General features: G+C 69.9%; 45 protein-coding genes and 1 pseudogene. 30 read left to right on the forward strand and 16 right to left on the reverse strand.

All coding sequences use genetic code 11. From position 1 onward, the window contains the following. Positions 1-100: 100 nt before the first annotated feature. Positions 101-1,579 carry an aldehyde dehydrogenase family protein gene (locus ABT009_RS42850; protein WP_351307303.1) on the reverse strand — a complete coding sequence of 493 codons (1,479 nt, stop codon included), beginning with the start codon at positions 1,577-1,579 and terminating at the stop codon, positions 101-103. Between the two features lie 248 nt (positions 1,580-1,827). Here ABT009_RS42850 and ABT009_RS42855 point away from each other — a divergent pair, with 248 nt between their 5' ends. Beyond that, complete coding sequence (locus ABT009_RS42855; protein ID WP_351307306.1) at positions 1,828-3,087, forward strand: amidohydrolase family protein; 1,260 nt, start codon at positions 1,828-1,830, stop codon at positions 3,085-3,087. Positions 3,088-3,155: 68 nt separating this feature from the next. Here the strand turns inward: ABT009_RS42855 and ABT009_RS42860 are convergent, their stop codons facing one another. Further along, on the reverse strand, positions 3,156-4,166 hold the full coding sequence (locus ABT009_RS42860; RefSeq protein WP_351307309.1) for an LLM class flavin-dependent oxidoreductase: 1,011 nt from the start codon (positions 4,164-4,166) through the stop codon (positions 3,156-3,158). 76 nt (positions 4,167-4,242) lie between these two features. Continuing rightward, entirely contained in the window at positions 4,243-5,016 is a 774-nt protein-coding gene (locus ABT009_RS42865; RefSeq protein WP_351307312.1) for an enoyl-CoA hydratase/isomerase family protein, read from the reverse strand. A 101-nt stretch (positions 5,017-5,117) separates the two neighbouring features. Between ABT009_RS42865 and ABT009_RS42870 the strand changes: the two genes are divergently transcribed. From ABT009_RS42870 to ABT009_RS42880, 3 genes are read left to right on the forward strand one after another with little or no spacing between them, the layout of a single operon-like run. Next, positions 5,118-5,426, forward strand: coding sequence for a hypothetical protein (locus ABT009_RS42870; protein WP_351307315.1), 309 nt, complete (start codon positions 5,118-5,120; stop codon positions 5,424-5,426). Between the two features lie 15 nt (positions 5,427-5,441). After that, on the forward strand, positions 5,442-6,977 hold the full coding sequence (locus ABT009_RS42875; RefSeq protein ID WP_351307318.1) for a class I adenylate-forming enzyme family protein: 1,536 nt from the start codon (positions 5,442-5,444) through the stop codon (positions 6,975-6,977). Further along, positions 6,974-8,008 carry a phosphotransferase family protein gene (locus ABT009_RS42880; protein WP_351307321.1) on the forward strand — a complete coding sequence of 345 codons (1,035 nt, stop codon included), beginning with the start codon at positions 6,974-6,976 and terminating at the stop codon, positions 8,006-8,008. The genes ABT009_RS42875 and ABT009_RS42880 overlap by 4 nt, the downstream gene beginning before the upstream one ends. 28 nt (positions 8,009-8,036) lie before the next feature. On the opposite strand, the gene ABT009_RS42885 is transcribed toward ABT009_RS42880, so the two are convergent. Next, positions 8,037-8,813, reverse strand: coding sequence for an SDR family NAD(P)-dependent oxidoreductase (locus tag ABT009_RS42885; protein ID WP_351307324.1), 777 nt, complete (start codon positions 8,811-8,813; stop codon positions 8,037-8,039). Further along, positions 8,810-10,129: an acyl-CoA dehydrogenase family protein gene (locus ABT009_RS42890; RefSeq protein WP_351307327.1), complete on the reverse strand. Its 1,320-nt coding sequence runs from the start codon at positions 10,127-10,129 to the stop codon at positions 8,810-8,812. The genes ABT009_RS42885 and ABT009_RS42890 overlap by 4 nt, the downstream gene beginning before the upstream one ends. Positions 10,130-10,231: 102 nt before the next feature. Between ABT009_RS42890 and ABT009_RS42895 the strand changes: the two genes are divergently transcribed. From ABT009_RS42895 to ABT009_RS42940, 10 genes are read left to right on the forward strand one after another with little or no spacing between them, the layout of a single operon-like run. Next, positions 10,232-11,464 carry a CaiB/BaiF CoA transferase family protein gene (locus ABT009_RS42895; RefSeq protein WP_351307330.1) on the forward strand — a complete coding sequence of 411 codons (1,233 nt, stop codon included), beginning with the start codon at positions 10,232-10,234 and terminating at the stop codon, positions 11,462-11,464. A 25-nt stretch (positions 11,465-11,489) separates the two neighbouring features. After that, positions 11,490-12,689 (forward strand): cytochrome P450, encoded by a 1,200-nt coding sequence (locus ABT009_RS42900; RefSeq protein ID WP_351307333.1) that lies wholly within the window; start codon positions 11,490-11,492, stop codon positions 12,687-12,689. Positions 12,690-12,695: 6 nt separating this feature from the next. Further along, entirely contained in the window at positions 12,696-13,169 is a 474-nt protein-coding gene (locus tag ABT009_RS42905; RefSeq protein WP_351307336.1) for a VOC family protein, read from the forward strand. Beyond that, entirely contained in the window at positions 13,160-14,308 is a 1,149-nt protein-coding gene (locus ABT009_RS42910; protein ID WP_351307339.1) for an acyl-CoA dehydrogenase family protein, read from the forward strand. Before ABT009_RS42905 ends, ABT009_RS42910 begins: the two co-directional genes overlap by 10 nt. A 4-nt stretch (positions 14,309-14,312) precedes the next feature. Beyond that, positions 14,313-15,824: a class I adenylate-forming enzyme family protein gene (locus ABT009_RS42915; protein WP_351307342.1), complete on the forward strand. Its 1,512-nt coding sequence runs from the start codon at positions 14,313-14,315 to the stop codon at positions 15,822-15,824. Then, entirely contained in the window at positions 15,821-17,122 is a 1,302-nt protein-coding gene (locus ABT009_RS42920) for an FAS1-like dehydratase domain-containing protein (protein ID WP_351307345.1), read from the forward strand. The genes ABT009_RS42915 and ABT009_RS42920 overlap by 4 nt, the downstream gene beginning before the upstream one ends. Positions 17,123-17,124: 2 nt before the next feature. Beyond that, positions 17,125-17,889, forward strand: coding sequence for a crotonase/enoyl-CoA hydratase family protein (locus ABT009_RS42925; protein ID WP_351307348.1), 765 nt, complete (start codon positions 17,125-17,127; stop codon positions 17,887-17,889). 2 nt (positions 17,890-17,891) lie between these two features. Next, on the forward strand, positions 17,892-19,013 hold the full coding sequence (locus ABT009_RS42930) for a CaiB/BaiF CoA transferase family protein (protein ID WP_351307351.1): 1,122 nt from the start codon (positions 17,892-17,894) through the stop codon (positions 19,011-19,013). Positions 19,014-19,028: 15 nt separating this feature from the next. After that, positions 19,029-20,174, forward strand: coding sequence for a thiolase family protein (locus ABT009_RS42935; protein ID WP_351307354.1), 1,146 nt, complete (start codon positions 19,029-19,031; stop codon positions 20,172-20,174). Beyond that, a complete protein-coding gene (locus tag ABT009_RS42940; protein WP_351307357.1) occupies positions 20,171-21,835 on the forward strand; it encodes a thiolase C-terminal domain-containing protein in 1,665 nt (554 codons plus the stop codon). Before ABT009_RS42935 ends, ABT009_RS42940 begins: the two co-directional genes overlap by 4 nt. A gap of 11 nt (positions 21,836-21,846) precedes the next feature. Here ABT009_RS42940 and ABT009_RS42945 read toward each other — a convergent pair whose 3' ends face one another. The 3 genes from ABT009_RS42945 to ABT009_RS42955 form a co-directional block, all read right to left on the reverse strand. Next, entirely contained in the window at positions 21,847-22,296 is a 450-nt protein-coding gene (locus ABT009_RS42945; protein WP_351307360.1) for a hypothetical protein, read from the reverse strand. After that, a complete protein-coding gene (locus tag ABT009_RS42950) occupies positions 22,191-22,595 on the reverse strand; it encodes a cytochrome P450 (RefSeq protein ID WP_351307363.1) in 405 nt (134 codons plus the stop codon). Before ABT009_RS42950 ends, ABT009_RS42945 begins: the two co-directional genes overlap by 106 nt. Positions 22,596-22,968: 373 nt before the next feature. Then, positions 22,969-24,168: an acyl-CoA dehydrogenase family protein gene (locus ABT009_RS42955; protein ID WP_351307366.1), complete on the reverse strand. Its 1,200-nt coding sequence runs from the start codon at positions 24,166-24,168 to the stop codon at positions 22,969-22,971. Between the two features lie 153 nt (positions 24,169-24,321). Here ABT009_RS42955 and ABT009_RS42960 point away from each other — a divergent pair, with 153 nt between their 5' ends. Continuing rightward, the gene (locus tag ABT009_RS42960) at positions 24,322-25,794 is read left to right on the forward strand and encodes a FadR/GntR family transcriptional regulator (RefSeq protein ID WP_351307369.1); all 1,473 of its coding nucleotides are present in this window, start codon (positions 24,322-24,324) and stop codon (positions 25,792-25,794) included. A 135-nt stretch (positions 25,795-25,929) separates the two neighbouring features. Here ABT009_RS42960 and ABT009_RS42965 read toward each other — a convergent pair whose 3' ends face one another. Further along, positions 25,930-27,177, reverse strand: coding sequence for an amidohydrolase family protein (locus ABT009_RS42965; RefSeq protein ID WP_351307372.1), 1,248 nt, complete (start codon positions 27,175-27,177; stop codon positions 25,930-25,932). A gap of 773 nt (positions 27,178-27,950) precedes the next feature. On the opposite strand from ABT009_RS42965, the gene ABT009_RS42970 reads away from it, so the two are divergent. The 4 genes from ABT009_RS42970 to ABT009_RS42985 are packed head-to-tail and all read left to right on the forward strand — an operon-like array spanning position 27,951 to position 32,089. Next, positions 27,951-29,099, forward strand: a complete 1,149-nt coding sequence (locus ABT009_RS42970) for an acyl-CoA dehydrogenase family protein (RefSeq protein WP_351307375.1) — start codon at positions 27,951-27,953, stop codon at positions 29,097-29,099. A gap of 10 nt (positions 29,100-29,109) precedes the next feature. Next, positions 29,110-29,877, forward strand: coding sequence for an SDR family NAD(P)-dependent oxidoreductase (locus tag ABT009_RS42975; protein ID WP_351307378.1), 768 nt, complete (start codon positions 29,110-29,112; stop codon positions 29,875-29,877). Between the two features lie 11 nt (positions 29,878-29,888). Beyond that, positions 29,889-31,109 carry an acyl-CoA dehydrogenase family protein gene (locus ABT009_RS42980; RefSeq protein ID WP_351307381.1) on the forward strand — a complete coding sequence of 407 codons (1,221 nt, stop codon included), beginning with the start codon at positions 29,889-29,891 and terminating at the stop codon, positions 31,107-31,109. Continuing rightward, complete coding sequence (locus ABT009_RS42985; RefSeq protein WP_351307384.1) at positions 31,106-32,089, forward strand: NADPH:quinone oxidoreductase family protein; 984 nt, start codon at positions 31,106-31,108, stop codon at positions 32,087-32,089. The genes ABT009_RS42980 and ABT009_RS42985 overlap by 4 nt, the downstream gene beginning before the upstream one ends. 7 nt (positions 32,090-32,096) lie before the next feature. Here ABT009_RS42985 and ABT009_RS42990 read toward each other — a convergent pair whose 3' ends face one another. After that, positions 32,097-32,960 (reverse strand): mycofactocin-coupled SDR family oxidoreductase, encoded by an 864-nt coding sequence (locus ABT009_RS42990; protein ID WP_351307387.1) that lies wholly within the window; start codon positions 32,958-32,960, stop codon positions 32,097-32,099. Between the two features lie 178 nt (positions 32,961-33,138). Between ABT009_RS42990 and ABT009_RS42995 the strand changes: the two genes are divergently transcribed. From ABT009_RS42995 to ABT009_RS43015, 5 genes are read left to right on the forward strand one after another with little or no spacing between them, the layout of a single operon-like run. Beyond that, positions 33,139-34,284, forward strand: a complete 1,146-nt coding sequence (locus ABT009_RS42995) for an amidohydrolase family protein (RefSeq protein WP_351307390.1) — start codon at positions 33,139-33,141, stop codon at positions 34,282-34,284. Continuing rightward, complete coding sequence (locus ABT009_RS43000; RefSeq protein WP_351307393.1) at positions 34,281-34,502, forward strand: hypothetical protein; 222 nt, start codon at positions 34,281-34,283, stop codon at positions 34,500-34,502. Before ABT009_RS42995 ends, ABT009_RS43000 begins: the two co-directional genes overlap by 4 nt. Positions 34,503-34,509: 7 nt before the next feature. Then, positions 34,510-35,322, forward strand: coding sequence for a mycofactocin-coupled SDR family oxidoreductase (locus ABT009_RS43005; protein WP_351307396.1), 813 nt, complete (start codon positions 34,510-34,512; stop codon positions 35,320-35,322). An 8-nt stretch (positions 35,323-35,330) separates the two neighbouring features. Continuing rightward, a complete protein-coding gene (locus tag ABT009_RS43010; protein WP_351307399.1) occupies positions 35,331-36,164 on the forward strand; it encodes an NAD(P)-dependent oxidoreductase in 834 nt (277 codons plus the stop codon). Further along, entirely contained in the window at positions 36,161-36,349 is a 189-nt protein-coding gene (locus tag ABT009_RS43015; protein WP_351307402.1) for a ferredoxin, read from the forward strand. Before ABT009_RS43010 ends, ABT009_RS43015 begins: the two co-directional genes overlap by 4 nt. Positions 36,350-36,402: 53 nt before the next feature. Here ABT009_RS43015 and ABT009_RS43020 read toward each other — a convergent pair whose 3' ends face one another. Further along, a complete protein-coding gene (locus ABT009_RS43020; protein ID WP_351307405.1) occupies positions 36,403-37,275 on the reverse strand; it encodes a VOC family protein in 873 nt (290 codons plus the stop codon). Between the two features lie 163 nt (positions 37,276-37,438). Here ABT009_RS43020 and ABT009_RS43025 point away from each other — a divergent pair, with 163 nt between their 5' ends. Continuing rightward, positions 37,439-38,299, forward strand: coding sequence for an alpha/beta fold hydrolase (locus tag ABT009_RS43025; protein WP_351307408.1), 861 nt, complete (start codon positions 37,439-37,441; stop codon positions 38,297-38,299). An 82-nt stretch (positions 38,300-38,381) separates the two neighbouring features. Then, positions 38,382-38,951 carry a TetR/AcrR family transcriptional regulator gene (locus ABT009_RS43030; RefSeq protein ID WP_351307411.1) on the forward strand — a complete coding sequence of 190 codons (570 nt, stop codon included), beginning with the start codon at positions 38,382-38,384 and terminating at the stop codon, positions 38,949-38,951. 51 nt (positions 38,952-39,002) lie between these two features. On the opposite strand, the gene ABT009_RS43035 is transcribed toward ABT009_RS43030, so the two are convergent. Then, positions 39,003-40,601 (reverse strand): FAD-binding protein, encoded by a 1,599-nt coding sequence (locus ABT009_RS43035; protein WP_351307414.1) that lies wholly within the window; start codon positions 40,599-40,601, stop codon positions 39,003-39,005. Positions 40,602-41,038: 437 nt separating this feature from the next. On the opposite strand from ABT009_RS43035, the gene ABT009_RS43040 reads away from it, so the two are divergent. From ABT009_RS43040 to ABT009_RS43055, 4 genes are all read left to right on the forward strand, one after another. Further along, positions 41,039-41,887, forward strand: coding sequence for a 2-keto-4-pentenoate hydratase (locus ABT009_RS43040; RefSeq protein WP_351307417.1), 849 nt, complete (start codon positions 41,039-41,041; stop codon positions 41,885-41,887). Next, complete coding sequence (locus ABT009_RS43045; RefSeq protein ID WP_351307420.1) at positions 41,884-42,846, forward strand: acetaldehyde dehydrogenase (acetylating); 963 nt, start codon at positions 41,884-41,886, stop codon at positions 42,844-42,846. Before ABT009_RS43040 ends, ABT009_RS43045 begins: the two co-directional genes overlap by 4 nt. Then, a complete protein-coding gene (gene dmpG, locus ABT009_RS43050) occupies positions 42,843-43,856 on the forward strand; it encodes a 4-hydroxy-2-oxovalerate aldolase (protein ID WP_351307423.1) in 1,014 nt (337 codons plus the stop codon). Before ABT009_RS43045 ends, dmpG begins: the two co-directional genes overlap by 4 nt. A 250-nt stretch (positions 43,857-44,106) precedes the next feature. Beyond that, positions 44,107-44,865, forward strand: coding sequence for an IclR family transcriptional regulator (locus ABT009_RS43055; protein ID WP_351307432.1), 759 nt, complete (start codon positions 44,107-44,109; stop codon positions 44,863-44,865). A 55-nt stretch (positions 44,866-44,920) separates the two neighbouring features. Here the strand turns inward: ABT009_RS43055 and ABT009_RS43060 are convergent. The 4 genes and pseudogenes from ABT009_RS43060 to ABT009_RS43075 form a co-directional block, all read right to left on the reverse strand. Continuing rightward, positions 44,921-45,706: pseudogene (locus ABT009_RS43060) on the reverse strand (SDR family NAD(P)-dependent oxidoreductase). Then, a complete protein-coding gene (locus ABT009_RS43065) occupies positions 45,703-46,014 on the reverse strand; it encodes an AMP-binding enzyme (RefSeq protein ID WP_351307426.1) in 312 nt (103 codons plus the stop codon). Before ABT009_RS43065 ends, ABT009_RS43060 begins: the two are co-directional and overlap by 4 nt. A gap of 129 nt (positions 46,015-46,143) precedes the next feature. Next, positions 46,144-46,392, reverse strand: coding sequence for an AMP-binding protein (locus ABT009_RS43070; protein ID WP_351307436.1), 249 nt, complete (start codon positions 46,390-46,392; stop codon positions 46,144-46,146). Continuing rightward, positions 46,389-46,859 carry a MarR family winged helix-turn-helix transcriptional regulator gene (locus tag ABT009_RS43075; protein ID WP_351307429.1) on the reverse strand — a complete coding sequence of 157 codons (471 nt, stop codon included), beginning with the start codon at positions 46,857-46,859 and terminating at the stop codon, positions 46,389-46,391. The genes ABT009_RS43070 and ABT009_RS43075 overlap by 4 nt, the downstream gene beginning before the upstream one ends. Between the last annotated feature and the right edge of the window lie 678 nt (positions 46,860-47,537).

A 47,537-nucleotide genomic window follows, 5' to 3' on the forward strand; every position in this document is an offset into this window, starting at 1 on the left:
TGTGGGTGTGCCGGCCGGGTCGGCTCGGGGGGGGGGGTGTTGGTGGTGGCGGGGGGGGTCGTGGCCGCTCTCGGCTCGGGCCCCCCCCCCACCCGACCGCTCAGCGCGCGGCCCAGCTGACCGTCTTCGTCTGCAGGTACTCGTCCAGCCCGAACTCGCCCCACTCCCGGCCCAGTCCGCTCTGCTTGTACCCGCCGAACGCGGCCCGCGGGTTCACTCCGGCGCTGCCACCGTTGATCGTGACACCGCCGGCCCGGATGCGGGACGCCATCTCGTACGCGGCCACGGTGTCGGCGCTCCAGACGGCGCCGGCGAGGCCGTAGGGGCTGTCGTTCGCGATCCGTACCGCCTCCTCGTCCGTGCTGAAGGGGATGACGACCCCGACCGGACCGAAGAACTCCGTGCGTGCGATGGTCATCTCGTTGCCGACGTCGGCGAAGAGCGTGGGTTCTACGAAGTAGCCCCGGTCGAGGCCGGCGGGGCGTTTGCCGCCGCAGACGAGACGCGCACCCTCCTCCTCGCCGACCCGGATCAGCTTCTCGACCTTGTCCCGCTGCGCCTCGCTGATCAGCGGACCCATGGTGGTGGACGAGTCGGCCGGATCGCCGACCCTGACCGCGGCGAGGGCCGTGCTCAGCCGGTCGACCAGTTCGTCGTGGACGGACTCGTGCACGAGCGTGCGGGTGAGTAGGGAGCAGCCCTGGCCGGCGTGGGTGGTGATGCCGGCGAGCGCCGACCGGACGGCGCCGTCGAGGTCGCCGTCGGCGCGGACGATGTTGGCCGACTTGCCGCCGAGTTCGAGGACGACCTTCTTCAGGGAGGCCGCGGCCTGGGCGTAGACCATGCGCCCGACCGTGTCCGACCCGGTGAAGCTGACCAGGTCCACCATGGGGTGGGTGGTGAGCTCACGGCCGGCCTCGACGTCACCGGTCACGATGTTGAGCACGCCCGGCGGCAGTCCCGCGGCGTCGGCGAAGTCGCCGATCAGCAGGGACTCCAGAGGAGTGGCGGGCGCCGGTTTGAGTACGGCGGTGCAACCCGCCGCGAGGGCCGGGATCACCTTCATCATGCTCAGGAAGAACGGGAAGTTGTAGGCGGCGATCAGCGCGCACACGCCGAACGCCTCGCGGCGCAGCACCCCTTGCGAGATCCCGATGCCCGGCGCGATCGTCGGATCCATCGGGCGCTCCCAGGCGAAGGCCGGCATCACCCGCTCGGCCATGTCGCGCAGGTGCGTCACCGGGAGCCGGGTCTGCAGGGTCTCGGCCAGGGCGCGAACCGAGCCCGCCTCGGCCATGTTGACGGCGACGAGTTCGGGCAGTCTGCGCTCCATCTCCTCTGCCATGCGCAGCAGTACGGCGGCCCGTTCCGCGGGCCTCATCCGCGGCCACGGGCCCTCGTCGAAGGCGCGCCGGGCCGCTTCGACAGCTTGGCGTACGTCCGCCGGCGACGAGCCCGGGGCCTCCGCGACCGTCTCCTCGGTCGCCGGGTTGCGGACGGGGATCGGGGTGTCAGACCGGCCGTCGGTCCGGCGCCCGTCGATGTAGAGCTGCGAAGAGAACGAGAACGCCGTCGCCATGTGCCGTCTCCTGATCGCCTGCAGACGTGGACAAGTTAAGTGTACTTAATTGCTGGTCCCTGTGGCGCATAGTCAGCGCCATAGTCGGCGATCTGTCAGCTTCCGAGGTGCAATTGATCCATTAATCCGTATGCTGAATGATTGACTAGACCGATCGGTACAGCTAACTTCGGCCTCATCCGCGGGTTCGGTTCTGCCACGAACGACGAGGTTCGAAAGAGGTACCGCCTGTGTTCAAGGAATTTGTCGTGTCCGGCGATTCGCACATCATCGAGCCGGTCGATCTCTTCAATACGCGGCTGCCCAAGCACCTTCGCGAGCGGGCCCTGTGGGAAGAGGAGTTCACGCTCGAGGAGCCGATCGTGCCGGGCGGGCACACGGAGTTCAAGAAGCTGCACACCATCGGGTTCGACGGCTGGACCATCTCCAAGTACCGTCAGATCGGTGGCGAGACCCCGGACGGCGATCCGGACCACATCATCCGGGACATGAACCTCGACGGCGTCGACGCCTCGGTCATGTTCCCGAACCTCTCGCTGTTCGTCCTGTTCACCGACGACCACGAGTTGTCCATGGCGCACGCGCGCGTGTGGAACGACTACCTCGTCGAGCGCTACCTGTCGTACAAGGACCGGCTCCGCCCGACAGCGGCGATCCCGCTCACCAACGTCCCCGAGGCCGTGGCAGAGATCGAGCGGTGCGCGCGGCTGGGGCTCGGGGCGATCCTCCTCCCGGAGATCCCGCCCCTGCCGTACTACTCGAAGGAGTACGACCCGGTCTGGGCGGCGGCCCAGGCACACGGGATGCCAGTGTTCATCCACGTGGCCACCGGCGGCGTGAAGGTCAAGGAGGAGGTGTCCGGGACGGCGCTGACCGTCCGGGGCCTGATGACGGCCATGAACATGGGCAAGGGCAACCTGACCGACGACATGGTGGCTGGCCGGACCATGGGCGCCGCGGTCGGGTCGGCCGTGGCCGGTCCGCAGGGCATCATCGCCAGCCTCGTCGGCGGCGGCGTGTGCGAGCGCTTCCCGGACCTGCACTTCAACCTGATCGAGTACACGGCCGGCTGGCTGGTCTCCTTCATGGGCTACATGGACAAGGCCTGGAAGACCGGCACCGGCCAGGACCCCGACTGGTGGCTCGGCTTCTGGGACGACAGCCGTTCCCCGAAGGAGCAGCCCGCCATGGGACGGCTGTTCGCGATCAACGACAAATGGCCCTACCCGCTCAAGCCCACCGAGTACGTCCAGCGGCAGATCCACGTGCAGTTCGCGGACGACCCGACGGCCGTAAAGGCCCGCCACATCACCGGTCTGTCGACGGTCATGTGGGGCAACGACTACCCGCACGCGGAGGGCACCTTCCGCGGCAGCGCCGAGTGCATCGCCGAGAACTTCGAGGGAGTTCCTGACGATGACCGCGCGGCCATCCTGGGCGGCACCCTCGCCGACATCGTGCACTTCGACAAGAGCAAGAAGCTCGCGCCTGTTCCCCAGGGTGCCTGAGCCACCACCGAGCAGCGCACCGGCCCCGGAGCGGGAGCGCTCCGGGGCCGGTGTCGTCCGCGTGTCGGTCAGGCCCCTTCCGGTACGGCGCCGATGAGCGCGAGCGACGCCTGAGCGTAGGCGGCGCGGCGCCTACGGCTCACCATGAAGCTCGGGGGTGCGAAGTAGCCGACGTCGCGGGGGAGCGAGCCGACGCGGCGCGCAAGGGTGTCCTTCGCCTCGGCGGTCGTTCCGCAGACGGCGATCTCGGTGAGCATCTCGTCGGTGACCGCCCGCTCCATGCCGTCCGTGTCGCCGGCCCGGAACGCCGCACGGAGCCGTGCGACGGGCTCTTCCCAGCCGTGATGGGCGACGAACGGGTCGTACGTCTTCACGGTGAGGTAGAAGGCGATCATGCGCCGGGCGTCGGCGATGGCGCGTTCGGGCGCGGCGTCGTCGATCGCCGTGATGATCCAGCCGTGTTCGAGGGAGTGCGCGTCGATGTGATCGCGGCCGGTGGCGCCGCGTTCGACGGAGGGCCGTACGACGTCGTTCCACCAGGAGCCGGTGAACAGCCCGTGCCCGATGACACCGTCGGCGGTCCGGCCCGCGGTGGTGGCCATGCGGGTGTTGAACGCGGCGAGCAGGACGGGGATGTCCAACCGGCCGAGCACCGGAGCGCGTACGTCGGCGTCGAGCGCGTAGAACTCGCCGGAGTACTGGACCTTCTCGCCGTTCTCCGCGTGCAGCCAGGCCCGCACGGCACCGACGGTCTCGGCGATCCGGTTCACGGGGCGTTCGGGAGGTACGCCCAGCCAGTCCCGGTTGATCCGGAACGCCGCACTGCCCAGGCCGAGGAACAGCCGGCCCGGTGCCTGGGCGTGCAGGTGGCGCAGTGCGGTGGCGTGCGCATAGGGGGTGCGGGCGAACGCGTAGGCGATGGCGGGGCCCGCCAGGGCGTGTTCGGTGTTCGCCACGATGTCGGCCACGGTGAGGTAGGCGTCGTGGTCGGCGAACTCCCCGGCGCAGAAGGCGCCGACACCGGCCTGCTCGGCCTCCCTTCCGACGTCCCGGCCGGGCCAGGGCATGCCGAACCGCATGAGAGCCTCCCGATGATCAGCATGAAGCTGAAATCCCGTAAAAAAGTACACTTATTTAGGGGAGGGTAGAGGAGGGTCAGCGCAGTGTCCACTGTCCCCGGGGCACCGAGGAGCGGTCGACCTCGGCCTTCCCGATCGGGTTGCCGATCTGGGTGTACGACAACCCGGTGCGCAGTGCCTGGGTGCGTGTCGAGTCGAGCGACTCCCAGATCGCGCGGACGGTGCCCTGGATCGCGGCGGGCGGTTTGGCGGCGATGACGCGCGCGATCTCGTCGGCCCGGTCCCACAGTCGCTCGCGCGGGAGCACCTCGCTGACCAGGCCGATCTGCAGGGCGCGCGCGGCGGACACGCGCTCGTCGAGGCCGAGCAGGGCGATGCGCAGCGCCTCGCCGAGCGGGATGCGCCGGGCGAGGCCGATCGGCTCAAGAGCCGCGGTGAGTCCGTAGCTGACGTGCGGATCGAAGAACGTGGCATCCTCCGAACAGATCACGATATCGGCCTCGTTGAGCCAGTAGAAGGCGCCGCCGGCGGCCATGCCGTGCACCGCGCACACCAGGGGTTTCCATACCTGGTTGAGCTTTGGTGAGAGGTACTCCCCGGGATCGGTCTGCGACCAGACGTTGGGGTGGCGGTCGATGCCCTCCTTCACGTCCATGCCCGTGCAGAACGCCCGGTCACCCGCGCCACGCAGCACGACGACACGCACGTCGTCATCGGCCTTGACGGTGTGCCAGAGGGTGGCGAACTCCTCCAGCATCTCCTGGTTGAAGCCGTTCATGACCTCGGGTCGGTTGAGAGTGATCGTGGCGACGTGATCGGTCACCTCGAACAGGACGGTCTTGAGTTCCATCTGGCAGCTCCGTTCTCGACGTGATCGAGGTAAGTAGTATACTTTTCTCTGGTTACTCGGTGCCACAACTCGGTACCACGAGAGCCGCGGAGGACACTGCGATGAGGCCACGCGTGGGGCAGATGCTCGCCAGTACGGTCGACACGACGGCGGTGATCGTCGTGCGGTGCCCGGACGAAGAGCTGGAGATCATGTGCGGCGGGGCCGCCATGGTCGAGGGGAACGGGCCGGGGTCCGCTGCCGGTACGGCCGACCCCGACCTGATGGGCGGTGCGCTGCTCGGCAAGCGGTACACCGACGAGGAGCTCGGTCTCGAGCTCCTGTGCACGAAGTCAGGGCCGGGCACGCTGGCCGTGAACGGCGTCCCGCTGCCGATGAAGAGCGCCAAGCCGCTCCCGGCCTCGGACTGAGGGGACGGGCGGCCCGTGAACATAGGGATGCTGTTGGACATGGCCGCCGAGGGATTCGGCGACCGGGTCGTCATCGGGCGCACGGACGACGGCCTGACCGCCGGGCGGCTGCGCGAACTGGCCGTCGGCGGGGCGCACCTGGCGCGCGCGGCCGACGCCGACGCGATCGTGTACCTCGCGGTTAACGGTCCGGCCCTCCCGGTCGCGCTGTTCGCCGCGGCCCGCGCCGGAGTACCGCTGGTACCGGTCAACTACCGCCTGGGCGACGCGCAACTCGACGCCCTGCTGGCGAACCACCCCCGCGCGCTGGGCATCGCCGACCCGGACCACGGCGAGGCGCTGCGGCGTGCCGGACTGCCGGTGCGCAGCCCTGCCGAGTGGCTGGCCCAGGCCGCGGAGAACGCCGGGCTCCCCGCCGGCGACGATCCGGCGCAGTCAGACTCACCCGCCGTCCTCATCTACACGAGCGGGACGACCTCCGCGCCGAAGGGAGTGGTCCTGCGCCACCACAACCTCGTGTCGTACGTGCTCGGCACGGTGGAGTTCGCCGGAGCCGACCCCGACGAGGCGGCCCTGGTGAGCGTTCCGCCGTACCACATCGCCGCCGTCTCCAACGTGCTGACGAACCTGTACGCCGGACGCCGGGCCCTGACCCTGGAGCAGTTCACACCCGGCGGCTGGCTCGGCCTCGTGCGGGAGGAGCGGATCACCAATGCGATGGTGGTGCCGACGATGCTCGCTCGCATCATGGACACGGACGGCCTGGACCGGTCGGTGCCCTCGCTGCGCGCGCTCGCCTACGGCGGAGCCCGGATGCCGGTGCGGGTCATCGAGACCGCGCTGCGCGAGTGGCCGCACGTGGACTTCGTGAACGCCTACGGACTCACGGAGACCTCGTCCACCATCACCGTCCTGGGCCCGCAGGAGCACCGGACGGCCGTGGCGAGCGACGATCCCGTGGTGCGGGCCCGGCTGGGCTCGGCGGGCCTGCCGGTGCCGGGTGTCGAACTGGAGGTCCGCGATCTGTCGGGCGTGGTCGTCGCCCCCGGCGAGAACGGCCAGATCTGGGTGCGCGGCGAGCAGGTGTCGGGGGAGTACGCCGGGCAGGGCTCGGTGGTCGACGAGCGGGGCTTCTTCCACACCCGCGACCAGGGCCATGTCGACGCCGACGGCTACCTCCACATCGAGGGCAGGGCCGACGACACGATCATCCGCGGAGCCGAGAACATCGCGCCCGCCGAGATCGAGGACGTCCTGCTCGGCCACCCGGACGTGCTCGACGCCGTCGTCGTCGGCGTCCCGGACGAGGAGTGGGGCCAGCGGATCGAGGCGGTGGTCGTCCTGCGCGACGGTGTGGCGATCGACGCGGACGCCCTGCGCGCGCAGGTGCGCGGCACGCTGCGCGGCTCGAAGACACCGGACCGCATCACCCGCTGGCGTGAACTGCCCCGCACGCCGACCGGCAAGCTCGTACGCCGCGACATCGTCGAGGCGCTGACCGCTGACCGTCGAACACAGCCAGGCCGTCGGCCGACAGGGATGAGGACATGAGCGTTATCGCCAACAGTGCCGACATGACCGCGGAGTTGACGCAGCGCACGGCCGTCGTGCTCCGCGGCTGGGCTCCCGACGCCACGGTGGAGTCGGTCGAGCCGCTCGCCGGCGGTACGTCGAGCCTCACGTACGTGGCCGAGCTGGCGGGTGTCCCGGCCGCGTACGAGCGGGTCGTCCTCAAGGTGGCCCCGCCCGGCCTGGAACCGGTCCGCAATCGGGACGTGCTGCGCCAGGCGCGGCTCATGCAGCTGCTGGCGGGCGTGCCAGGGGTACGGGTGCCGAAGGTGCTGTTCTGCGACAAGGGTGCGCCGACGGCCCGCCAGCCCTTCGTGGCCATGGAGTTGGTGCCCGGGGACTGCGTGGAGCCGGTGCTCGTGCCCCGGGGGACCGTTCCCGCCGGGCAGGTACGGGCCCGTGCCCTCGACGCGGCCCGGATGCTCGCCCACCTGCACCGCGTGGACCCCAAGAGAACCGCCCTGGCCGTGGAGCCCGTCGTCACGCCCGGCGCCGAGATCGACCGCTGGACCCGGGCGTTCACGACCGTTCCCGAGGACCTGCGCACCGGCTACGAGGCGGTCGAGGCACGGCTGCGCGCCACCATGCCCGCCGCGATGATGCCGGTGTTCACCCACGGCGACTACCGGCTCGGCAACACGCTGTGCGACGGAGACTCGGTCAACGCGGTCATCGACTGGGAGATCTGGTCGCTCGGCGATCCCCGGGTCGACATCACCTGGCTGACCTTCTTCACCGACGAGGCCCGCCACCCGGCGTCCCCGTCGCAGGAGCCGACCGGGATGCCGGGGAAGGCGGAGCTGATCGACGCCTACCAGGAGGCGCGGGGCGCGGCGCTGCCGGACCTGCCCTGGTTCGAGGCGTTGACGAAGTACAAGGAGTCCGCCGCGACCGCACTGCTGATCAAGCGCGGCCGGAAGGCCGGTCAGCTGACCGACATGCACCGGCGCATGCTGCCCGCGCTGCCGGTGCTGCTGGAGGAGGCGATGGAACTGCTCGGGCGACGAGCCTGAGCAGTTCCATCGCCCCCCCCGGGTGCCCTCAGTACAGCCCGCCGTCCACCCGGATCAGCGACCCGGTGGTGTAGCTGGAGGCGTCGCTCGCCAGGTACAGCGCCGTGCTGATGATCTCCTCCGGCCGTCCCGGCCGGCCGACCGCGCTGCGCGTGGTCTGACGTTTCTCCTCCGACCAGGCCTTGGAGATGTCGGTGAGGAACGGGCCGGCCGAGATGGTGTTGACGCGCACCTTCGGGCCGTACTCCAAGGCGAAGACGGTGGTGAGCGTGTTGAGCGCGGCCTTGGCACCGGCGTACGGGCCGAACCGCGGCTGCGGGAACAGCGCTCCCGAGGAAGAGACGTTGATGATCGAGCCGCCGTCGCCCTCGGCCATCCGCTGTCCGATCAGCGAGGCCAGCCGGAACGGGCCCTTGAAGTTGACCCCGATCACCTTGTCGAACAGCTCCTCGCTGGTCTCAGACGACGAGGGCGCCAGCGGCGACATGCCGGCGTTGTTGACGAGGACGTCGACCTTCCCGAACTCCTCGTACGCGGTGTCGGCCAGCCGGCCGAGGTCGTCCCAGTGGCCCACGTGCGCGGCGACCGGCAGGGCGCGCCGGCCCAGGTCGCGGACCTCCGCCGCGACCGTCTCGCAGGCGTCGAGCTTGCGGCTGGCGATCACCACGTCGGCGCCCGCGGTGGCGAAGGCGCGCACCATCTCCAGGCCCAGGCCCCGGCTGCCGCCGGTGACGAGCGCGACCTTGCCGGACAGGTCGAACAGGTCGGCCGGGGCGATGGACTTGTCGTTGCGCCCGTCGGTCATTCGTCCACCCTGCCGCTGAGGCTGTCGTCGTTGATGATGTGCGCGTATCGCTTGCGGGCCGCCTCCAGCTTCGGCGGGATGTGCTCGCTGGGGAAAAGCCCCTCGGCCGGCTGGTAGTTCTTCAGCAGCTGCTTGGCGATCGTGGTGCGGTGCACCTCGGTCGGGCCGTCGGCGAGGGCGAGGTTCGGCGCTGCCATCCACCACTTGGCGAGCGGGAGCTCGTTGGTGGTGCCGAGCGAGCCGTGCAGATGCACTGCCCGCTGGATGATGTCGTGCAGCACCTTGGCCGTCTGGACCTTGCACATGGCGATCTGGGTGCGGGCGGCGCCGTGCGGCTGGGTGTCGATGATCCAGGCGGTGTGCAGGACGAGCAGCCGGAACTGCTGCAGCTCCACCCACGAGTCCGCGATGAACTGCTGCACCGCCTGTTTCTCGGCCAGCAGGGTGCCCTGCGTACGGCGGGACAGCGCCCGCTCGCACATCATGTCGAAGGCCCGCGTGCACTTGCCCACCGTACGCATCGCGTGATGCACCCGGCCGCCGCCGAGGCGGGCCTGGGCGACCTTGAAGCCCTCACCGGGGCCACCGAGCATGGCGTCGAGCGGCACCCGGACCTGGTGGTAGCGGATGTAGGCGTGGATGCCCTCGTCGAGGCCGTCGCGTTCGTCCATCGTGCCGACGTTGCGCTTGATCTCGATTCCGGGTGTCTCGGCCGGGACGATGAACATCGACATGCGCCTGTGCGGCGGTGCGTCCGGATCAGTGACGGCCATGACGATCAGGAAGGCCGCGTACCGGGCGTTGGAGGAGAACCACTTCTCCCCGTCGATCACCCACTCGTCCCCCTCGCGCCAGGCGCGGCAGACGAACTCCTTGGGATCGGCGCCCGCCTGCGGCTCGGTCATCGAGAAGGTGGAGACGATCTCGCCGTCGAGCAGGGGCTGCAGGTAACGGGCCTTCTGCTCCTCGGTGCCGAACATGGCCAGGATCTCGGCGTTCCCGGTGTCGGGGGCGGCGGTGCCGAACACCGTCGGGGCCCAGTAGGAGCGGCCGAGGATCTCGTTGAGGAGGGCGAGCTTCACCTGGCCGTAGCCGGGGCCGTCCAGTTCGGGGCCGAGGTGGCAGGCCCACAGGCCCTGTTCCCGGACCTGGTCCTGGAGGGGACGGAGTATCGCGCGGGCCTTCTCGTTGTGCGTGTCGTACGGGTCACCGCCGTGCGGGAACAGGAGGTCGAGCGGCTCGACCTCTTCGCGTACGAAGGCCGCCGCCCAGTCCAGCTTGGCCTGGAACTCGGGTTCGATCGTGAAATCCAGCATGGCGAAAACAGTATACTTTTTGTTGCCCTCGGTCCATACTCAAGGGCAGACTCGGCGCATTGGGTATGCGCAATAGTGATGAGCCGCGGAGGAGTTGGTCCGATGCAGAGGCCGATGGAGGGCGTGCGGGTGCTCGAAGTCGCCCAGTTCACCTTCGTCCCGGCGGCGGGCGCCGTGCTCGCCGACTGGGGTGCCGACGTGATCAAGATCGAGCACGCCGAACGTGGCGACGCCCAGCGCGGGCTGGTCCGGGTGCTCGGGTACGAGGCCGCCAGCAAGGGGTCGTCGTTCTTCCCGATCGTGGAGGGACCCAACCGCGGGAAACGCAGCGTCGGCCTTGCTCTGGAGAAGCCGTCCGCACGCCCCGTGCTGGAGGAACTGATCCGCAACAGCGACGTGTTCCTCACGAACTTCCTGCCCGAGGCACGGGCGAAGCTCCGGATCGACGTGGAGGACGTCCGGGCGATCAACCCCGACATCATCTACGTCCGAGGCAGCGGCTTCGGCACCCGCGGGGACGAGGCGGGCAAGGGCGGCTACGACAGCACGGCCTTCTGGGCGCGTGGTGGAAGCGCCGCCGGTGTCACCCCGCCCGGTGCGGACCGGATGACCCGGATGCCGGCCGGCGCCTACGGCGACTCGATGGGCGGCATGACGATCGCAGGGGGTATCGCCGCCGCCCTCTACTCCCGTGCCACGACCGGTGAACCATCCGTCGTGGACGTGTCGTTGGTCGGTGTCGGTGCCTGGGCGACCCAGTTCACCGTCAACCTCGCATTGATGACTGGCGGCCCGCTCCCGGTGAACACACCGCCCCGGCACGGTTCGGTCACCAATCCGCTCATCGGCGCCTATCGCACCTCGGACGGCCGGTGGATCGAACTGTCGATGCTGCAACCCGGCCGGTACTGGGTGGAGTTCTGCAAGTTGGCCGGCCGCGAGGAGCTTGGCGCCGACGAACGCTTCGACAGCACCGAGAAGTTGATGGCGAATGCCGCCCAGGCCGCCGACATAGTCGCCGACCTCATCGCGTCCCGCCCCTATGCGGAGTGGGTCGAGATCCTCTCCCGGGGCGAGGGCCAGTGGGCGGCAGTACAGAACGCCTGGGAGGTCGGCCAGGATCCCGCCCTGCGCGCCAACGGTCTCATCGCCCCCGTCGTGGACGCCGACGGTGTCGACCGCGAACTGGTCACCAACCCCGTCCAGTTCGACGAGACCCCGGTCAGCCTCACCCGGGCACCCCAGTTCGCGGAACACACCGACGAGGTCCTGCGCTCCCTCGGCCTGAGCGAGGACGAGCTCATCGCGCTCAAGATCGACGGCGCGGCGACCTGACGGACGTATGACGAAAGGAGCCGTGATGAGTACGACGATTGACCCCGACGGAACCCACGACGGGGTGCCCGCCTACCACTTCGACAACCGGCTCGGCGGCCCGGTCCTCAGCCACCAGGAGCGCTGGGACGAGATGGCCGGCACCCACTCCGGTTTCCGCAGCACCATCGCCCGCGGCTACTGGGTTGTCACGGACGGCCCCGCCGTGCAGAAGGCACTCCAGGACTGGCGAACCTTCTCCAACAAGTCGGTGACCGCGCTCGAACCGGACCCGAAGTTCCTGTGGATCCCCGAGATGCTGGACCCACCTACACACTCCGTATGGCGTCGCCTCCTCGGCCGCTACTTCTCCCCGAGCGCCGTCGCCGCCCGGGAGCCGGAGATCCGTCAGGTCGCGGCGGAGATGATCGACGAGCTGAAAGGCCGCGACGGCGCCGACGTGCTCGACGAGTTCGCGCGCCGCTTCCCGACCCTGATCTTCATGCGCCTGATGGGTCTACCCGAGGAGGACCTGCCCACCTTCCTCGCGTGGACCCACGAGCTGCTGCACCTCTCGCACGGCGAGGACCCGGACGGCGCCCGGCAGATGACCGCCATGCGGGAGGTGTCGGCGTACTTCGAGGAACAGATCGCCCTGCGCCGCAAGACGCCGCGGGACGACCTGCTCTCCCATGCCATGACCTGGACGATCGACGGCGAGCCGATCAATGACCGGGACATGCACGCCTTCTGCATCCTGATGTTCCAGGCCGGCTTCGACACGGTCCCGATCTCCATCGGCTGGGCGCTGTACCACTTCGCCACGCATCCCGAGCAGCGGACGGAGATCCTCGCCGACCCCTCGCTCATCCCCACCGGGGTCGAGGAGATCCTGCGGGTCTACTCGTTCGTCGTCCCGGCGCGCAAAGCGACGAAGGACGTCGAGATCGGCGGCTGCCCGGTCAAGACGGGCGAGATGGTGATGCTCCCGCTCGCGGTCACCAACCGCGACCCCGAGCGGTACGACAATCCGCTGGAGGTGGACCTGCACCGCAAGGCCACCAACCACATCGCGTTCGGCTCCGGCCCGCACCGGTGCCTGGGCTCGCACCTGGCCCGCCTCGAACTCAACGTTGCGGTCGAGGAGTGGCACCGGCGGATCCCCGACTACCGGGTCGCCCCCGGCCAGGAGCTGTGGCAGCACGGGAACATGTACGGCATCAAATCGCTGCGTCTGGAGTGGTGATCGGGAATGACCCATCCCCTCAGCGCGACGGATCTGTACCACACCGGGATCGTGGTCCCGGACATCGAGGCATGGAAGGCCCGGATGAGCGAGGTCGCGGGCTACCGCTGGACCGAGACCATGACCGGCGACGTACAGGTCCGCCTGGCCGACGGTGAACGCCCCCTGCGGCTGCGCTACGCGTACTCGCTCGAGGCGCCGCACATCGAACTTGTGCAGGAGGTCCCTGGAACCCCCTGGACGGCGGCCGAACGCATCGCGACCCACCACCTCGGCTACTTCTGCGACGACATCCCGACGACGTCCAAGCGGCTCGAGGAGGCGGGATTCCCCCTGGAGGCCTGCGCGATCGTCGACGGCACGCCGTCGATCTTCGCCTACCACCTGGATCCCTCCGGCGTACGGATCGAAATCGTGGACCGAGCCCGGATGCCGGACTTCGATGCCTACCTGCGCTCGAAGGCGCCGGCGTGGCACTGACGTTCACCGAGGAGCAGGAGGAGCTCCGTGCGACGCTGCGCCGCTTCGTGGCGGACAAGTCGCCGAACGCGGCGGTGCGCCGCTGGATGGAGTCCGACGAGGGGCACGATCCGCAGTTGTGGCAGCAGATGGCCAGCCAACTCGGCCTGCACGGGCTGGCGTTGCCGCAGGAGTACGGCGGCTTCGGCGGCCCCGTCGAGCTGGGGATCGTTCTGGAGGAACTGGGGCGGGCCCTGCTGCCCTCGCCGTACCTCGCCACTGTGGCCCTCGCCGGACAGGCCCTTGCAGTGTCCGGCGACGGCACGGCGAAGGCCCGCTGGCTGCCCGCGATCGCCGACGGCTCGCTGACCGGCACGCTGGCGCTGGCCGAGGAGAGCGGGTCATGGAACGTCGAGGACGTGGCGGCCGAGGCCGTCCGCGTCGACGCTGGCTGGCGAGTGTCGGGCACGAAGATGTTCGTCATTGACGGTCACAGCGCCGACCTGCTCCTCGTCGTGGCTCGCGCGGACGCCGGCCCCGGACTGTTCGCCATCGACAGCGGGGCGACCGGAGTGAGCCGCACCCGCCTGGAGACGCTCGACCCGACGCGGCGGCTGGCGCGCATCGACCTCGACGACGCCCCGGCGCTGCGGGTCGGCCCGGAGGGGGACGCCACCGCGTATCTGCGCACGGTGCTCGACCTCGCGGTCGTGGCGCTGGCCGCCGAACAGGTCGGCGGGGCGCAGGCGTGTCTGGACACGGCGGTGGAGTACGCGAAGGTGCGGGTGCAGTTCGGCCGTCCCATCGGGTCGTTCCAGGCGGTCAAGCACAAGTGCGCCGACATGCTGCTGAAGGTCGAGGCCGCCCGGTCGGCGGCGTACCACGCGATGTCCGTGGCGGCCGAGGGGGCCGACCAGGGGGCGGGCGGACTACCGGTGTCCGCGGCGCTCGCCGCGGCGTACTGCGCGGACGCTTTCACCCACGCGGCCAAGGAGAACATCCAGATCCACGGCGGCATCGGCTACACGTGGGAGCACGACGCGCACCTCTACCTGAAACGCGCGAAGTCGTCCGAGCAGCTCTTCGGCAGCCCGGCGACGCACCGGGGGCGGCTGGCCGAACTGGTCGGAATCTCTGTAGCCACGGCGACGAAGGGCTGATCACGTGGGAATTCGCGACCGCCTGTCCCGGCTGCTGGCCGAAGCAGCCGCAGACGCCGAGGCGATCGAACACCACGGGGAGTGGTGGACGTGGGGCCAGGTCCAGCAGACCGCCCGGCAGGTCGTCGAGGCGCTGGACGCGGCGGGGCTGGGGGCCGGCGCCCGCGTCGGTGTCGTACTCGAGAACCGGCCCGAGCACGTCGCCGTGGTCGCCGCGGTGATCGCCTCCGGACGCTGCCTGGTGATGCTGAGTCCGTTGCAGCCGGCCGCGCGGCTCGTGGCGGACATCGCCCGCTGTGAGCTGCCCGTGGTCGTCTCCGGCGCCGAACCCCTGGCCCGCGAAGGCGTCCTGGGAGCGGTGACCGCTCACGGAGCGGCCCTGGAACTGGGCACGGACGGCACCCTGCGGCCCGCGGGTGGCACGGCACCCGCCGAGGCCCCGGCGAACCCCGGCGTCGCCGTGGAGATGCTCACTTCCGGCACCACCGGCCCCCCGAAACGCGTCCACCTGCGCATCGGCCAGCTCGACCAGGCGCTCGTCTCCGGCGGCCAGACCCCGAAGCCCGAAAGGCTGCTGTCGCGGTCGGCGGCACTCGTGGCCGCACCGCTCGTGCACATCGGCGGACTGTGGCGGGCGCTCGCATGTCTCGCGACCGGGCGCCGCATGCTCCTGATGCCCAAGTTCGCCGTAGAACCCTGGGTGAGCGCCGTGGAGCGACACCGGCTGCGGGCGGCGAGCCTGGTACCGGCGGCCATCCGCGCCGTACTCGACGCGGGCGTGCCGAAGGAGCGGCTGGCCGGCCTGCAGGTCGTCACCTCCGGTACCGCGCCCTGCCCGGCCGAACTCGCCGACGCGTTCTTCCGTACGTACGGCATCCCCGTCCTGATGACCTACGGGGCCACCGAGTTCGCGGGAGCGGTGGTCGGCTGGACGCTGCCTTTGCACGAGCGGTGGTGGCAGCGGAAGGCGGGCAGCGCCGGGCGCGCCTTCGACGGCGTCGAACTGCGGGTGATTGGTGAGGACGGGGCCGAGCTGCCGGTAGGCAGGACCGGCCGACTGGAGGTCCGTACCGAGCAGAGCACGCGGGGCGGCAGGGCGTGGGTGCGGACCAGCGATCTGGCCCGAATCGACGCTGACCGGTTCGTCTGGATCGAGGGACGCGCGGACGACGCCATCATCCGCGGCGGCTTCAAGGTGCAGCCGGAAACGGTCAAACGCGTCCTGGAGACGCACCCGGCCGTGCGGGAGGCGGCCGTGGCGGGGCTGCCGGACGCGAGGCTGGGCGAGGTGCCGGTCGCGGCGGTCGAGGTCGAGACGCAGCAGCCCGCCCCGGATACCGCCGAACTCGTCGCCCTCTGCCGCGGCCGGCTCACCCCGTACGAGGTGCCGGCGCACATCGTCGTCCTGGACGCACTGCCCCGGACCCCGTCGAGCAAGGTCAGCCGCGTGGAACTCCTCGACCTCGTCCGCGCCCGGATCGCACAGCAGGACCGTGTCAAGGAGGACCAGCGATGACGGACACGCAGGAGCAGACCGCCGAGAAGATGGCGGAGAAGTCCGCCGAGACCTTCGGCGTGCTGACAGACGAGGCGGTCGAGCGCTCCCGTCGCCGCCTCGGCGTGCCCCAGCCCCAGCACAACCCCCCGCACAACTACGAGGTGACCTGGGACGGCGTACGCCACTTCGCGTACGGCTACGGCGACGACAACCCCCTCTACTGCGACCCGGACTACGCGGCCGGCACCCGCTGGGGCTCGCTCGTCGCACCGCCCACCTTCCTCTACTCGATGGGAGAGGACGCCGCCCCGACGCCGGACGCCGAGACCAAGGCGCTGCTCAAGGGCGACCCCTTCGCCGGGCTCGGTTCCTACCAGGCGGTGATGGAGTTCGAGTGGTGGCGCCCCTTGCAACTCGGCGACCGCTGCCGGGTGTTGCAGACCCAGGTGGGCGTACACCTCAAGCCCAGCAGCTTCGGCGGGCGCTCCGCGCACGTAGTCCGCGACTACCTCTACGCCAACGGGCGCGGCGAGATGCACGCCCTCAGGCGCGGCACGTGGATCAACGCCGAGCGGCACACCTCGAAGAAGAGGGGCAGGGAGCAACTCGTCCAAGAGCCCTACAGTCCCGGGCAACTCGCCGAGATCGACGCGGCGTACGCGGCCGAGAGCCGACGCGGCGCCCAGCCGCGGTACTGGGAGGACGTCGAGGTCGGCGAGGAGCTCCAACCCCGGGTGAAGGGGCCGCTGACCACCACCGACGTGGTCGTCTGGCACCTGGGCTGGGGCATGCAGCTCACCCCGCCCGGGGCGTTCGGGATCGCCGCGAGGGTCCGGCGCAAGGCGCCCGGCCTGTACCCGCCGAACCCGCTGAACATCCCCGACACCGTGCAGCGTCTGCACTGGGAGCCGGAACGGGCGCGGGAGTTGGGCCTGCCCAACCCCTACGACTACGGGGGCATGCGTGAGACCTGGCTGTGCCATCTGCTGACCGACTGGATCGGCGACGACGGCTGGCTGTGGAAACTGCGCTGTGAGCACCGCAGGTTCAACTACCTCGGCGACACGACATGGGTACGCGGCACGGTCGTCGACAAACGGCAGGTGGACGGGCGGGCCGAGGTGCACGTCGAGGTGCGGTGCGAGAACCAGCGGGGTGAGGTCACCACCCCCGGCACGGCGGTCGTCCTGCTGCCGACCCGTGACCGCGCTGTCGAACTCCCGGCACCGCCTGCCGAGGACCTGGACGGCATGGTCACGCATGAAGTGGCCCGATTCGCCGTGACCGGCGATCAAGTGCACGATTCGAGGAGGTAGGCGTGTCGGACGAGGTGCTGGTGGAGCGCCGTGGCGCGGTCCAGGTCATCACGATCAACCGTCCCGCGGTGAAGAACGCCCTGGACGCGGGGGTCGCCGCCGGAGTGGCGGCCGCGGTGGACGAGCTCGACGAGTCGGACGACTTGCGGGCGGGCGTGCTCACCGGGGCGGGCGGCACGTTCTCGGCGGGGATGGACCTAAAGGCGTGGCTCCGGGGGGAGACGCCCGCGATCGAGGGCCGTGGACTGTGCGGCATCAGCATGACGCCGCCGCGCAAGCCGCTGATCGCCGCCGTCGAGGGCTGGGCCCTGGCCGGCGGGTTCGAACTGCTGCTGGCCTGCGACCTCGTCGTCGCCGCCCGCACGGCACGGCTCGGCGTGCCCGAGGTGAAACGGTCGCTGGTCGCCCGCGCGGGCGCCGCACTCCATCTGCCGCGCCGGATCCCATACGCGATCGCCCTGGAACTGCTGCTGACCGGCGAACCGATCGACGCCGAACGAGCCGCCGCGTACGGCCTGGTCAACCGGCTCACCGACGAGGGCGGCGCGCTCGACGGCGCACTGCAACTCGCCGCGACTATCGCCGCGAACGGGCCCCTGGCGGTCGCGGCGACCAAGCAGATCGCACGCTCCACTGCCGACTGGACGCTCGAGGAGGCGTGGGGCAAGCAGTTCGACATCGCCGAGCCGGTGTTCCAGTCGCAGGACGCCCGGGAAGGGGCGGCGGCGTTCGCGGAGAAGCGGTCGCCGGTCTGGAAGGGACGGTGACCATGACGGCTGGACCCCTCGCCGGCTGCCGGGTCGTCGAACTCGGCGGCATCGGACCGGGGCCGTTCGCCGGGATGCTCCTGGCCGACCTCGGGGCGGAGGTCGTCCGCGTGGACCGGCCCGGGCGGGCGGGCGAACCGGACGCGGGCGGACCTGCGGACGTGCTCAACCGGGGCAAGCGGTCGGTCGTACTCGACCTGAAGGACCCGGCGGCGACCGTCGCACTTCTCCAACTCATCGAGCGCGCCGACGTGTTGATCGAGGGATTCCGTCCCGGCGTCACCGAACGATTGGGCATCGGACCCCACGACTGCCTGGCCCGCAACCCGCGTCTGGTCTACGGCCGGATGACCGGCTGGGGTCAGGAGGGGCCGCTCGCCGCCGCGGCCGGACACGACATCACCTACATCGCGCTGACGGGCGCGCTCGGCGCCATCGGGGACGCGGACGGCCCGCCGCAGATTCCGTTGAACCTCGTCGGCGACTTCGGGGGCGGCGGCTGCTACCTCGTGATCGGCGTACTGGCTGCCCTGCACGCCGCCGCCCGCACTGGCCGCGGCCAGGTCGTCGACGCGGCCATCGTCGACGGCACCGCCCACCTCCTCGCCAGCACCTTCGCCAAGCTCGCGCGCGACGAGTGGAGCGACGAGCGGGGGACCAACCGCTTCGACGGCGGGTGGCCCTTCTACTCCGTGTACGAGACCAAGGACGGCCGCCATGTGGCCGTCGGCGCGCTGGAGCGCAAGTTCTACCGACGCCTGGTCGAACTGCTCGACCTGGACGTCGACCCGGACCGGCAGCACGACCGGTCGACTTGGCCGCAGCTGCGGCAGCTGCTGGCCAAACGCTTCGCGGAGCGCACCCGGGACGAGTGGGCGCAGCTGTTCGAGGGCACCGACGCCTGTGTGGCGCCCGTCCTGAGTCTCACGGAGGCGGCCGCTCACCCGCATCTGGCCGCGCGCGGAAGCCTCTTCGCCCGCGACGGAGTGGTCCAGCCCGCCGCCGCGCCCCGATTCTCGGCGACCCCGTCGAGCGCGGGCCGCGTGGCACCGACGGTCGGCGCCGACACCCGGGCCGTATTCCGGGACTGGGGAGTCGACGCAGCCGTGCAGTTCTCCGACTGACCTCAAGGAGCTTTCATGCGAGACGCCGTCATCGTCGACGCCGTACGCACCCCGATCGGCAAGCGCAACGGCTCGCTCGCCTCGGTGCACGCGGCCGATCTCTCGGCGAAGGTCCTCAACGCCCTGGTCGAGCGCACCGGCGTGGATCCCGGCACTGTGGACGACGTGGTCTGGGGCTGTGTGACCCAGATCGGCGACCAGTCCAGCAACGTCGGCCGGTTCGCGGTGCTCGCCGCGGGCTGGCCCGAACACGTCCCGGCCGTCACGGTCAACCGGGCCTGCGGCTCCAGCCAGCAGGCGGTCGACCAGGCCGCGCACGCCGTCATGTCGGGCCAGTACGACCTCGTGGTCGCGGGCGGCGTCGAGACCATGAGCCGGGTGCCGCTCGGCTCGCACCGGACCACGGGACAGCCGTACGGACCCGCCGCCCTGGCCCGCTACGACGGTTTCGAGTTCAGCCAGGGCATCGGAGCTGAACTCATCGCCGAGCGCTGGGGTTTCACCCGCACCCGCCTCGACGAATTCGCCTCCGAATCGCACGCGAAGGCCGCCGCGGCGATCGACGCGGGCGTCTTCGACGACCACATCGTGCCGATCGAGGTCGACGGCACCAAGTTCGGCGTGGACGAGGGGCTGCGGCGGGGGACCTCGGTCGAGACCCTGGCCGGCCTCAAACCGTCGTTCAAGGAGGACGGCGTGATCCACGCCGGGAACGCCTCCCAGATCTCCGACGGAGCGGCAGCCCTGCTCATCACCACCCCCGAGCGGGCCCGCGAACTCGGTCTCACCCCGATCGCCCGCTACCACTCCGGAGCGGTCAGCGGCGCGGACCCGATCACCATGCTCCTCGGCCCGATCCCCGCGACCGAGAAGGTGCTGCGCCGCTCCGGGCTGTCCATCGACGACATCGGTGTGTACGAGGTCAACGAGGCTTTCGCCCCCGTGCCATTGGCCTGGCTGGCGGAGACCGGCGCCGACCCCGAGCGGCTCAACCCGCTGGGTGGGGCGATCGGGGTCGGCCACCCGCTCGGCGGCTCCGGCGCCATCCTGATGACGCGACTGCTGGCCCGGATGCGGCATGAAAACCTCCGCTACGGACTCCAGACGATGTGTGAGGGCGGCGGCACCGCGAACGCCACGATCATCGAGCTGACGCGATGACCGGGATCGAACGTCCGCTGCCCCAACCCACCCTCGCCAGCGCCGAGTTCTGGCGCTCCGGAGCGGACAGCGTGCTGCGGGTCACCCACTGCGCGGACTGCGAACGGTACTTCCATCCGCCGCTGCCGGTGTGCCCCACATGTCGCAGCCGCGCTGTGGCACTCACCCCCGTCTCGGGCAAGGCAGTGGTCGTCGGCTTCAGCGTCAACCACCAGACCTGGTTGCCGACGTTCCCGCCGCCGTACGTCGTCGCAGTGGTCGCCCTTGCCGAGGACGACCGGGCGCGGCTGACCACGAACATCGTGGGCTGCGACCCGGACGAGGTGCGCGTCGGCATGCGGGTCCGGGTGCGCTTCGAGCGGACCGAGGACGACGACGTGTACGTCCCCGTGTTCGAGCCGGACCCGGAGACCGAGGCCGCCGAGGGCCCCGGCCCGCTGCCCGAGCCGCGTGAAGTCCGCACCGCGCTGCGGCCCATGGCCTCACCGCGGAAGTATGAGGACAGCGTCGCGCTGACCGGCGTCGGGCAGTCGCACGTGGGCAGACGGCTCATGGTGGACCCACTCTCCCTGACCGTCGACGCCTGCCTGGCCGCGGTCGCGGACGCGGGGCTCGATCTGGACGAGATCGACGGGCTCTCCACGTACCCGGGACCGAGCCCCGACGGCATGAGCGAAGGCGGCATCACAGCCCTGACCGAGGCCCTGCAGCTGCGCCCCACCTGGGTCAACGGCGCCCGCGAAGTGCCGGGCCAGATCGGCTCGATCACCGCCGGCATGCTCGCGGTCGCCTCCGGGCTGTGCCGGCACGTGCTGTGCTTCCGCACGGTGTGGGAGTCCTCCCACAGCGCGCTGCTCCGCTCCGGCCGGTGGCAGTCCGGCGGTGGCCGCGCCACCGGCATGTTCGAGTTCCGGGCGCCTTTCGGAGCCATGTCGGCCGCACAGTGGATCGGCTGCAACGCCTCGCACTACATGCACCGTTACGGCGTCGGTCGCGAGGCTCTCGGCGCCATCGCGGTCACGGCCAGGGCGAACGCGGCCCGCAACCCCGAGGCCCTGCACCGGGATCCGATGACCCTCGACGACTACTTCGACGCCCGTATGATCACCACGCCGTTCGGCCTCTACGACTGCGACGTGCCGTGCGATGGTGCGGTGGCCGTCGTCGTCTCCGCGATCGAGACGGCGTACGACCGCCCGCGCCCGCCCGTCCTGGTCGAGGTCGTCGGCACGGCGGTCCTCGAACGGCTCAGCTGGGACCAGGACACCCTGACCCACCTGCCGCAGTCGCAGGGCCCCTCCGCACACGTATGGACACGCACCGACCTCACCCCCGCTGACGTCGACGTGGCGCTCCTCTACGACGGGTTCACCTTCAACGCCCTCTCCTGGATCGAGGGCCTCGGTTTCTGTGGGCCGGGCGAGGCGACCGACTTCATCGCCGGCGGCAAAACCATCGCCCTGGACGGCGACCTCCCGCTGAACCCGCACGGCGGCCAACTCTCGGCAGGTCGGCTGCACGGCTACGGGTTCGTCCGCGAGGCCATGCTGCAAATGCGCGGCGAGGCGCACGGGCGCCAGGTCGAGGACGCCCGGGTCGCGGTGGTGACGGCGGGCGGGGGAGTGCCGTCCGGGGCGATGCTGCTGAGGAAGGCGGAGTAAGCGAGCTTCGCTCACGCCTCGTCGTCGAAGGTGACGACCACCTTCTCGGCGGCTCCGGGAGTCAGCGCCAGCTCGAAGGTCCGTCCCATGTCGGTGGTGGGCACACGGTGACTGATCAGCTGGGCGAAGCGGTCCCTGTGCTCCGCGAGTTCCGCGGTGACCTCGAAGATCTCGGTGGGGTGGCCCTGCGAGGCGGCGCGGGGCTGGCCCAGGTCGTTGGCGGCCTGGCCGTGCAGCTCGGTCAGGCGGTCGGTGACGTCCTCGGCGGCTGACGACTCCGCGCCGACGGCGAGCGTGGTCTGAAGGCGCTCGGGGATGACGTCGGCGACGACTACGTGCTCCACGCCGCGCAGCTTCAGCCAGATGGAGGCGCCCAGCCCGATGGCCCCGGCGCCGAAGACGACGACCTTGTCGGTCGGCTTCCCCTCGGAGCGGTTGACGCAGTGCCGTGCCACTGCCATGGGCTCATTGAGCGCGACCACGTCGACGCAATGACGCCCTCGCCGGCGCGAATGGTCTCACCGTCGATCTCGATGTCCTCCACCACCGCCCGCCGCGCCAGCAGATGCGGAATGGTGAGGTAACGCAGCAGCTCCTCGACGGCGCTCGTCACGTACTTCGGATCGTCGGCGTGCTCGCGCAGGCCCGGGAGCTGGTCGGGGTTCTGCAGCAGCAGCGCGGCGCCCAGCGCGGTCATGTTGGCGCTGGTGTCGTGGCCCGCGACGAGCAGGATGTGTCCCAACGGGGCGGCCTCCTCCATTCATCAGTGACGGCAGAGGCAGGGACAGGGCCTCGTTCAAGCCGGTCGGTTGGGTCCGGCCAGCATCTTGTCGATGAGGTCGTCGGTGATCTGCTGAATTTCCGGGCGGAGTTTCTCCATCCGGTGGCGGGTGAACGAATTCGTCAGCATCCGGCGCCACCGAGTGTGTTCGGCGCCGTCGGTGTTGTTGATCGACGGCTGGATCTCGGCCGCGTGCGTGCGTTGGGCGGCACGGACGTGACGACCCAGGGGGTGGTGCCGTCCCAGGTCCTGGCCCGTACGACTGCCTTCCCCGTGTCGTGCAGCTCGAGCAGACCAGGCGGCGGTGCGAAGGGGCACTCGCCGTGACAGGGCCGGCGTGGGCCGGTGAAGATCAACGTGGCTCCCGCGGCAACCCCAACCCCCGCTCGGCGACCTGCGTTCGCAGGACCTCGTTCGCTCCGCCCGCGATCGTGTACGCACGCGAGTACAGATGGGCGTCCTGCCACCAGCCTTCGGCCAACGCCTCCGGGTCGTCCTCAGTGAGCAGGCCGGCCGTACCCTGCAGGCGCAGGCCGAAGTCCGTCAGGTCGTGGTTGAGTTCGCTGAAGAAGATCTTTCCCAAGAGGGCGTCGGCCGCCTGTTCCGTGCCGTGCAGCATCCGCGACTGCGCGAGACCGATCATCGCGGCGTTCACGTGCACCCGCGCTGCGAGTTCACCGATCGACTGCCGGATGGCGGAGTCGTCCAGTGCGGGCCGCCCGCCGACCGGCGTCTGCTCCGCGAGTCGCACCAGATCGTCCAGCACGGCGGACAACTCGGCGCCCCGCGCGGCCACGCCGGAACGCTCACGGCCGAGGCTGCTCATCGCAACCCGCCAGCCGTCGTTCACCCGGCCGATCACGTTCGCGGCCGGAATCCGGACACCGTCGAGGAAGACCTCGTTGAAGTCGGTGGTCCCGGTGATCTCGCGCAGTGGCCGCACGTCGACGCCCGGGCTGCGCATGTCGAGCGCGAACGCCGTGATGCCCTTGTGTTTGGGGGCGTCGCTGTCGGTGCGCGCGAGCAGGTAACCCATGTCGGCGTGCTGGCCATTGGTCGTCCACACCTTCTGGCCGTCGACGACGAACACGGCGTCGTCGCCCTCGCCCTCACGGCGCGCCCGGGTGCGCAGCGCCGCCAGATCGCTGCCCGCCTCGGGCTCGCTGAACAGCTGGCACCACACGTCCTCGCAGCTGCGGATGCGGGGCAGGAAACGCGCCCGCTGCTCGTCGCCGCCGAACTCGATCAGGGCAGCCGAGGCCAGCGAGGCCGCACCGACCGGCGGCCAGGTGCGGGCGCGGGCGATCTCCTCGGCGACGACGGACGGTTCGAGTGGGTGGGCGTCGGGCCGGCCGCCGTACTCGACGGGCCAGTCGATCCCGAGGAGGCCCGCCTCGTACAGCTTCGCGGTCCACTCACGGATCGCCGGCATCAGTGCGGCCTCGGGTGCGCGCACGCCGGAGTGTTTCTTCACGCCGGGCGAGTGCTCGGCCACGAAGGCGCGCACTCTCCTCCGGAACGCCTCCAGCTCAGGCGTGGACTCCAGTCGCATCGCAGTCGGCTCCTTGTGGTCATGCGGGTCGTCATGCAGCCCGGTCCAAAATGAGTATACTTTAACAACCGGCGTGTTGGTCTGTCTGTCAGTACCCGGTGTCCTTGGCGAATAGGCTGGGGATCCGCAATATCCCCTCAGAGGAGTTGGCCCATGGCGACTGCCGTCGACCGCGAGCCCGCCGACGGCGAGACCGGCATCCCGGTCGGCAAGCTGGCCGCGCAGACCGCACAGCGCATCGAGGCGACGGTGATTCGCCAGGGCTGGCCCGTCGGCGAGTCGCTGGGCTCCGAGGTGGACCTGCGGGAGCAACTCGGGGTGAGCCGTGCGGTGCTGCGCGAGGCGGTACGGCTGGTCGAGCACCACCAGGTCGCCCGGATGCGGCGCGGGCCGGGGGGCGGCCTGATCGTCTGTGCCCCCGACGCGGGACCGGCGACCCGGGCCATGGTGATCTACCTCGAGTACGTCGGCACCAGCGTCATCGACCTGCTCCAGGCCCGCCAGCTCCTCGAACCGATCGCCGCGGGGCTCGCCGCCGACCGGATCACCGAAGAGGGCATCGCCACGCTCCGTGCCACGCTCGACTCCGAATTGGCCCACTGGGACGACCCGTCCGTCCATTCGCAGGACCCGCTGCACCCGGTGCTCGGCCAGTTGTCGGGCAACCCGGTGCTGCACCTGTTCATCGACGTGCTAACCCGCCTCACCGCCCGGTACGCGCACACCTCCCGGCGTATCTCCAAGGCGGAGATGCACGCGTCGAAGGAGACCTCGCACCGTGAGCATCGCGCCGTCGTCGACGCCGTCGTCGCCGATGACGGCGCACGCGCGCAGACCGAGCTCACCGCGCATCTGGAGTCGGTGGCCGCGTGGATCGAGCGGCACCGGGTGCGGCGCGGGCAGCGGATCTCGGGGAACGTGGTCGAGCCGGAGCTGGTCGAGGGTCCCCGGGCCAAGCTCGCCGAAGTGGTGGCCGCCCGGATCCACGACGACATCGCGGCGCGAGGTTGGCAGATCGGCATGGTGCTCGGTTCGGAGACGGATCTGCTGGCCCGCTACGAGATCAGCCGGGCCGTCCTGCGGGAGGCCGTACGGCTGCTGGAGTACCACTCGGTCGCCCGGATGCGCCGCGGCCCCGGCGGCGGGCTCGTCGTCGCCGAGCCCGAACCGCAGGCCAGCATCGACACGATGGCGCTCTTTCTCGAGTACCAGGGCGTCACGGCCGACGACCTGCGGATCGTCCGCAATGCCATCGAACTCGGCATCGTCGCCAGGGTGACCGCCCGGCACGCCGAGGGCGACACCGAGGTCGCCGAGCGCCTCGCGAAGGCCGTCCGGTGGGCCACCGAGGGTCCGGCCGACGACCTCCGCAAGGCGGACCTGTTCCACTCCGAACTGGCGGCCCTGGCGAACAACCCTGTGCTGTCACTCTTCCTCGCCATCATCACCGAGCTGTTCCGCCGGCATGCGGCCGGTCACGACCGGCCGCTGCCCGGAGACACGGCGGCCGACGAGGTCCAGCACGTCCACCAGCGCATCCTCGACGCGATCGTGCAGGGTGACGCCGGGGTCGCCCGGCACCGGATGCGCCGTCACCTGGACGCCCTCATCCCCTGGTGGCACTGATCCGGCCACCGCAGCGTCATGCGGCGGCCTGCCCCGACACTCCGGCACCGCGCCCCCCGATGACGCGCCTTCCTCCGGCGGTGACCGGGCGGTGCACGCCACGGGGACCAACCACCCGTCCCCGTGGCTGCCTGCTCACGCTCCGACAGGCGCCTCCGGGCGGAGGTGGAGGGTCGGCTTGACACTCACATCCCAACCCTGCGCGCGGCTGCGCAGCGCCGCGACCGTGGCCTGCTCGCGCGGGATGTGGGCGAACGGGTCGAACTGGAAGTGCCGTATCGCGTTGAGGTGGGTGATCTTGTTGATCTCGTCGTCCGGCAACCCGCCGATGTAGCGCACGACCTCTTCGGGGGCGTTCGGCCAGGTCGTGTCGGAATGCGGGTAGTCGCACTCCCATGTGATGTTGTCGAGGTTCATGTGGCCGCGCGTCTCGATGCCCACCTCGTCGTCGATGAAGCAGGTGATCACATGCTCGTTGAACACCTCGGACGGCAGGCGCTCGCCCAGGCTCATCCCCGACCAGTGCTGGGTGTGCTTGTACAGGTAGTCGATCCGCTCGAGGAAGTAGGGAATCCAGCCGATCCCGCCTTCCGACAGCGCGACTCGCAACCGCGGGTGCCGCAGGAACAACTTGCTCCACACCAGGTCGCTCGCGGCCTCGAACGATCCGATCGGCGAAAGCGAGTAGATCAGCTCGATCGGCGCGTCCGGGGACGTCAGCGGCACCTTGGAGTTTGAGCCGATGTGCATGCACACGACCGTGCCCTCATCCTCGCACGCCTGCCAGAACGGCTCCCAGTGGTCGGTGTACAGGCTCGGCAGCCCGAGGTCGAACGGGTTCGACGTGAAGGTCACCGCGTGGCAGCCCTTCTTCGCGACCCGCCGGACCTCGTCGGCGGCGAGCTGCGGATCCCAGAGGACCGGGATCGCGAGCGGGATGATCCGCCCCGGGTACGTGCCGGCCCACTCCTCGATGTGCCAGTCGTTGTATGCGCGCACCATGGCCAGTGACTGGTCGCGGTCGCCGTTCTCCAGGAACAGCGCGCCCGAGAAGCGCACGAAGGAGGGGAAGCACATCGACCCGAGCATGCCGTTCGCGTCCATGTCCTTGATCCGGGTGTGGATGTCGTAGCAACCCGGCCGCATCTCCTCGAGACAGACCGGGTTCATACCCCACTCCGACTTCGGCCTGCCCACGACCGCCTGGACGGCGGGGTTCTCGACCACTGCCCCCTCGTACAACCACGCCATCGTTCCGTCGTCGCGGGAGACGAATCGGGGAGCGCGATCGGCGTACTTGGCCGGCACACGGCCATCGAACAAGTGCGCTGGCTCGATCACGTGGTCGTCGACGCTCACCAGGATCAAGTCTTCAGTCCTCATCGGATACCAACCCTTTCGTCGGGCCCCAGTCTGTTCACTTGCTCTTGCACAGCGGCAGCTACCTCAGCGGAAATCAACATAGCCGCTCAATCTTTCTGCCCCTCCGAGATCGACGCTCCCCGAACCTGTTTCTGGACCCCGGACGGCAGGTCAACGGCCACGCGCTGGAGACGGCGCCGCTGGTGTTCCAGCAGCCTGATTACGGGGAGAAGACTGACCAGCACCCTGCCCTAGGGCCAGCCTGCCGCCCCGGGTGCCGAGCTGGCCAGACCCCGAGTGTCCAGCCCACCAACGAGAAATTCAGCACGGTTGCTGAATCATGTCAATGCTTCGCGCTCCGTCAACCTCGGTTGTCGGCAGTCGGTTCTGGGGCGTCAGCCTCGGCGGTTTGCCTGCAATTTCCCCATTGCTGTCGGGGTGGGATGTCGCGTGACGTCGGGGTGGCGTCGGGTTCCACGGGCCCTGAGTGGTGTCCTTTCCTGGCCGACGGGGGGGTGGCTTGTGAGGCGGGCGGGCAGGTGAGAGGAGCGCACTCGGTCGAAATCCGACGCCGACCGCACGGGTGCCGCCAGCGCCGCCTCATCGACCAAGTATTGAGTCCACTGTTCAGTCCTTGGAGCCGTAAAACACACGGGCATATCGATGAGGCTCCCTCAGGGGACGTTTAATGCGTATACTCAATCCTGGCCGAGTCGGATCGGGTGCGATGTGCCCCGACCCGGCTCAGGGCCCTGGGCGACGCGACGACGTGCTCGCCGCGAGAAGGAGACCCGATGCGCCGAACCCTGTTCGAAGAGGTTCACGAAGACTTCCGCCTTCTGGTGCGTGACTTCATCGCCCGCGAGGTGGTTCCCGTGTACGAGGACTGGCGGCGCGCCGGCCTCGTCCCCCGGGAGCTGTTCACCTCGCTCGGCAAGCTCGGCATCATCGGCACGGCCATCCCGGAGGAGTACGGCGGTGGTGGCCAGGACGACTACCGCTACAACGTCGTGATCCAGGAGGAGTGCGCCCGCGCCTGCGTGACGCTGGGCGGCCTGCGTACGCACCTGGACGTGGTCGTCCCGTACTTCACCGGGCTCGCCAACGCCGAACAGCGGACCCGCTGGTTCCCGGGGCTGGCCTCGGGAGAGCGGTACACCGCGATCGCGATGAGTGAACCGGGTACCGGCTCGGATCTGGCCGGCATCACCACGAGGGCGGTCCGGGACGGTGACCACTACGTGCTCAACGGGGCCAAGACCTTCATCACCGGCGGCCACCACGCCGACCTGGTGATCGTCGTGGCCCGGACCGCCGTCGATCCGGAGGACCGGCGCGCGGGCCTGTCGCTGCTCGTGGTGGAGAAGGGGATGCCCGGGTTCAGTGTCGGGCGCAAGCTCGAGAAGATCGGACTGGCCACCCAGGACACCGTCGAACTGTCCTTCGCTGACGTCCGGGTCCCCGCCGCCAACCTGCTGGGAGAGGAAGGCGCGGCCTTCTACCACCTCGGCCGCAACCTGGCCCAGGAGAGGCTGGCCATCGCGGTCGGCGCAGTCGCCCAGGCCCGCGCCGCGATCGACCTGACCGTCACCTATGTCCGCGACCGGACGGTGTTCGGCAAGCCGGTGGCCCACTTCCAGAACACCAAGTTCGAACTCGCCGCCATGGCCACCGAGTTGGAAGCCGCCCAGACCCTGCTGGACGCAGCGATCACGGCACTCGTCGACGGCGAACTGAGCGCCGTCGACGCCGCCAAGACCAAGCTGTTCTGCACCGAGACGCAGGGCCGAGTGGTCGACCGTTGTCTCCAACTGCACGGCGGCTACGGCTACATCCTCGAATCACCGATAGCCCGGCTGTACGCGGACGCCCGGGTGGCCCGTATCTACGGCGGCACCAGTGAGGTCATGAAGACCATCATCAGCAAGTCCCTGGGGCTGTGAGGAGTTTGATGTGAACATCGACGGTTCATCAGCACTTGTCACGGGCGGTGCCTCCGGACTCGGACTGGCCACCGCGCGCCGGATCATCGACCGCGGCGGCCGAGTCGTCCTGGCCGACATCTCCGAGGAGCAGGGCGTCAAGGCCGTCGCCGACCTCGGCGACGCCGCCCGCTTCGTCTGCGCCGACGTCACCGACGAGGCCTCGGTCACGGCCGCCCTGGACACCGCTCAGGAACTCGGGCCGTTGCGCTTCGTCGTGCACTGCGCGGGGCGCGGCGGCGACCGTACCCGGATCATCGACCGCGACCGCACCCCCGGCGAGCTCGCCACCTTCGCCGAGGTCGTACGGGTCAACCTGATCGGCACCTACAACGTGCTGCGCCTGGCCGCCGCCCGCCTCTCAGGCAACGACGTCGTCGACGGCGACCGCGGCGCCGTGGTCCTGACCGCCTCGGTCGCCGCGTTCGACGGCCAGATCGGCCAGACCTCCTACACCGCCGCCAAGGCGGGCGTGCACGGCATGACGCTGGTCGCCGCCCGTGACCTGGCCAGCTGGCAGATCCGCGTGAACACCATCGCCCCGGGCATCATGGACACCCCCATGCTCGGCCGGCTCCGCGTCGACATCCGCGACGGACTCGCCGCGACCGTGCCCCATCCCAAGCGTCTCGGCGACCCCGACGACTTCGCCCGCCTCGCCGTCGAGATGCTGGAGAACCCCTACCTCAACGGCCAGACGATCCGCCTCGACGGCGCCATCCGCATGGCTCCGCGCTGAACGGGGACCCGATGACATCGGCTGTACAGGAACGCCCGGTCGAGACCGACCAGGAGTTCCGGGCACGCTTGTGTGCCTTCCTGACCGAACACCACCCCGGCCGCCGGCCGAAGGACCTTGCCGAACGACTGGCCTGGCAGAAGGCCTGGCTGGCCACCCTCTTCGACGCCGGATACGCCGGCCCGAGCTGGCCGCGCGAGTACGGTGGCATGGACCTGAGCTTCGCCCGCCAGGTGATCTACCAGGAGGAGTACGCGCGAGCCCGCGTGCCGGGACCCCTCGGCACCGGGCTGGGTATCGCGGCCCCCACTCTGATCAAGTACGGCACACCCGAGCAGAAGGAGCGCTTCCTGCGCCCCATGCTGCGCGGCGACTCGGTGTGGGCGCAGGGCTACTCCGAGCCCGAGGCCGGCTCGGACCTGCCCGCATTGCGCACGACGGCACGACGGGAGGGCGGGGGACCCGACGACGCCGACGCGGAGTACGTCGTCAACGGTCAGAAAGTGTGGAACAGTTCGGCCGACATCGCCGACGTCCTCTTCACTCTCGTGCGCACCGGACCGCCCGACTCCAGGCAGGACGGCATCAGTTATCTGCTGATCGACGCACACACCCCCGGGGTGACCGTGCGCCCGTTGCGGGACCTGACCGGGGACGCGCACTTCTGCGAGATCTTCTTCGACGACGTACGCGTGCCGGTCGCCGACCGGATCGGTCCCGAGAACGGCGGCTGGCCGCTGGTCCGGACGAGCCTCGGCCATGAACGCGCCGCAGGAGCGATGAACCAGGCGGCGCTGTACCGGCGTGTGCTCGACGAGCTGATCGAGCTGGCGCACGAACGCGGGGCGACCGCCGATCCCCTGGTGCGCGACCGGCTGGCGGACTTCGAGATCCGGGTGACGATCATGCGGCTCACCGGGATGCGGACCATCGCCGACATCATGGCGAAGGGCGAGCCGGGTCCCGCCTCCTCTACGTCACGGCTGTTCATCGTGACCTTCGAGCAGGAACTGCACGAGTTCGCAGTGGAGCTGCTGGGGTCGTACGGGATCCTCGGCCGGCGCGACCCGCACGCCGTCCAGCGCGGACGCTGGGTGTGGGGCTTCCTGCGCACCCGGGCCTCGACGATCGGGGCGGGCACGGCCGAGATCCAGCGCAACACCATCGCCGAACAGGTACTGGGCCTGCCCCGGGACCCGGCGATGCCAACCACCACCGGGAGGGCACGATGAGAGCAGCGCGCTGTACGCAGTACGGACCTCCGGACGGTCTGGAGGTCGTCGAACTGGACGACCCCGAACCCGGCCCTGGCGAGGTCCTGGTCCGCGTGCACGCCGCCGCGGTCAACTTCCCGGACGTCCTGTTCGTGTCGAACCGCTACCAGGTCCCCGCGCCGCTGCCGTTCACCCCCGGCAGCGAGTTCGCCGGGGTCGTGGCCGCGCTGGGTCCCGGCGTGACCGGGCCCCCCGTCGGCTCGCCCGTGGCCGGGGCGGTGCTGACGGGCGCGTTCGCCGAGCAGGTCGTGGTGCCCGTCGCGGGTCTGCGTCCCGTCCCCGACGGGCTCGACATGGTCCATGCCGCCGCGTTCCATGTGACGTATGCGACCGCCTACCACTCCCTGGTCAGCGTCGGGCAGGGCACTACGGGGGAGTGGACGGCGGTGCTCGGGGCCGCCGGCGGGGTCGGCACCGCGGCCGTCGACATCGCGACCCGGCTCGGGATGCGCGTCGTCGCGGCGGCATCGAGTCAGGAGCGGCTCGCGGTCGCCCGCAAGCTCGGCGCAGAGGCCGGTGTCGACTACGTCCACGAGGACCTGAAGACACGGATCCGTGAGCTGACCGGCGGCGACGGTGCCCACCTCGTGGTCGACCCCGTGGGCGGCGACCACGCGGAGGCCGCCCTGCGCGCGCTGCGGCGGGGCGGCCGGTTCGTCACGGTGGGATACGCCGACGGGAAGATCCCCCGAATCCCGCTGAACCTGGTGCTGCTCAAGGACGCGGTCGTACGGGGCTTCGAGATCCGCATGCTGCGCCAGTACGCCCCGGACGCGGTGGCCGCCGGCGACCGGGCGCTCGCCCGGATGGTCCTGGACGGGATGCGCCCGCTCGTCTCCCGCGTCCACCCCCTCGCCGAGGTGGCGGCCGCCCTGACCGACGTGGCGGAACGGCGCACCACCGGCAAGGTGGTCATCGACATGACCGGAGGAGCGTGAACTCCGCTCAGAATGTGGGTAGTTGTGGACGCCGCTTGACATAACCGCCGGCGTCCACACGCATCTGCATGCCGGTGACGTACTTGGATTCGTCCGATACGAGGAACAGCACCATGTCGGCGATGTTCTCGGGTTCGACGTAGGGGATGCCGAATCCGGTCGTGGCCGGGAAGGAGGGCAGCGCGTCCTCGCGGGTGGGGTTCTCCAGATCGGGCCGGAACGACCGGTACATCACGTCGCTGTTGAGCATGTCGGTGTTGACGTTCGTGGGATGCAGTGCGTTGACCCGGATCCGCCGGGGCGCGAGCACGGTCGCGAGATCGTGCACGAATGCCGCCACCTGGCGCTTGGCGAACGAATAGCCCAGCCCGCCTGGCCCGTTGGCCGGGTTGTCGGTGGTCGCCGGGATCAGCCCGGCGAGGGATCCGGTCGCGACGATCGAGGCGCCGTCGGGCAGGTGGGGCAGGGCCGCGTCGACTGCGTGGACCACCCCGTTGAAGTCGACGGTGACGGCGTCGAGGAAGGCCTGCGCGGTCTGCTGGGGGCCAAGCGGGCAGATCCCGGCCTGGGCGACGACGGCGTCGAGCCGCCCCAGCTCGGCCACCCCCTCGGCGACGGCCGCCTTGAGCGCGGCCGGATCCCGTACGTCGGCCTTGCGGGCGACGATGCGCCGGCCGAGCTTCTCGACCTCCCGCACCGTCTCCTCCAGGTCCTCGTCCGTGGCCAGCGGGTAGCCGTTGGTGGCGATGTCCTCGCAGAGGTCCACGGCGATGATGTCGGCTCCCTCCGCGGCGAGCCCGATCGCCTGGGCTCGGCCCTGGCCGCGCGCGGCTCCGGTGATGAAGACGACCTTGTCGTGCACTCGACCCATGGGGGTCTCCTTCCGTCGAATAAAAGAGTAGCCTGAATACTGGCGCAGTGAGCCTGACTGTTTCCGATGATCTACGAACCCGCCGGGACATTGGCGATCGCTCCCGCTGAGTGGGACATGTTCAGTGCACACAATGCGCCCGGTGCTAGAGAGTCCCCGAGACCGAGGGAGCGCAAGGATGCCGTTGCAGCCATGGATGAAGTTGCTGTCGACCGACGACCATCTGATCGAGCCGCCGCGCTTGTGGTCGGACCGTCTGCCGGCGAAGTACCGGGAGGCGGGGCCGCGCATCGTGGAGCAGCCGCGAGGGGAAGGGCAGGCGCCGGCCGAGGTGTGGGTCTACGAGGACCGGGTCTACCCCTACATCGGCCTGAACGCCGTTGCGGGAAAGAAGCCCGAGGAGTTCGGCCTTGAGCCGACGCGCTACGACGAGATGATCCCGGGCTGCTACGACCCGAAGGCCCGGATCCGCGACATGGACCTGGACGGCGTGTGGGGCGCCCTGTGCTTCCCGTCCTTCCCGGGATTCTCGGGCCACGTCTTCCTGGACGGCAAGGACCGTGACCTGTCGCTGCTGTGCGTCCAGGCCTGGAACGACTACGTGCTGGACGAGTGGTGCGCCACCGCGCCGGGCCGGCTCATCCCGCTGGTCATCATGCCGATGTGGGACGTCGAGGCCTGTGTCGCCGAGATACACCGGACCGCGGCCAAGGGCGCCAAGGCGATCTCCTTCCCCGAGAACCCCGCCCCCCGCGGGCTGCCGTCCTTCCACACCGACTACTGGGACCCCATGTTCTCGGCGGCCGAGGAGACCGACATGCCCCTGTGCCTGCACTTCGGCACCTCGGGCAAGCCGCCGAAAACGGCCGAGGAGGCCCCGTTCGCCGTGACGATCGCCCTGTTCGGCTGCAACGCCATGTTCGCCACCGCAGACCTGCTCTTCTCCCCAGTGCTCCACAAGCACCCCAAGCTGAAGATCGGCCTGTCCGAGGGTGGCATCGGCTGGATCCCGTACCTGCTGGAGCGCAGCGACGGCACCTGGGAGCGGCACCGCTTCTACCAGAACGTCAACCAGAGCGTGCGGCCCTCGGAGCTGTTCCACAAGCACTTCCACGGCTGCTTCATCGACGACCGGTTCGGCGTGGAGGTCCGCCACCACGTCGGCATCGACAAGATCACCTGGGAGTGCGACTACCCGCACTCCGACTCGTACTGGCCCAAGAGCCGCGCCTACGCGGCGGAGGTCCTCGCCGACGTACCGGATGACGAGGTGCACAAGATCGTGGAACTGAACACCCGCCGGCTCTACAACCTCCCCGCATGAGCCGCCGCCCGGAGTCCGAGCGCTCCGACTGGACCGACCTGGACCTGCTGACCCGGGAGGAGGCCCACGGCCGGCTCCTTGCCGAGATCGCCGAGACAGACGTACGCCTGGCCGAACTCGGCGAGTCCGACGAAGCCGAGCGTGAACTCCTCCAGTCCCGGCTGCGCGCCCTGCGTGAGGCCGCCGAGGACCTGATCGAACACTCGAAGAAGAACTGAGGTTGCCATGGGGCGTGTCGAGGGCAAGGTTGCACTCATCACAGGAGCGGCGCGGGGCCAGGGCCGCTCCCACGCCGTGCGATTGGCCGAGGAGGGTGCGGACGTCGTCGTCACCGACGTCTGCCACGACATCAGCGACGAGCTGCCGTACTCGCTGGCGTCGAAGGAACAGCTGGAGGAGACGGCGCAGTTGGTCAGGGCGACGGGCCGGCGGTGCGTCGCCGTACAGGCCGATGTCCGCTCGATCGCCGAGGTGCGGGCCGCCGTCGACGCGGCGGGGTCGGAGTTCGGGCGGCTCGACGTGGTCGTCGCCAACGCCGGAGTCATGAGTTCGGGTGCCGCCTGGGAACTGTCCGAGGAGGTCTGGGACGTCGTCGTCGACGTCAACCTCAAGGGCGCCTGGAACACGGCGCGGGCCGCGATCCCCTGGATGATCGAGGCAGGGGAGGGCGGCTCGATCGTCATCACCAGCTCGGCCGCCGGCATCCGCGGCCATGTGCCGTACGCCCACTACGTGGCCGCCAAGCACGGCGTGGTCGGCCTGATGAAGGCCCTGTCCAACGAACTCGCCCCGCACCGGATCCGGGTGAACACCGTCCACCCCACCGGCGTCAGCGGCACGGGCATCACCATCGGCGTGCCCGTGGAGGAACTCGCCGAGCGCGAGCCGCTGTTCGCGCTCGCTGCGATGAATCCGCTCGCCCCGTATGTCGAGCCGCGGGACGTGTCGAACGCCGTCCTGTTCCTCGCCTCGGACGAGGCGCGGTACGTCACGGGCCTGCAGTTCACAGTCGACGCGGGGTCGACCAACAAGCCGTAAGGAGCAGAATGAGTGCGACGATCGGCTTCGTCGGCGCCGGGCGCATCGGAGAGCCAATGGTCGAGCGGTTGCTGACGGTGGGTCATCGGGTCCGCTGCTACGCACGACGGCCGGAAGTCAGACAGCGGCTCTCGAAGGCCGGTGCACAACCCGTTGACGTCCTCTCCGACATCGCGACCTCCGACGTCGTCGTCAGCTGCCTGTACAGCGACGCACAGGTCCTCGACGTATTGCCCGAGGTCGTCGGGGCCATGGACACGCGCACGGTGCTCGTCTCCCACACGACCGGAACACCCGGGACACTCGCCCGACTGGACGCGTTCTCCGGCACAGGTCAAGTAGCCGTCGTGGACGCGCCGTTCAGCGGAACGCCCGAGACAGTACGAGCTGGCCGCCTCGTGGTGTACGCGGGGGGCGAGCCCGAACACGTGGCGACGGCTCGCCGAGTCGTGGCCGCCTACGCCGATCCCGTGATCACGACGGGCACACGCGGATCGGCGCTGCGCGTCAAACTGCTCAACAACCTGCTGTTCGCCGCATTCTCACAGCTGACGCTGGCCGGGCTGGAGGCCGGACGCCGGCTGGGCATCGAGGACAGCGCCCTGCTGGAAGCCCTGGCAGCCGGCAGCGGCGGAGCGACCGCGGGGCGTTACATCGCCGACCGGGGAGGGGCCGAGGCCTTCGCCACCGCGGTCACGCCGTTTCTGCGCAAGGACCTGGCGGCGTGCACGGACATCGCGGCAGACGACGGCGTCGACCTGTCTGTACTGCTGGCTGCGGCTCGCAGTGGGCCGATGCGCCTCGGCGACGACCCGAATTTCGAGAAGGAAGCGGTTGAATGAAGATCACCATTGACACGTCGATGTGCTCCGGGCACGCGCGGTGCGCGGCAGCGGCACCAGAGCTCTTCCGGCTGGACGACGACGGCTACGCGATGCCCTTCGACGGAGAGGTCCCGGAAGGCCTCGAACAGGCGGCCCGTGACGGGCAACGGGCCTGCCCGGAACGGGCGATCACCGTCGAGTGACATGACTGAGCCCCACGGCCTCGGGCCGTGGGGCTCAGTCATGTCACGATCGTTCAGCCGGCCGGCTGCGGCGGCGGCGTGAAGTGGTGACCCCAGAACGCGCCGTCCGTGATCTCGTAGACGGGCACGGGCTCGGGCACCTTCAGGCCGTTCCAGCCGAACTCGACGGCGTAGTTCTCCGGCGACCAGACGTAGAACGACACCATGTGGTCGTTGGTGTGCTTGCCGAGGGAGTGCATCATCGGCACCTCGTACTTGGCGGCCCGGTCGAGGGCCCGCCCCACGTCGTCCAGGGTCGCGGCCTCGACCATGAAGTGCAGCAGCCGACCGGGACCCGGCATCGGCGTGACGCCGAGGGTGTGATGGCGGGGGTTGCAGCCCATGAACCAGGTCGTGCCGCCGGGCGAGCGCATCGTGTTCCGCTCGATGAAGCCCAGGACGTTGACGTAGAAGTCGAACGTGGTCCGCGCGTCCTCGGCGGAGATGATGGCGTGTCCGAAGCCCATGTCACCGGTGACGAACTTCGAGACCAGCGGGGTGTGCACGGGCACGTGGTCGAGGACTGTGCCGTAGAACAGCTCGACCGGGTTGCCGCCCGGGTCGTTGAACTTGACGAAGCCCGTGACCTTCCGCTCCGCCGCCTCGGCCTCGGTGCCGGCCGTCACCTTGATCCCGGCCTTCTCGACGTCCGCGACCAGACGCGCCAGCTCCCGTTCGTCGAGGACCTCGAAGCCCAGCGCCGTCATCCCGGGCTGGGCGCCCGGAGAGACCACGATCCGGGCCGGATAGTCGTCCATCCTGAAGGACAGCGACTCGGAATCACCGCCCTCGACGGGCATCAGGCCGAGGAAGTCGGCTCCGAAGGCCTTCCACTTGTCGAGGTCGTTGGACTCCAGACGCAGGTACCCGAGTGAGCGAACACCCATCAGGCCCTCCCCTCACATTTGGTCAGGTCCGGGGCGACCCGTCGGGCCCCCCGTATCGGTACATCCGTGACGGTAGACATCCCGGCACGCCCGCGGCCGGGACCGTCCCACTGATCGGGAGACGTACGGCGACAGCCCCCTTGCGGGTGCGACGGTGACCGTCATGACACTCAGCTACGAGGACACCTTGCGCGAACTCCACACCGACGACGGCACGCTGCGCTACCACGAGGCGGGTGACGGACCCCCCTTGCTCCTGCTGCACGGGTCGGGGCCGGGTGTGACCGGCTGGCGCAACTACCGGAACAACCTTCCCGTGCTCGCCGAGCACTTCCGCTGCCTGGCGCTGGAGTTCCCCGGCTTCGGGGTGAGCGACCCGACCGCCGAGAACCCGATGGCGGCCGGCCCCAAGGCCGTGCTGCGCTTCCTCGACGGACTCGGCCTCGACCGCGTCGACGTCATCGGCAACTCCATGGGCGGGTTCGTCGCCGTGGGGGTCGCGGTCGCCCACAAGGACCTGTTCCGCAGGGTCGTGACCATCGGTGGCGTGGGCCGCAACATCCTCTCGCCGGCGCCCAGCGAGGGGCTGAATCTGCTGGTGGAGTTCGCCGAGAACCCCACCCGGGACAACCTCGTACAGTGGCTGAGGTCGATGGTCCATGACCCGGCCCTGCTCACCGAGGAGCTGATCGAGGAACGGTGGGCCAGCGCCACCGAGCCGTCGACGCTGGAGGCCTCTCGCCGGATCTACGGCCGGGAGGCGATGGCCGCGACCCTGGCCGCCCAGGCCCACTCGGACCAGCCCATCTGGGCCGCACTCCACAAGGTCACCGCGCCCACGCTGCTGACCTGGGGCAGGGACGACAGGGTCACGCCACTGGAGAACGCGCTGCTGCCGCTGCGTACAATTCCCAGGGCCGAGCTGCACGTGCTGCCGGACTGCGGGCACTGGGCGATGATCGAGCAGAAGGAGGCCTGGGAGAGCGCGGTGCTGGCCTTCCTGACCCGCCCGGAGGCCGGCTGAGTGCCGACGGCGGGAGCAGACGACGACATGGGGGGACGACGACGTGGCGAGACCCGCAACGGCACGGCAACCAGCTGCTCCGATGTCCGGCCGCCAGGCCGCCCGTCGGGTCCGCATCCTGCGCGCCGCCTCCGAAATCGGTGCGCGCGAGGGGCTGGCGAGCGTGCAGATGCACGACGTGGCCAAGGAGGCAGGCGTCGCGATCGCCACGCTCTACCGCTACTTCCCCTCCAAGCCCTACCTGTTCCTCGCGGTGCTCGAATGGCACATTGAGCAGTTCCTCGGAGGCCACGATGGTGGCCCGGTGCCCGACGAGGTGACGGACTCCGTGGCCGAGGTGGCGGAGACGCTCATCGCGCTGAGCGGGAAGCTGCTGGACAGCCCCCTGCTGGCCTCGGCGGTGGCGCTGTCGTCGTTCACGGAGTATGCGAGCGCCGTCCCGACCCAGATCGACATCGTCGAAAGAGTGCTGGGACAAAGGCTCCTGCGCCTGCTCGGGAGCTGTGCGTACGCGGAGACGGAGCGCAGCCGCGTGCGGCTGCTCGTCTACAGCTGGTGGGGGCTGTTCGTGGCCATGCTGACCGAAGAGATCTCCACCGAGCAGGGGGAAGCGGACCTGCGGCTGGCCGCGAGGCTCATCGCGGCGCAGTAGCGCACAGCACAGTGCCCGGGACACCCGCGGTGTCCCGGGCACTGTGCTACCTCAGTCCGTCGACCCGGCCATGTCCACTACCGCCAGGTACCCGAACGCGAGGCTCGAACCGATCGGAGTGCCCGCACCCGGGTACACGCGCCCCGACATCGCGGCCGCGGTGTTCCCGGTCGCGTACAGCCCGTCGATCGGCCGGCCGTCCGGTCGCAGTACGCGCGCGTGGGTGTCGATCTTCAGACCGCCCTTGGTGCCGATGTCGGACGGGACGATGGTCGCCGCGTAGAACGGCGGGGCGTCGATGGGCAGGAGCAGCGGGTTCGGCCACTCGGGCGCCGGCTTCGCCGTGAAGTTCTGCCGGGGGTCGGCCGGGAAGCCGACGATGTGGTGGAACATCTGGTCCCACGGGGTCTCACCGCGGTGGAACCTCTCGTCCACGCCGGTTTGCGCGTACCCGTTGAACTCCTCGACGGTCCGCTTCAGGGCGTCGAACGGGACGTCGATCAGGCGGGCCAGTTCCTCGAGCGTGTCGGCCTTCTTTAGCGCGCCCGACTCCAGCCACTCGGGGCTCAGCGGCTCGTCCGGCGGGCCACCGATGCTGTCCCGGTCCAGGTGCCGCCGGTCGAACACCCAGTGGGCCGGAATGTGACTCACGCCCGTGGTGGCATGCAGGCGGACGATCTCGTGCGCCGCCTGGTCGTACGGCCGTGTCTCGTTGACGAAGCGTTCGCCCGCGCCGTTGACCCAGATGCCGCCCCGGGTGCCCGTGTGGAAGACCGGCAGGCCGTCCGGGTGGACCAGCCCCGGCACGAACCAGGCCTCGTCGAGGAGGTCAGTGTCCGCGCCCACTGCGATGCCTGCTCGCAGGGCGTCACCGGTGTTGGCCGGGGCTCCCTCGGACCACTCCCCGGTGAGCGGGGACTGGTGCTTCTCGCGGAGCTCACGGTTGCGTTCGAAGCCGCCGGCGGCGAGGAGCACGCCCCGCTCGGCCCGGATCCGGACCCGCTCACCGTCGCTGACGACCTCGACACCGGTGACCCTGCCGTCCTCGACGATCAGGCTCTCCAGCGCGGTGTTGAGCCGCAGCTCGCCGTTGCCCGTCTCCAGGAACGCCGACAGCGCCCGGCCGATCAGGGCGCGGCCGCCGACCAGGACCGGGCCCTCGTCGAAGCCGAACCGCTCGGTGGGCAGCGAGTCGCGCAGGAGTGCCCTGCGCTCCTTGAGCTCCGCGACCTCGACCGGCGGCGGGAAGACGGTGTGCCCCGTGGGCGAGGTCCCCGGGGCCGACGCGTAGTAGTCCGGAACCGGGCCGTGGACGAAGGACTGGAACCAGGGGTTCTGCTCGAGCTCGTCGATCAGCCGGGGGCCGGCGGCCAGATACGCGTCCTGAAGCGCTTCCCGGGACGGGTCGTCGACGACACTGCGCAGATACGTCCGTGCCTCCTCGATGTCGTCCCCGAGACCGGCCCGGCTCAGCGGAGCGGACCCCGGAAACCACAGACCCGCACCGGAGTAGGCCACCGTGCCGCCCACCCGGTCGGTCTTCTCGACGACGAGCGTGCGCAGGCCGCGTGACGCCGCCACGTACGCCCCGACCAGACCTCCGCCCGACCCTACGACGATCACGTCGTAGGCATCCTCGTTGATGCTCATCCGAACCTCCTCATGACTGCCGACGTTCTTAGTGGGGGGACCGCGCCTACAGGTGGAGGTCGCGGGGCGCTCTGCGCAGCACGTGCGGTACGCCTGGAGCGCGGCACGCACCGGTCTCGGCGCATGCCGCGTTCCATGAAGTCGAGATAGAGAGTCCCCCGTGCGGCCACGGGGGGACTCCGCACACGACGGTGACGGGCCGGCCGGGACGTCCCACGGTCCCGCCGGCCGCGGCATGTCGCCACCGGCCGTTCAGCAGTTCGCCGAACGACGGTAACGAGACGGCGTGGGCCCGCCATTGCGTCATCTCGCTCAGCGAGACCCTCCCGGTCCCTGGTCCCCGAGTCCCGGTCCTCCAGTCCCGGTGAGCGGAACGTTCGGAGCTGCCGCCCGGCACGGCGGTTCAGGCTGAAGGCCAGCACGAGTTGAGGATGACAATGACAGACGTTTGGGAACCGACGGTCGTCGCGAACCGTGAAACCGCCGTGGCCGAGGCGGCCGTACGACTCACCCGCGCAGCCCATGACCACAAGCCCTGTGCCCCCGTACGGGACCTGCTCGGCGCGACCGACATCAGTCTCGCGTACGCCGTTCAGCAACGCGTCATCAGCGACCGGATCGCCACCGGAGCACGGGTCGTCGGCCGCAAGATCGGGCTGACGTCGGAGTCGGTGCAGCGTCAGGTCGGCGTCGACCGGCCCGACTTCGGTGTCCTGCTGGACGACATGGACGTCACCGGGCTGCCGGCCGTCCCCAGCGAACGGCTGCTCCAGCCCAAGGTCGAGGCGGAGATCGCGTTCGTGCTCGCCGCCGATCTGGACGACGACGACCTCGACCTCGAGCGGGTCCGGGCGGCGGTCGGACACGCCGTGGCCGCGCTGGAGATAGTGGACAGCCGGGTGGCCGACTGGGACATCGCGATCACTGACACGGTCGCCGACAACGCGTCCAGCGGCCTGTTCGTCCTCGGCCGACAGCGGGTCGGACTGGGGGAGTTCACGCCCCGGGACGTGACCATGCGGCTGTACGCCGACGGCGAGCTCGCCTCCGAGGGCGACGGCGCGGCCTGCCTGGGCGACCCGCTCGCCGCGCTGCTGTGGCTGGCGCGCACCGCCCGGGAGTTCGGCGACCCGCTGCGCGCCGGACAGGTCGTGCTCTCGGGTGCCCTGGGGCCGCTCGTCCCCACACCGCCCGGCATCACCGTGCGGGCCGAGCTGTCGGGCCTGGGCTCGGTGACAGCGACCTTCTCACCCAAGGACCCCGAGGAACTCAAGGAACACGGATGACGAAGACCAAGGTGGCCGTTATCGGCTCCGGCAACATCGGCACCGACCTGATGATCAAGGTCATGCGCCTGTCCGACACCCTGGAGATAGCCGCGATGGTGGGCATCGACCCGGGCTCGGACGGTCTGGCGCGCGCAGCCCGCCTGAAGGTCCCCACCACCCACGAGGGCGTGGACGGCCTGATCAGGATGCACGGCTTCGACGACATCGAGATCGTCTTCGACGCCACGTCCGCGAAGTCCCACGTAGAGAACGCCAAACGGCTCGCCCCGTACGGCAAGCGCCTGGTCGACCTGACCCCGGCGGCCCTCGGGCCGTATGTCGTGCCGCCGGTCAACCTCGACGAGCACCTGGAGAACGCCGACAACGCTGTCGACAACTTCAACATGGTCACGTGCGGCGGTCAGGCGACCATCCCGATCGTCCACGCGGTCAGCAGGGTCACACCGGTGCCCTACGCCGAGATCGTCGCCTCGATCGCCTCCAGGTCGGCCGGGCCCGGCACTCGGGCCAACATCGACGAGTTCACCGAGACCACCGCCGGCGCCATCGAGAAGGTGGGCGGTGCCCGCAGGGGCAAGGCGATCATCGTCCTGAACCCGGCCGAACCGCCCCTGATCATGCGCGACACGGTGTACTGCCTCATCGGTGAGGCGGACCACGACGCGATCCGGAACTCGGTCGAGGAGATGGTGGCGGCGGTCGCCGAGTACGTGCCCGGTTACCGGCTCAAGCAACAGGTGCAGTTCACTCCGGTCTCGGCCGCGGACCCGATCCACACGCTGCTGTCCGACGACACGTCCGAGACGCCGACCACCAAGGTGTCCGTCTTCCTCGAAGTCGAGGGCGCCGCCCACTACTTGCCCGCCTACGCCGGCAACCTCGACATCATGACCTCGGCCGCCCTGCGCGTCGCCGAGCGCATCGCCCGGCGACTGACCACCGAGGTGACCAAGTGACCGACACCCCAAGGCTCTACGTGCAGGACGTCACCCTCCGGGACGGGATGCACGCCATCCGGCACCGGATCACGCCCGAGTTCGTGTCGAAGATCTCCGCGGCACTCGACCGGGCGGGCGTGGACGCGATCGAGGTAGCCCACGGCGACGGCCTGGCCGGCGGCAGCCTCAACTACGGGCCGGGCAGCAACACCGACTGGGAGTGGATCGAGGCGGCCGCGGACGTCATCGACCGCGCGGTCCTCACCTCCCTGCTCCTGCCCGGCATCGGCACCATCGCCGAACTCAAGCGGGCCTACGCCCTGGGGGTCCGCTCGGTGCGCATCGCCACCCACTGCACCGAGGCGGACGTCGCGGCCCAGCACATCTCCACCGCCTGCGAACTCGGCATGGACGTCTCGGGATTCCTGATGATGGCCCACATGGCGCCCCCGGAGGCCCTGGCCGAGCAGGCCAGGCTGATGGAGTCCTACGGCGCGCACTGCGTGTACGTCACCGACTCCGGCGGCCGGCTGACCATGGACGGCGTACGTGACCGCATCCGCGCCTACCGGGACGTCCTCGACCCGGAGACCCAGATCGGCATCCACGCGCACGAGAACCTCTCCCTCTCGGTGGCGAACTCCGTGGTGGCGGTGGAGGAGGGGGTGACCCGGGTGGACGCGTCGCTCGCCGGACAGGGCGCGGGCGCGGGAAACTGCCCGATCGAACCGTTCATCGCCGTGGCCAACCTCTACGGCTGGAAGCACGACTGCGACCTGTTCGCCCTTCAGGATGCCGCCGAGGACCTGGTCCGTCCCCTCCAGGACCGGCCCGTGCGCGTCGACCGGGAGACCCTCACCCTGGGCTACGCCGGCGCCTATTCCAGCTTCCTGCGCCACGCCGAGGCCGCGGCGAGTCAGTACGGCCTCGACGCCCGCACCATCCTGGAGGAGGTCGGCAGGCGCGGCCTCGTCGGCGGGCAGGAGGACATGATCGTGGACATTGCCCTCGACCTCACGCACGCCTGACCGCTGTCTTCGGCGCCGCTCCCCGGAGGGTTCTCCGGGGAGCGGCGTGTTTTTGCGTCGGCAGAGAATGGACCGAGCGGCCCAATGAATGCGTGCACGACTCTTTCTCAGTGGACTGCTGCGTTGATACCGTGACGTCGGCGCCAAACTAGAATTGATTTCAGTTTTGAGCAGAGAGGCACCGACGATGACGTCTGCCCTTCGCCTGGAACCGCGACCCGAGATCGACCCCCGCGCTCTGCCGCCGTCGATGATGGAGCGCGTCACCCTGATCATGGATCTCTTCGAGCGGCCGCAGACGCACCTGACGCTCGAAACGGTGTCCCGCCGGACGCACCTGCCGCGGTCGACCACTCACCGCATACTCGATCAACTGGTCCGGCTGGACTGGCTTCAGCACACGGTGGCCGGATACCGGCTGGGGCCGCGGGCGCTCGGCCTGGGCGGGCGCGAGATCGGACACAGCGCGCTGCGCGCGGCCGCCGCACCACACCTCCTGGACCTGGCCGTGCGCACCAAGATGGTCGTCCATCTCGCCGTCCTCGACGGGCCGGATGTCTACTACCTCGACAAGGTGGGCGGCCGGGCGGCGGTGGATATTCCGTCGAGGGTCGGAGGACGGGCGGTGGCGCACTGTACCGGGCTCGGCAAGGCCATGCTCGCCTGGCTGAGCCCCGAGGAGATCGACTCACGGTACGAGCAGGCGATCGAGCGGCGCACCCCGCAGAGCATCGGCCGGCTCGACCACCTCCACGGGGAACTCCGTACCGTCCGCCGCCGGAACGGGCTGGCGATCGACCGGGGAGAGTGTTTTCCCGACCTCGGGTGCGTCGGCCTCGCCCTGCGCGGGCCCGAAGGGCCCGTGGGGGCGATATCGGTCGTCGGCGACGGCAGTTCCCCACTGGAACTCGTCGCTCCTCTGGTGGTCAAGGCCGTGCGGGCAGTGTCCGAGGAACTCTTCGGCCCGCCGCAGCCGTACTGCCGGGACGTGCCGGACGCCGTCGGGTGACGGCGGGCACGCGGACGCCGCGTAGACCTGTCGGAGTCCGCCGGGCAGGCGTCCCTCACCAGGCCGTCCAGCCTCCGTCCACGGTGAGCGTGGTGCCCGTGACGAAGCGGGAGGCGTCCGAGGCGAGGAAGACCGGGGCGCCACCCAGTTCCTCGACGCCGCCCACGCGGCCCAGGGGAGTGCCCCGGACGATCCGCTCACCCCATCAGCTGTCCAGAAGCCCGGAGTTGAGGTCCGTACGGAAGTAGCCGGGCGCGAGGGCGTTGACGCGCACCCCGCGGTCCGCCCACTCGACAGCGAGTGCTTTGCTGAGAACCTCGACGCCGCCCTTGCTCGCGGCGTACGCGGCAATCTGGTCGAAGCCGCTGCTCGCGTGCAGGGACGATACGTTGACGATCGAGCCGGAGCCCCTGGTCCAGCATCACCTTGCCGGTGTCGCGGCAGCAGTAGAAGGTGCCCTGGAGGTCGATGCCTGGAGGCCGATGTTGAGCACGCGCTGCCAGTCCTCGTCGGTGACGAACTCGCTGCGGGTGAAGTGGGGGCTGACTCCGGCGCAGTTGACGGCAGCGTCCAGGGGGCCCGTCCACTCGGTGATGCGCTCCACCATGGTCCGTACGGCGGCGGAGTCGGCGACGGAGCCAGGGAGCACGAGCACTTTGCCGCCGTGCGCGGACAGTTCGGCCTCGAGGCTGTCGAGAACCGCCGCCGTACGGGCCGTCACCGCCTCATCCGCCCCGGCCCGGGACAGGGCGACCGCGATCGCGCGGCCGCGGCCCTTGCCCGCACCAGTCACCCAGGCGGTCCTGCCGTCGAACCGCAGGTCGGTGTTCACGCCGGTCATGGTCCAGCCCTCCGCACGGATGTCGCGCAGGGTCCGCTTGAGGACCTTGCCCGAGGGGGTACGGGGAGTTCGTCGACGATTTCGAAACGGGCTGGCACCTTGAATTTGGCCAGCCGTACCCGGCAGAACTCCCGCAGTTCGTCCGCCCCGACCCTCGCTCTGGGCTGGAACACCACGAAGGCGCGGGGGACCTCGTCCCAGCGGGGGTGGGTCAGGCCGACCATGGCGGCCTCCAGGACGGCGGGGTGTTCGTAGAGGACCCGTTCGACCTCAGGCGTGGCGATGTTCTCGCCGCCTGAGACGATCACGTCCTTTTTGCGGTCGCCGATGAAGAGGAAGCCGTTCTCGTCGACGTGCCCGATGTCCCTGGTGGAACCAGCCGTCCTTGAGCGCCGCGGCCGTGGCCTCCTCGTCGCGCGAGCAGCCCGCGAAGACCTTCAGGCCGCGCAGGTGATCTCGCCCAGTTCGCCGGCCGGGACCTCGTTGCCCGTGTCGTCGACGATCCTGACCCGGGTGTGCGGCACGGGCCGGCCGACCGAGCCCAGCTTGGACCCGTGCTCCCGGTCGATGAAGACGTCGCCCGAGACGGTCTCGGTCAGTCCGTAGGCGTCGGACTTGGTTTCGTAATTCGGGTTGTCGAGGCGCCGACCAGGCCGATGGGGCCGCGGATCTCCTGCGGCGCTCAGCCGGCGGCTGACGCCTCTGTGCCTTCCTGGGTCTCATCCCCGCCCTTGTAGGCGAGGAAGTCGTCGACCATCCGGTGGAACAGGGTGGCAAGCTGCCGCAGTTCCTCGGGCGACCACCCGGCCAGCGCCCCCGCCATACTCCGGCGACTGGCGTCGCGGACGCGCTCGACGGCGTCACGGCCGAGGGGGGTGAGCTGGATGAGCTGTGCGCGGCGGTCGTCGGGGTCCGGGACGCGGGTCAGGTAGCCGGCCTTCTGCAGCTGCTGCACTTGCCGTGTGACATGGGACGCCTCCACGGCCAGCCGACCGGCCAGCTCGCTGGGGCGGAGAGGCTCGGCATCGTCGACCTGCCGCAGGAGCGCCACGGCCGCACGGTCGAGCGGCACTCCCGCCCGGGCCACGAGGCGGTCGTGCTCCCGGACCCGGCTGGTCAGGTACGTGATGCGGCTGAGGGCTCGCTCGACCACGTCGGTCGAGAGAGGAGTGGTTGCTCGCAGCGCTGCGGTCCTATTTCACATTCTATATTATTTGCTTGACTAAAGTAATTACGGGCTTCAAGTAAGCGGACTGTAGCTAGTCGTACTGCCCGCAGGCGACACTGCACGGCGCTCGTCTCCTGCGCCGCACAGGTGTGGCCCCCAGCCTGATCGCCGCCGGCCTCTTGCGGCCACGCGGTGTACCGCTCAGTGGGACCGCCGTCCAGAGGCGGAGCGGGGAGGTTCCGCTGAGCGGGACGGGACAACGTGCCCGCTGCGGGTCGGGGAGCAGGCGGGCAGCATCGACGGCGGAGAAACGGATGGACATGGCAGACCCTGTGGGGTTCCAGAACCGGGCCCCCTGGGGTGACCTGCATCTCTACGCCGCTCGCTCGTACTCGTTGATGAGGCCGCCGAGGACGGGTGTCGCCATCGATGACCTCCGGATTTCCCGTGCATTCGTTCTGGCTGGCCTTGGAAGTCTCGGTATGTCACCTCGAGCCCTGCCTCTGTTCTCTTGGGGGAAACAGGCGTTCTGGACAGCGGCGGAATCAGGGTGGCTTCGAGTCGAAGCGATGTCAAGAGCCGGTGCGGCGATTCGATGAGGTGGGCAAGATGGCAGACAGGGCGCCGATCCGGGCGGGACGGCCGGACATCGACCGGCAGCGC

It is taken from the genome of Streptomyces sp. NPDC002896, from assembly GCF_040295225.1.
Taxonomy (GTDB): Bacteria; Actinomycetota; Actinomycetes; order Streptomycetales; family Streptomycetaceae; genus Streptomyces.

Coding starts and splice junctions, on each gene's coding strand:
- ABT009_RS42935 (WP_351307354.1), top strand. CDS start 19,029: ATGCGAGACGCCGTCATCGTCGACGCCGTACGCACCCCGATCGGCAAG.
- ABT009_RS42965 (WP_351307372.1), bottom strand. CDS start 27,177: ATGAGGACTGAAGACTTGATCCTGGTGAGCGTCGACGACCACGTGATC.
- ABT009_RS42895 (WP_351307330.1), top strand. CDS start 10,232: ATGCAGAGGCCGATGGAGGGCGTGCGGGTGCTCGAAGTCGCCCAGTTC.
- ABT009_RS42990 (WP_351307387.1), bottom strand. CDS start 32,960: ATGGGTCGAGTGCACGACAAGGTCGTCTTCATCACCGGAGCCGCGCGC.
- ABT009_RS43010 (WP_351307399.1), top strand. CDS start 35,331: ATGAGTGCGACGATCGGCTTCGTCGGCGCCGGGCGCATCGGAGAGCCA.
- ABT009_RS42995 (WP_351307390.1), top strand. CDS start 33,139: ATGCCGTTGCAGCCATGGATGAAGTTGCTGTCGACCGACGACCATCTG.
- ABT009_RS43005 (WP_351307396.1), top strand. CDS start 34,510: ATGGGGCGTGTCGAGGGCAAGGTTGCACTCATCACAGGAGCGGCGCGG.
- ABT009_RS43045 (WP_351307420.1), top strand. CDS start 41,884: ATGACGAAGACCAAGGTGGCCGTTATCGGCTCCGGCAACATCGGCACC.
- ABT009_RS42865 (WP_351307312.1), bottom strand. CDS start 5,016: ATGGAACTCAAGACCGTCCTGTTCGAGGTGACCGATCACGTCGCCACG.
- ABT009_RS42980 (WP_351307381.1), top strand. CDS start 29,889: ATGACATCGGCTGTACAGGAACGCCCGGTCGAGACCGACCAGGAGTTC.
- ABT009_RS43030 (WP_351307411.1), top strand. CDS start 38,382: ATGTCCGGCCGCCAGGCCGCCCGTCGGGTCCGCATCCTGCGCGCCGCC.
- ABT009_RS43000 (WP_351307393.1), top strand. CDS start 34,281: ATGAGCCGCCGCCCGGAGTCCGAGCGCTCCGACTGGACCGACCTGGAC.
- ABT009_RS43040 (WP_351307417.1), top strand. CDS start 41,039: ATGACAGACGTTTGGGAACCGACGGTCGTCGCGAACCGTGAAACCGCC.
- ABT009_RS42885 (WP_351307324.1), bottom strand. CDS start 8,813: ATGACCGACGGGCGCAACGACAAGTCCATCGCCCCGGCCGACCTGTTC.
- ABT009_RS42960 (WP_351307369.1), top strand. CDS start 24,322: ATGGCGACTGCCGTCGACCGCGAGCCCGCCGACGGCGAGACCGGCATC.
- ABT009_RS42870 (WP_351307315.1), top strand. CDS start 5,118: ATGAGGCCACGCGTGGGGCAGATGCTCGCCAGTACGGTCGACACGACG.
- ABT009_RS42850 (WP_351307303.1), bottom strand. CDS start 1,579: ATGGCGACGGCGTTCTCGTTCTCTTCGCAGCTCTACATCGACGGGCGC.
- ABT009_RS42860 (WP_351307309.1), bottom strand. CDS start 4,166: ATGCGGTTCGGCATGCCCTGGCCCGGCCGGGACGTCGGAAGGGAGGCC.
- ABT009_RS42920 (WP_351307345.1), top strand. CDS start 15,821: ATGACGGACACGCAGGAGCAGACCGCCGAGAAGATGGCGGAGAAGTCC.
- ABT009_RS42970 (WP_351307375.1), top strand. CDS start 27,951: ATGCGCCGAACCCTGTTCGAAGAGGTTCACGAAGACTTCCGCCTTCTG.
- ABT009_RS42880 (WP_351307321.1), top strand. CDS start 6,974: ATGAGCGTTATCGCCAACAGTGCCGACATGACCGCGGAGTTGACGCAG.
- ABT009_RS42940 (WP_351307357.1), top strand. CDS start 20,171: ATGACCGGGATCGAACGTCCGCTGCCCCAACCCACCCTCGCCAGCGCC.
- ABT009_RS43020 (WP_351307405.1), bottom strand. CDS start 37,275: ATGGGTGTTCGCTCACTCGGGTACCTGCGTCTGGAGTCCAACGACCTC.
- ABT009_RS42905 (WP_351307336.1), top strand. CDS start 12,696: ATGACCCATCCCCTCAGCGCGACGGATCTGTACCACACCGGGATCGTG.
- ABT009_RS42955 (WP_351307366.1), bottom strand. CDS start 24,168: ATGCGACTGGAGTCCACGCCTGAGCTGGAGGCGTTCCGGAGGAGAGTG.
- ABT009_RS42985 (WP_351307384.1), top strand. CDS start 31,106: ATGAGAGCAGCGCGCTGTACGCAGTACGGACCTCCGGACGGTCTGGAG.
- ABT009_RS43015 (WP_351307402.1), top strand. CDS start 36,161: ATGAAGATCACCATTGACACGTCGATGTGCTCCGGGCACGCGCGGTGC.
- ABT009_RS42930 (WP_351307351.1), top strand. CDS start 17,892: ATGACGGCTGGACCCCTCGCCGGCTGCCGGGTCGTCGAACTCGGCGGC.
- ABT009_RS42950 (WP_351307363.1), bottom strand. CDS start 22,595: ATGGAGGAGGCCGCCCCGTTGGGACACATCCTGCTCGTCGCGGGCCAC.
- ABT009_RS43025 (WP_351307408.1), top strand. CDS start 37,439: ATGACACTCAGCTACGAGGACACCTTGCGCGAACTCCACACCGACGAC.
- ABT009_RS42945 (WP_351307360.1), bottom strand. CDS start 22,296: ATGGCAGTGGCACGGCACTGCGTCAACCGCTCCGAGGGGAAGCCGACC.
- ABT009_RS43035 (WP_351307414.1), bottom strand. CDS start 40,601: ATGAGCATCAACGAGGATGCCTACGACGTGATCGTCGTAGGGTCGGGC.
- ABT009_RS42890 (WP_351307327.1), bottom strand. CDS start 10,129: ATGCTGGATTTCACGATCGAACCCGAGTTCCAGGCCAAGCTGGACTGG.
- ABT009_RS42900 (WP_351307333.1), top strand. CDS start 11,490: ATGAGTACGACGATTGACCCCGACGGAACCCACGACGGGGTGCCCGCC.
- ABT009_RS43055 (WP_351307432.1), top strand. CDS start 44,107: ATGATGGAGCGCGTCACCCTGATCATGGATCTCTTCGAGCGGCCGCAG.